Origin of the sequence: Vibrio sp. 10N.261.54.A5 (genome assembly GCF_041471145.1) — a bacterium.
GTDB lineage: Bacteria > Pseudomonadota > Gammaproteobacteria > Enterobacterales > Vibrionaceae > Vibrio > Vibrio crassostreae_C.
Genome location: NZ_JBFRNU010000005.1, coordinates 1 through 57,671 on the forward strand (window position 1 = coordinate 1; position 57,671 = coordinate 57,671).

Annotated in this window: 53 protein-coding genes and 1 riboswitch (1 of these 54 running past the window's edge); of the genes, 33 read left to right on the forward strand and 20 right to left on the reverse strand. The window is 45.9% G+C overall.

Annotation, left to right across the window (positions count from 1 at the left end; all coding sequences use genetic code 11):
* Positions 1-195: 195 nt before the first annotated feature.
* The 3 genes from hemG to AB4329_RS00795 are packed head-to-tail and all read right to left on the reverse strand — an operon-like array spanning position 196 to position 2,849.
* Positions 196-723, reverse strand: coding sequence for a menaquinone-dependent protoporphyrinogen IX dehydrogenase (gene hemG, locus AB4329_RS00785; protein WP_017058824.1), 528 nt, complete (start codon positions 721-723; stop codon positions 196-198).
* 10 nt (positions 724-733) lie between these two features.
* Positions 734-2,191, reverse strand: a complete 1,458-nt coding sequence (locus tag AB4329_RS00790; RefSeq protein ID WP_008223210.1) for a TrkH family potassium uptake protein — start codon at positions 2,189-2,191, stop codon at positions 734-736.
* Between the two features lie 34 nt (positions 2,192-2,225).
* Entirely contained in the window at positions 2,226-2,849 is a 624-nt protein-coding gene (locus AB4329_RS00795; RefSeq protein WP_017058823.1) for a YigZ family protein, read from the reverse strand.
* A gap of 227 nt (positions 2,850-3,076) precedes the next feature.
* Between AB4329_RS00795 and fadB the strand changes: the two genes are divergently transcribed.
* The 3 genes from fadB to AB4329_RS00810 all read left to right on the forward strand — a co-directional run bounded on the left by fadB (position 3,077) and on the right by AB4329_RS00810 (position 7,662).
* Complete coding sequence (gene fadB / locus AB4329_RS00800) at positions 3,077-5,248, forward strand: fatty acid oxidation complex subunit alpha FadB (protein ID WP_102393470.1); 2,172 nt, start codon at positions 3,077-3,079, stop codon at positions 5,246-5,248.
* A gap of 26 nt (positions 5,249-5,274) precedes the next feature.
* A complete protein-coding gene (fadA, locus tag AB4329_RS00805) occupies positions 5,275-6,438 on the forward strand; it encodes an acetyl-CoA C-acyltransferase FadA (RefSeq protein WP_017058821.1) in 1,164 nt (387 codons plus the stop codon).
* A gap of 243 nt (positions 6,439-6,681) precedes the next feature.
* The gene (locus tag AB4329_RS00810) at positions 6,682-7,662 is read left to right on the forward strand and encodes an MDR family oxidoreductase (protein ID WP_060983442.1); all 981 of its coding nucleotides are present in this window, start codon (positions 6,682-6,684) and stop codon (positions 7,660-7,662) included.
* Between the two features lie 135 nt (positions 7,663-7,797).
* Here AB4329_RS00810 and AB4329_RS00815 read toward each other — a convergent pair whose 3' ends face one another.
* Positions 7,798-8,739, reverse strand: coding sequence for a LysR family transcriptional regulator (locus tag AB4329_RS00815; RefSeq protein ID WP_017058819.1), 942 nt, complete (start codon positions 8,737-8,739; stop codon positions 7,798-7,800).
* A gap of 156 nt (positions 8,740-8,895) precedes the next feature.
* The gene (locus AB4329_RS00820) at positions 8,896-9,093 is read right to left on the reverse strand and encodes a hypothetical protein (protein WP_372137571.1); all 198 of its coding nucleotides are present in this window, start codon (positions 9,091-9,093) and stop codon (positions 8,896-8,898) included.
* Between the two features lie 149 nt (positions 9,094-9,242).
* On the opposite strand from AB4329_RS00820, the gene tusA reads away from it, so the two are divergent.
* Positions 9,243-9,494, forward strand: a complete 252-nt coding sequence (gene tusA / locus AB4329_RS00825) for a sulfurtransferase TusA (protein ID WP_004736675.1) — start codon at positions 9,243-9,245, stop codon at positions 9,492-9,494.
* Positions 9,495-9,577: 83 nt separating this feature from the next.
* Here the strand turns inward: tusA and AB4329_RS00830 are convergent, their stop codons facing one another.
* Positions 9,578-9,832 (reverse strand): hypothetical protein, encoded by a 255-nt coding sequence (locus AB4329_RS00830; RefSeq protein WP_017058818.1) that lies wholly within the window; start codon positions 9,830-9,832, stop codon positions 9,578-9,580.
* A 151-nt stretch (positions 9,833-9,983) separates the two neighbouring features.
* Positions 9,984-10,538, reverse strand: coding sequence for a TMEM165/GDT1 family protein (locus AB4329_RS00835; protein ID WP_017058817.1), 555 nt, complete (start codon positions 10,536-10,538; stop codon positions 9,984-9,986).
* Positions 10,539-10,631: 93 nt separating this feature from the next.
* Positions 10,632-10,748, reverse strand: a riboswitch (yybP-ykoY riboswitch).
* Positions 10,749-10,958: 210 nt separating this feature from the next.
* On the opposite strand from AB4329_RS00835, the gene glyQ reads away from it, so the two are divergent.
* The 4 genes from glyQ to AB4329_RS00855 all read left to right on the forward strand — a co-directional run bounded on the left by glyQ (position 10,959) and on the right by AB4329_RS00855 (position 17,740).
* Positions 10,959-11,876: a glycine--tRNA ligase subunit alpha gene (gene glyQ / locus AB4329_RS00840; protein WP_017058815.1), complete on the forward strand. Its 918-nt coding sequence runs from the start codon at positions 10,959-10,961 to the stop codon at positions 11,874-11,876.
* A 2-nt stretch (positions 11,877-11,878) separates the two neighbouring features.
* The gene (gene glyS / locus AB4329_RS00845; protein ID WP_372137572.1) at positions 11,879-13,945 is read left to right on the forward strand and encodes a glycine--tRNA ligase subunit beta; all 2,067 of its coding nucleotides are present in this window, start codon (positions 11,879-11,881) and stop codon (positions 13,943-13,945) included.
* A gap of 202 nt (positions 13,946-14,147) precedes the next feature.
* A complete protein-coding gene (locus AB4329_RS00850; RefSeq protein WP_372137573.1) occupies positions 14,148-16,235 on the forward strand; it encodes an alpha-amylase in 2,088 nt (695 codons plus the stop codon).
* A gap of 254 nt (positions 16,236-16,489) precedes the next feature.
* A complete protein-coding gene (locus AB4329_RS00855; RefSeq protein ID WP_372128774.1) occupies positions 16,490-17,740 on the forward strand; it encodes a valine--pyruvate transaminase in 1,251 nt (416 codons plus the stop codon).
* A gap of 106 nt (positions 17,741-17,846) precedes the next feature.
* Here AB4329_RS00855 and AB4329_RS00860 read toward each other — a convergent pair whose 3' ends face one another.
* The 5 genes from AB4329_RS00860 to dnaA all read right to left on the reverse strand — a co-directional run bounded on the left by AB4329_RS00860 (position 17,847) and on the right by dnaA (position 24,957).
* Entirely contained in the window at positions 17,847-18,281 is a 435-nt protein-coding gene (locus tag AB4329_RS00860; protein WP_017080845.1) for an Hsp20 family protein, read from the reverse strand.
* Between the two features lie 504 nt (positions 18,282-18,785).
* Entirely contained in the window at positions 18,786-21,203 is a 2,418-nt protein-coding gene (gyrB, locus tag AB4329_RS00865; RefSeq protein ID WP_372137574.1) for a DNA topoisomerase (ATP-hydrolyzing) subunit B, read from the reverse strand.
* 17 nt (positions 21,204-21,220) lie between these two features.
* Positions 21,221-22,300 (reverse strand): DNA replication/repair protein RecF, encoded by a 1,080-nt coding sequence (gene recF / locus AB4329_RS00870; protein ID WP_372137575.1) that lies wholly within the window; start codon positions 22,298-22,300, stop codon positions 21,221-21,223.
* 53 nt (positions 22,301-22,353) lie between these two features.
* Positions 22,354-23,454, reverse strand: coding sequence for a DNA polymerase III subunit beta (gene dnaN, locus AB4329_RS00875; protein ID WP_017058809.1), 1,101 nt, complete (start codon positions 23,452-23,454; stop codon positions 22,354-22,356).
* Between the two features lie 81 nt (positions 23,455-23,535).
* Positions 23,536-24,957, reverse strand: a complete 1,422-nt coding sequence (dnaA, locus tag AB4329_RS00880) for a chromosomal replication initiator protein DnaA (protein WP_017058808.1) — start codon at positions 24,955-24,957, stop codon at positions 23,536-23,538.
* Between the two features lie 311 nt (positions 24,958-25,268).
* Here dnaA and AB4329_RS00885 point away from each other — a divergent pair, with 311 nt between their 5' ends.
* From AB4329_RS00885 to glmU, 23 genes are all read left to right on the forward strand, one after another.
* A complete protein-coding gene (locus AB4329_RS00885) occupies positions 25,269-26,018 on the forward strand; it encodes an amino acid ABC transporter substrate-binding protein (RefSeq protein ID WP_009848135.1) in 750 nt (249 codons plus the stop codon).
* Between the two features lie 135 nt (positions 26,019-26,153).
* Positions 26,154-26,825: an amino acid ABC transporter permease gene (locus AB4329_RS00890; protein ID WP_009848134.1), complete on the forward strand. Its 672-nt coding sequence runs from the start codon at positions 26,154-26,156 to the stop codon at positions 26,823-26,825.
* Complete coding sequence (locus AB4329_RS00895; protein WP_017058807.1) at positions 26,822-27,559, forward strand: amino acid ABC transporter ATP-binding protein; 738 nt, start codon at positions 26,822-26,824, stop codon at positions 27,557-27,559. The genes AB4329_RS00890 and AB4329_RS00895 overlap by 4 nt, the downstream gene beginning before the upstream one ends.
* A 206-nt stretch (positions 27,560-27,765) precedes the next feature.
* A complete protein-coding gene (gene rpmH, locus AB4329_RS00900) occupies positions 27,766-27,900 on the forward strand; it encodes a 50S ribosomal protein L34 (protein ID WP_004735800.1) in 135 nt (44 codons plus the stop codon).
* Between the two features lie 45 nt (positions 27,901-27,945).
* Positions 27,946-28,269 carry a ribonuclease P protein component gene (gene rnpA, locus AB4329_RS00905; RefSeq protein WP_017055478.1) on the forward strand — a complete coding sequence of 108 codons (324 nt, stop codon included), beginning with the start codon at positions 27,946-27,948 and terminating at the stop codon, positions 28,267-28,269.
* Positions 28,236-28,493 (forward strand): membrane protein insertion efficiency factor YidD, encoded by a 258-nt coding sequence (gene yidD, locus AB4329_RS00910; protein WP_004735802.1) that lies wholly within the window; start codon positions 28,236-28,238, stop codon positions 28,491-28,493. Before rnpA ends, yidD begins: the two co-directional genes overlap by 34 nt.
* 2 nt (positions 28,494-28,495) lie before the next feature.
* A complete protein-coding gene (yidC, locus tag AB4329_RS00915; protein WP_017058806.1) occupies positions 28,496-30,118 on the forward strand; it encodes a membrane protein insertase YidC in 1,623 nt (540 codons plus the stop codon).
* A 130-nt stretch (positions 30,119-30,248) separates the two neighbouring features.
* Positions 30,249-31,610 (forward strand): tRNA uridine-5-carboxymethylaminomethyl(34) synthesis GTPase MnmE, encoded by a 1,362-nt coding sequence (gene mnmE / locus AB4329_RS00920; RefSeq protein WP_029235098.1) that lies wholly within the window; start codon positions 30,249-30,251, stop codon positions 31,608-31,610.
* A 50-nt stretch (positions 31,611-31,660) separates the two neighbouring features.
* Positions 31,661-32,095 carry an FMN-binding protein MioC gene (gene mioC / locus AB4329_RS00925; protein WP_017058804.1) on the forward strand — a complete coding sequence of 145 codons (435 nt, stop codon included), beginning with the start codon at positions 31,661-31,663 and terminating at the stop codon, positions 32,093-32,095.
* Between the two features lie 482 nt (positions 32,096-32,577).
* Positions 32,578-34,473 (forward strand): tRNA uridine-5-carboxymethylaminomethyl(34) synthesis enzyme MnmG, encoded by a 1,896-nt coding sequence (gene mnmG, locus AB4329_RS00930; RefSeq protein ID WP_017058802.1) that lies wholly within the window; start codon positions 32,578-32,580, stop codon positions 34,471-34,473.
* Positions 34,473-35,105, forward strand: a complete 633-nt coding sequence (rsmG, locus tag AB4329_RS00935) for a 16S rRNA (guanine(527)-N(7))-methyltransferase RsmG (protein WP_017058801.1) — start codon at positions 34,473-34,475, stop codon at positions 35,103-35,105. Before mnmG ends, rsmG begins: the two co-directional genes overlap by 1 nt.
* 14 nt (positions 35,106-35,119) lie before the next feature.
* On the forward strand, positions 35,120-35,893 hold the full coding sequence (locus AB4329_RS00940; RefSeq protein WP_136978676.1) for a ParA family protein: 774 nt from the start codon (positions 35,120-35,122) through the stop codon (positions 35,891-35,893).
* Between the two features lie 23 nt (positions 35,894-35,916).
* Positions 35,917-36,798 carry a ParB/RepB/Spo0J family partition protein gene (locus AB4329_RS00945; RefSeq protein WP_372073275.1) on the forward strand — a complete coding sequence of 294 codons (882 nt, stop codon included), beginning with the start codon at positions 35,917-35,919 and terminating at the stop codon, positions 36,796-36,798.
* A gap of 192 nt (positions 36,799-36,990) precedes the next feature.
* On the forward strand, positions 36,991-37,380 hold the full coding sequence (locus AB4329_RS00950) for a F0F1 ATP synthase subunit I (RefSeq protein WP_017058798.1): 390 nt from the start codon (positions 36,991-36,993) through the stop codon (positions 37,378-37,380).
* Between the two features lie 8 nt (positions 37,381-37,388).
* Entirely contained in the window at positions 37,389-38,186 is a 798-nt protein-coding gene (gene atpB, locus AB4329_RS00955) for a F0F1 ATP synthase subunit A (RefSeq protein WP_017058797.1), read from the forward strand.
* 48 nt (positions 38,187-38,234) lie between these two features.
* Positions 38,235-38,492 carry a F0F1 ATP synthase subunit C gene (atpE, locus tag AB4329_RS00960; protein ID WP_004411110.1) on the forward strand — a complete coding sequence of 86 codons (258 nt, stop codon included), beginning with the start codon at positions 38,235-38,237 and terminating at the stop codon, positions 38,490-38,492.
* A 59-nt stretch (positions 38,493-38,551) separates the two neighbouring features.
* On the forward strand, positions 38,552-39,022 hold the full coding sequence (gene atpF, locus AB4329_RS00965) for a F0F1 ATP synthase subunit B (protein ID WP_032545592.1): 471 nt from the start codon (positions 38,552-38,554) through the stop codon (positions 39,020-39,022).
* Between the two features lie 15 nt (positions 39,023-39,037).
* Entirely contained in the window at positions 39,038-39,571 is a 534-nt protein-coding gene (atpH, locus tag AB4329_RS00970) for a F0F1 ATP synthase subunit delta (RefSeq protein WP_017058795.1), read from the forward strand.
* Between the two features lie 13 nt (positions 39,572-39,584).
* On the forward strand, positions 39,585-41,126 hold the full coding sequence (gene atpA / locus AB4329_RS00975) for a F0F1 ATP synthase subunit alpha (RefSeq protein ID WP_017063023.1): 1,542 nt from the start codon (positions 39,585-39,587) through the stop codon (positions 41,124-41,126).
* 48 nt (positions 41,127-41,174) lie between these two features.
* Positions 41,175-42,041 carry a F0F1 ATP synthase subunit gamma gene (gene atpG, locus AB4329_RS00980; RefSeq protein WP_017058793.1) on the forward strand — a complete coding sequence of 289 codons (867 nt, stop codon included), beginning with the start codon at positions 41,175-41,177 and terminating at the stop codon, positions 42,039-42,041.
* A 34-nt stretch (positions 42,042-42,075) separates the two neighbouring features.
* Positions 42,076-43,479: a F0F1 ATP synthase subunit beta gene (gene atpD, locus AB4329_RS00985; RefSeq protein WP_017058792.1), complete on the forward strand. Its 1,404-nt coding sequence runs from the start codon at positions 42,076-42,078 to the stop codon at positions 43,477-43,479.
* Between the two features lie 18 nt (positions 43,480-43,497).
* Positions 43,498-43,920, forward strand: coding sequence for a F0F1 ATP synthase subunit epsilon (locus tag AB4329_RS00990; RefSeq protein WP_017058791.1), 423 nt, complete (start codon positions 43,498-43,500; stop codon positions 43,918-43,920).
* A 182-nt stretch (positions 43,921-44,102) separates the two neighbouring features.
* Positions 44,103-45,464 (forward strand): bifunctional UDP-N-acetylglucosamine diphosphorylase/glucosamine-1-phosphate N-acetyltransferase GlmU, encoded by a 1,362-nt coding sequence (gene glmU / locus AB4329_RS00995; RefSeq protein ID WP_017058790.1) that lies wholly within the window; start codon positions 44,103-44,105, stop codon positions 45,462-45,464.
* Positions 45,465-45,588: 124 nt separating this feature from the next.
* On the opposite strand, the gene punC is transcribed toward glmU, so the two are convergent.
* Complete coding sequence (gene punC / locus AB4329_RS01000) at positions 45,589-46,800, reverse strand: purine nucleoside transporter PunC (RefSeq protein ID WP_372137576.1); 1,212 nt, start codon at positions 46,798-46,800, stop codon at positions 45,589-45,591.
* A 163-nt stretch (positions 46,801-46,963) separates the two neighbouring features.
* Here punC and punR point away from each other — a divergent pair, with 163 nt between their 5' ends.
* On the forward strand, positions 46,964-47,878 hold the full coding sequence (punR, locus tag AB4329_RS01005) for a DNA-binding transcriptional activator PunR (RefSeq protein ID WP_136974240.1): 915 nt from the start codon (positions 46,964-46,966) through the stop codon (positions 47,876-47,878).
* A gap of 100 nt (positions 47,879-47,978) precedes the next feature.
* On the opposite strand, the gene ilvA is transcribed toward punR, so the two are convergent.
* Genes ilvA through ilvG form a run of 5 tightly spaced genes read right to left on the reverse strand, consistent with a single transcriptional unit; the run spans position 47,979 to position 54,314 of the window.
* Positions 47,979-49,523 carry a threonine ammonia-lyase, biosynthetic gene (gene ilvA / locus AB4329_RS01010; RefSeq protein ID WP_136977453.1) on the reverse strand — a complete coding sequence of 515 codons (1,545 nt, stop codon included), beginning with the start codon at positions 49,521-49,523 and terminating at the stop codon, positions 47,979-47,981.
* Positions 49,524-49,525: 2 nt separating this feature from the next.
* Positions 49,526-51,367, reverse strand: coding sequence for a dihydroxy-acid dehydratase (gene ilvD / locus AB4329_RS01015; RefSeq protein ID WP_017066753.1), 1,842 nt, complete (start codon positions 51,365-51,367; stop codon positions 49,526-49,528).
* A 33-nt stretch (positions 51,368-51,400) separates the two neighbouring features.
* Positions 51,401-52,369, reverse strand: a complete 969-nt coding sequence (locus tag AB4329_RS01020) for a branched-chain amino acid transaminase (RefSeq protein ID WP_017063017.1) — start codon at positions 52,367-52,369, stop codon at positions 51,401-51,403.
* A 12-nt stretch (positions 52,370-52,381) separates the two neighbouring features.
* Positions 52,382-52,666 carry an acetolactate synthase 2 small subunit gene (gene ilvM / locus AB4329_RS01025; protein WP_017055442.1) on the reverse strand — a complete coding sequence of 95 codons (285 nt, stop codon included), beginning with the start codon at positions 52,664-52,666 and terminating at the stop codon, positions 52,382-52,384.
* Between the two features lies 1 nt (position 52,667).
* Positions 52,668-54,314 carry an acetolactate synthase 2 catalytic subunit gene (ilvG, locus tag AB4329_RS01030; protein ID WP_372137577.1) on the reverse strand — a complete coding sequence of 549 codons (1,647 nt, stop codon included), beginning with the start codon at positions 54,312-54,314 and terminating at the stop codon, positions 52,668-52,670.
* A 472-nt stretch (positions 54,315-54,786) separates the two neighbouring features.
* Between ilvG and AB4329_RS01035 the strand changes: the two genes are divergently transcribed.
* A complete protein-coding gene (locus AB4329_RS01035) occupies positions 54,787-56,310 on the forward strand; it encodes a YifB family Mg chelatase-like AAA ATPase (RefSeq protein WP_017058783.1) in 1,524 nt (507 codons plus the stop codon).
* Between the two features lie 62 nt (positions 56,311-56,372).
* On the opposite strand, the gene AB4329_RS01040 is transcribed toward AB4329_RS01035, so the two are convergent.
* Both AB4329_RS01040 and AB4329_RS01045 read right to left on the reverse strand, forming a co-directional pair.
* Entirely contained in the window at positions 56,373-57,329 is a 957-nt protein-coding gene (locus tag AB4329_RS01040) for a DUF2860 domain-containing protein (RefSeq protein ID WP_372137578.1), read from the reverse strand.
* A 140-nt stretch (positions 57,330-57,469) separates the two neighbouring features.
* A protein-coding gene (locus AB4329_RS01045) for a thiol:disulfide interchange protein DsbA/DsbL (protein WP_017063015.1) crosses the window boundary here: on the reverse strand, positions 57,470-57,671 show its end. The gene runs 398 nt beyond the window's last position; the window shows 202 of its 600 coding nt (coding positions 399-600); its start codon lies beyond the right edge, outside the window; it ends in the stop codon at positions 57,470-57,472.

Sequence of the window (57,671 nt, forward strand, 5' to 3'; positions counted from 1 at the left end):
AAACTTTTTTCAAGCGCTTGGCTTGGCTAATTTGGCTTGCTGATTCGTTCTGGTTTCCTAAGAAGCCATCCCGTGTCAGCGAGGTGGCATTATAGAGATTTCGATCACACTGGCAAGCCCTTTTTTAAGTTTTTTTCGTTTTTTTATTCGTTCGATTAAAAAGAACTCAAAACGCCTCAAAAGTAGGCTTTTATCTTACATATTCTTCAGTTTTTCAGTGAACAAAGAGACTTTTTCCCAGTTTGTGTACTCAACTTCCTTCGTTGTATCCGTTTCACCACCTGTCATATTCATAATAAAGCGGATCATGGTTCTATCGAACCAGTTATAACGTGGGTAATAGAGGGCACCTGCAAATACACCGATTAAAGTCGGCTGCCATGGAGACTTGGTAAGGAACTTCTTAATATACGCACTGCCTTCTGGTGTATCTTTGCCTTGGTCTTCTTTACGCGCCGTTAAGTTAACACAGAAGAACGCAACCTTGCTTGATTGCAACTGAGTAAGGTTGGCATCAATAAATTGATATAGCTTCTTATTAAGGTGGCCATAACGAATCGATGCGCCAATCAACACTCTGTCGTACTGAGCAAAATCCACCTTGCCAATAGTGTGCAGATCTTGAAGCTCACATTCGAACTCACTCATTTCTTCTTTTATATAGTTCAAGATTTTCTTGGTCTGCCCTTCACGGCTTGAATACAAAAATAGAACTTTTGCCACAATGTTGTCCTTAGCTACGCCAAAACGTAGGGGTCAATAAGATTAATAAGGTGAAGATTTCTAATCGGCCAAACAGCATAGATACGATAAGTACCCATTTTGCTTTGTCGTTCACATCGCCAAAGTGCACCGCGACTTCACCAAGGCCCGGGCCAAGGTTATTTAATGTCGCCGCTACCGCAGAGAAAGCACTCAACTCGTCCATACCAGTTGCAATAAGAGCCAGCATACAAACCACAAACACTAATGCGTATGCAGAGAAGAAGCCCCAGACCGCATCTACAACACGTTGTGGTAGTGCAGAACCGCCAACCTTGATGGTATAGACAGCCCGTGGGTGAACAAGACGCTTCATTTCACGAGCACCTTGCAGAGTAAGTAGTAAGATTCGAATCACTTTCATACCACCACCCGTAGAACCTGCACATCCCCCTATAAAAGAAGAGAACAAAAGCAGTACGGGTAAGAACAATGGCCACTCTGAGAAACCCGTCGTTGTAAAACCCGCGGTCGTAGAGATAGACACGGTTTGGAACAAGGCTTGGTCGAAAGCATCGTAGTACGAATCATAAGAGTGATGATTGAGCAGTAATAAGAAACAAACCAAGAACAGTACTGCCTGAATAAAGATAAAGGCGCGGAACTCAGGATCTTTCCAATAATACTTAGGATGCACACCACCTGAAGCAAATGCAGCAAAGTGAAGCGAATAGTTACATGCGGATATAAGAAGGAACACAACTGTAATCATGTTGATCGCAGGGCTATTGAAATACCCCATGCTCGCATCGTGAGTCGAGAAGCCACCAATCGCAATAGTAGAGAAGCTATGACTGATGGCATCAAAGAAGCTCATCCCAGCAAGCCAAAACGCCACTGCACAAGCAATGGTTAAGCTCAGGTAGATGTACCAAAGCGCTTTTGCCGTTTCAGCAATACGCGGAGTCATCTTGCTATCTTTTACTGGACCCGGGATTTCAGCACGATATAACTGCATACCACCGATACCCAGAACAGGGAGGATAGCTACCGCTAATACGATGATACCCATACCACCAAACCATTGTAGGAACTGACGATAAAAAAGAATCGCCTTAGGCAGATCATCGAGGCCGACAATTACGGTCGCACCTGTCGTAGTTAATGCAGAGAAGGATTCGAAGAAAGCATCGGTTACCGACACATTGGGGTTATCGGCGATCAAAAACGGCAGCGCACCCGCACTACCGATTACCGTCCAAAACAGAACAACAATCAAAAAGCCATCACGCGCTTTCAATTCATGCTTATAACGTCGGTTTGGAAACCAGCAAGTTGCTCCACAGAATAAGAGAACGAAGAAGGTCGTCACAAATGGCACACCCGCACCATCTCGATAGATCAGTGCGACGAGCGCAGGAGCAAGCATTGATACACTAAAAAGTGCTAATAATAATCCGACGATTCGAATAATTGAGCGAAATTGCATGAGCTATTGAACGAAGCGAAATGCTTCACACTTCCTAGTTGTCTTTGACTTTCGTTACCAGTGCCTTAGCACCGCTTTTATTGATCATGGTTTGGGTAAACGAATCTACCTGAAGGAGCTCTATTTCAATAATAAGCTCAACTTGAACACCATAATCCGCTTGGACCTCAACAGCCTGATGCTGAGCCATGATGGATTGTGCGATCGGCACAAAGCCATAGTCTAACTCTAGCCGTAATTTTGTGGTTATTTTTTTCTCGATAGTTTGAAGCAGCTTGAGAGCTTGTTGTACGCCACCGCCGTAAGCCTTAACCAAACCGCCGGTTCCAAGCTTAATTCCGCCAGAGTAGCGCGTCACAACAGCCGTTAATTCACCGACACCAGAGCCCGATAGTTGCGCCAAGATAGGCTTACCCGCTGTACCCGAGGGTTCACCATCATCACTGAAACCCCAAAGCATTGAGTCTTCAGGTCGACCAGCAACAAAACCCCAACAGTTATGTCGTGCTGAAGAATGCTCTTTTTTCACCTGTTCTACGAACTGTTTTGCAGCTTCAACACTTGGAGTATGAGCAAGATGCGTAATAAAGACGCTCTTTTTTATCTCTTCTTCAAACAGAGCCGACGCAGAAGGTATTAAATAAGGCTGTTCATTCATATCGTTAACTTAGTTAATAAGAGCGACGAAGTGTATCACGCGTGAATAATAAGGGTTAGAGGATCTGTGCCATCGCACAATGTTAAACAATTGTTTAAAAAATGTATTGAAATTAATCAAGCAGAGGTACAGACTAAGATAACTGGTCTTACCAGGTATTCTACAATAATAGAAAGATAACAAGATTCTCTCAAACAATCGTGGATTGTATGTCATGGAGATAGACAATGATTTACCAAGCTAACACCCTACAGGTAAAGGAATTACAAGATGGTATTGCGGAATTAAGCTTCTGTGCACCAGCCTCTGTAAACAAACTCGACCTTGCTACTTTAGAATCACTAGACAAAGCGTTAGATGCTCTTAATGCTCACGCAGGATTACGTGGTTTAATCTTAACTTCAAACAAAGACGCGTTCATTGTAGGCGCAGACATCACTGAATTTCTTGGCCTATTTGCTAAGCCAGAAGCAGAACTTGATGAATGGTTAAGATTCGCTAATTCAATCTTCAGCAAGCTCGAAGACCTCCCTGTCCCAACTCTTTCAATGATGCGTGGCCATGCCCTTGGCGGCGGCTGTGAATGTGTACTCGCTACTGATTTCCGTATCGGTGACAAGACCACCAGCATTGGCCTACCTGAAACCAAGCTTGGCATCATGCCTGGTTTTGGTGGTTGTGTGCGCCTACCTCGTGTTATCGGTGCTGACAGCGCAATGGAAATTATCACGCAAGGCAAAGCATGCCGTGCAGATGAAGCGCTTAAAGTTGGCTTGTTAGATGCGATTGTTGAAACAGACCAGTTACTAGAATCGGCAATCAATACCGTTTCTCTGGCTGCCAATGAAAAATTAGACTGGCAGCTACGCCGTAAACAAAAAACATCAGCGCTTTCACTAAGCAAACTCGAAGCGATGATGAGCTTTACCATGGCGAAGGGCTTAGTTGCTCAAAAAGCAGGGCCTCACTACCCAGCTCCGATTACTTCTGTGATTGCGATTGAAGAAGCAGCACGCAGCGATCGCGATGCAGCACTCGACATCGAACGTAAACACTTCGTTAAGCTAGCAAAATCTGAAGAAGCGAAAGCTCTGGTTGGCCTGTTCTTAAATGACCAATACATTAAAGGCTTAGCAAAACAGGCTGGTAAATCTGCAAATAAAGCGACTGAACGTGCTGCGGTACTTGGTGCTGGCATCATGGGCGGCGGTATTGCTTACCAGTCAGCATTGAAGGGCGTGCCAGTGATGATGAAAGACATCGCACAAGCATCGCTTGATCTTGGTATGAACGAAGCTTCTAAGCTGTTGAATAAACGCTTATCACGCGGTCGCCTAGATGGATTCAAGATGGCAGGCATTCTGTCTTCTATTACTCCAAGCCTGCATTACGCGGGTGTAGAACAGTCGGATGTGATTGTTGAAGCAGTAGTAGAAAACCCGAAAGTAAAAGCAGCAGTACTGAGCGAAGTGGAAGGTTTGGTTGGTGAAGACACGGTTCTAACATCAAACACCTCTACAATTCCGATCAACCTGTTAGCGAAATCACTGAAGCGCCCAGAAAACTTCTGTGGCATGCACTTCTTTAACCCTGTGCATCGCATGCCTTTGGTTGAGATCATCCGTGGTGAACAAACTTCAGAAGAGACCATCAATCGCGTGGTTGCTTACGCAGCGAAGATGGGTAAATCCCCAATCGTTGTAAACGACTGCCCAGGCTTCTTCGTTAACCGTGTACTTTTCCCTTACTTTGGCGGTTTCAGCATGTTGCTACGCGACGGTGCTGATTTCACTAAGATCGATAAAGTGATGGAGCGCAAGTTCGGTTGGCCAATGGGCCCGGCTTACTTACTAGACGTTGTAGGCCTAGACACTGCACACCACGCACAAGCTGTGATGGCGCAAGGTTTCCCAGAGCGTATGGGCAAAGAAGGTCGTGATGCGATTGATGCACTTTACGTTGCTGAAAAATACGGTCAGAAAAACGGTAGCGGTTTCTACACATACAGCGTAGACAAGCGTGGTCGTCCGAAGAAGACCTTCTCTGAAGACATTCTTCCTATCTTGGCTGACGTATGTCAAGCACCACAAGATTTTGATGACCAAACAATTATCCAGCGCGTGATGATTCCAATGATCAACGAAGTGGTGCTTTGTCTAGAAGAAGGCATTATCGCGACACCGCAAGAAGCGGATATGGCACTGGTTTACGGTTTAGGCTTCCCTCCATTTAGAGGCGGCGTATTCCGCTACTTAGACAGTGTGGGCATTGGTAACTTCGTTGAAATGGCGAAAGGCTACCAAGACTTAGGTGCAATGTACCAAGTTCCTCAGCTATTGCTTGATATGGCAGCGAAGGGCGAAAGCTTTTACGACAGCCAACAAGCCAGTTCTCTGTAACCCACATTTGGAAAAGGAATAGCAAAATGAAAAATGTAGTTGTTGTTGATTGCCTTCGCACCCCAATGGGACGTTCCAAAGGTGGAGCTTTCCGTCACACTCGTGCTGAAGATCTGTCTGCACATTTGATGAAAGGCATTTTAGAGCGCAACCCAGAAGTAAACCCTGTCGAAATTGAAGATATTTACTGGGGTTGTGTACAACAAACACTAGAGCAAGGCTTCAACGTTGCACGTAACGCTGCCTTGCTTGCTGGTCTACCGATTGAGATTGGTGCTGTAACAGTCAACCGTTTATGTGGTTCATCTATGCAAGCTTTGCATGATGCAACTCGCTCTATCATGGTTGGTGATGCTGAAATCTGTCTGATCGGTGGTGTCGAACACATGGGCCACGTACCAATGAACCACGGTGTTGATTTTCACCCTGGCATGTCAAAACACGTAGCAAAAGCGGCCGGCATGATGGGTCTAACCGCTGAGATGCTAGGTAAAATGCACGGTATTAGCCGTGAAGACCAAGATGCATTCGCAGCACGCTCACATGCTCGCGCTCAAGCAGCGACGGTTGAAGGTCGTTTCAAAAATGAAATCCTGCCAACCGAAGCTCACGCTGCAGACGGTTCTCTGTTCACTCTGGATTACGACGAAGTCATTCGCCCAGAGACAACAGTTGAAGGCTTATCTCAGCTTCGACCGGTGTTTGACCCAGCAAACGGTACAGTAACAGCAGGTACTTCATCAGCTCTGTCTGATGGCGCTTCTGCAATGCTTATCATGAGCGAAGAGAAAGCTAACGCACTTGGCCTTAAGATTCGCGCTCGCGTGAAGTCTATGGCTATCGCTGGCTGCGATCCTTCAATCATGGGTTACGGCCCAGTACCAGCAACCCAAAAAGCACTTAAACGTGCAGGCCTAACCATTGAAGACATGGGTGTGATTGAGCTAAACGAAGCGTTTGCTGCTCAATCTCTACCTTGTGCTAAAGACTTAGGTCTACTGGATGTTGTTGACGAGAAAGTAAACCTTAATGGCGGTGCGATTGCTCTTGGTCACCCACTAGGCTGTTCTGGCTCTCGTATCTCGACGACGCTAATCAACCTGATGGAAGCACAAGACGTGAAATACGGCTTGGCGACTATGTGTATTGGTTTAGGCCAAGGTATTGCAACGGTATTTGAACGCCCATAGCGTTTACTGACTGTAATACTTGAAGGGTAATCTTTTGTGCAGCTATATTTATATAGCTGCACTTTTTATTACTTGGCATCCAACAATGCATCGGTTGCGTTCAGCGAACTCAACGAGAGAAAAAACCAACCCTGACATCTATGCACAAAACGCATATATTCAATGTTGATGTTTCATTATTTTTTCTCAGATGATTCAACTAAAGTTACTTCAGTTTCCTAATATTCCTCCACGGAGCAGATCATGTTTAAAGCACTTGTACTAAACCAAGAAGACAAAAAAACTATCGCGTCAGTTTCTCAAATTGAAGAGTCTCAATTACCAGAAGGTAACGTGAAGATCGATGTTAGCTACTCTTCTTTGAACTACAAAGATGGTTTGGCGATTACAGGTAAAGGGCGCATTGTTCGTAACTTCCCTATGGTTCCTGGTATCGACCTTTCAGGTGTGGTTTCACAATCTGATGACCCACGCTACAAAGCAGGCGACGAAGTTGTTCTAACGGGTTGGGGTGTTGGTGAAGGTCACTGGGGCGGCATGGCCGAAAAAGCGAGCCTAAACGGTGATTGGTTAGTGCCAATGCCAGCAGGTCTAGACGCTAAGAAAGTCATGGCAATCGGTACAGCAGGCTTCACAGCAATGCTTTGTGTGCAAGCTATCGTAGATGCAGGCATCAAACCAGAAGACGGTGAAATCCTAGTAACAGGTGCAAGTGGCGGCGTAGGTAGCGTATCTATCACTCTACTAAACCAACTGGGCTACAAAGTGGCAGCTGTGACTGGTCGTGCTTCTGCAAACGGTGAACTACTTAAATCACTAGGCGCTACACGCATTGTAGAGCGTGCTGAACTAGAAGAACCAGCTAAGCCACTAGAAAAACAACTGTGGGCTGGCGCTATCGATACGGTAGGCAGCAAAGTGCTTGCGAAAGTATTGGCGCAAATTGATTACAACGGTGCGGTTGCTATGTGTGGTCTAGCAGGTGGTTTTGACTTACCCACTACGGTAATGCCATTCATTCTGCGTAACGTTCGCCTACAAGGTGTTGATTCTGTAATGTGCCCTCGTGAAAAACGTATTAAAGCGTGGGAACAACTGGCGGAGCTACTACCAGAATCTTTCTATGCTCAAGCAACCAAAGAAGTGTCTTTAGACGGTGCAATTCAAGCAGCAGAAGACATCACTAACGGTCAAATCACTGGTCGCGTAGTCATTAAACTATAGATTCTCAAACATAAAGTTATCAAACCTTAAGCAACGGCTTTAGACTTGGATAACCCAAAACAACAAAGGGCTGATTTTTATCAGCCCTTTTGCGTTTTTGTCATTCGGGTCAAGTGAACACAGACTCAGCTCCGGTTAACCCAAACCTACATCCGCAATCCGTTTTTGAATCAACTCACCACACTCTTCTTTTACCACTCTTCTTAACCATTGTTGTGAAGCAGAAGAATCGCAACGCGAGTGCCAGATCAGTGAGTAATCAAACGGCATAAATTCAAATGGTAATGGCTTAACAACCAAGTCATAACGCTCTGCTACCAAATAAGCCAAATCAGCAGGCACAGTAATCACCAACGGCATTCTATCAACAATCGCCAATGCAGCTTCAAGGTGATAAGCACGCAACACCATTTTACGAGGCTGTTGATTGGCTAACGCGTTGTCTAATAAAGCCTTAACACCATCACTGATCGCAATCATCGCATGTGGGAGTGAAACATAGTCTGCAAGGCTTAAAGGTTGATCGGCTAATGGATGGTTTTTAGATAACAGACACGACACACCAACCGGCCCCAAGACTTCTTGATGAAGTGGTGCAATGCTGCCACTCGGACGACAGATCGCCATATCAACGCGTTCGGTGCTGAGCTGTTTAAACAAATGCTCATGCTGCAACGGAGCAAACTCCAAAGAGATATTGGGTGCTTGTTCATAAATCTTAGGCAACGCATAAGGCAAGATGGTTTGCATCGCATAATCGGTGGTAGCGATCAGAAAACGTTCGCTGCAATAGTAAGGGTCAAAGTCACTCGGACTCAGCAATTGGCGAAAAGACTCCAAAGGCTGATCAATACGCTGACTGATCTCGAGTGCTTTCTTGGTAGGAATAAGGTGCTGACCTTGACGTGTAAACAACGGATCGTTTAGTAATTCTCTTAAACGCCCTAATACTCGACTGGTTGCGGATTGGCTTAAGTTAAGACGAAGCGCGGCCTGGCTTACGCTGCCCTCTTCAATCAATACCTTTAAAGCGACCAATAAATTAAGGTCTCTACGATAGATGTCTTCTAATTCCACGCCACTTACCTAGCTGTATACGATTGCCATTAGTCACTAAGTTGTTTATAGCATGCTTTAGATAAAAAAAATCCCGCAATTACGCGGGGAAGCCCAAGAAAATTTGGGGATAGTGTCGGAATGTTGTCGTATCGGAATTCGCTTGCTGTATTCGGGTTAGTGCTCTTGCTCTTGCTCTTGCTCTTCGGCTATGCCTTGCCAACGGCGCATCTCTACCCAAATACCAATAATCGTTGCTACTATGCCAAAAATAGGCATCAGTGAGGTCTCTGTCGATGAGCGTAGTACTAACGCACAAAAAGAAATAAAACAGAGAACCGAATAAATTGTTAATCTATCTAATCCTGTCAACATCGCCACTCCTTAGCTAGTTGCCTTTGCCTCAAGTTGTTATCAACTTGTTAACTAAGTTATAGGAAATGATTCTGTTTGCCAAGCACTTATTGCATATTTTTTCTGCAGACGTATTATTCACTCGTTAGATAGATATAGAGATACAAACCATGACATTCAAACCTGAACTGGCAACCCATACTTTAGAAGCTGAAGGCCTGCGTTGCCCGGAACCAGTAATGATGGTCAGGAAGACAATTAGAAACATGCAGGATGGCGATGTGTTACTGGTAAAAGCTGACGATCCTTCGACAACTCGAGATATTCCGAGCTTTTGTCGATTCATGGATCACCAGTTGGTAGGCCAAGCAACAGAAACGTTGCCTTACCAGTATTTGATCAGAAAGGGATTGGAGGCGTAACGCCCCACCGACTATCAAGTATCAAAAAAGCCGCTCGTACCTTATGTTCTTAAACAGAACTCAGAGTACGAGCGGCTTTTTGTTTATTCGCTTCTAGATTTGTTTTGCAGATGCTCCAGCTGATGCTGAATTTCTCGGATATCTTTGCGCATCGGAATAATATGCGCGACCCGAATCCAAGCCTCTACCGCAAGTGCAGTCATGATGATGGCACCCGCGACCATTGGCAGCCACATGTCCGTCAACACCATGCCTAACAGTGTAAGTGCAAGACCAAAAGTAAATAGATAACTTTGGCTTTGTGGAGTAATACCCATATAACGCGTCAACATAATCATGCCCTCGTGTTCTTAACTCACAAGATTAAAATATCATGACAAGTATGACAGTTATATGTCCATTCGCTCGATAAACCCCACAATACTGTAAGAGTATGACCTACAACACATTACTCTACTGATTGAGTATAATAAGACTCAATACCACCTGTTAATAGAAAGCAGCAGCGATAGCTAAACCCACGAATAGCAAGGCTGTGATCTTACGAATCAGATCAAGAGGCATCTTATCAGCAGACAGCTTACCGATGATCACCACAGGCACATTTGCCAGCAACATACCAATGGTTGTACCCAGAATCACCCACGCTAATGCATCCGCATATTGAGCCCCTAGGATAGAGGTCGCAATTTGGGTTTTATCGCCGATCTCAGCAATAAAGAAAGCGATAAAACTGGCGACAAACGGTCCTCGGTTTGAGATCTGTTCATCGTCATCTAACTTATCGGGAATCAAAATCCAGCCAGCCATCGCAATGAAACTGACCACCAGCACCCACTTTAATACTTCAGGTGAAAGATAATCAGCAACCACGACCCCGAGCCATGCTGCAAGGGCATGATTGGCAATGGTGGCAAAGAAGATAGCTGCGATGATAGGTATCGGCTTGCGATATCGACTGGCTAATAAAAGAGATAGCAACTGAGTCTTATCACCGATCTCGGCTAAGGCGACAGTTGTAATTGAAATTGCTAAAACGCTCACGACATGCTCATTTGGGATGGGGATTATTATATTTAACCAAAGACAAACCTCGCGCCCCATCCCGGTTCACGATGCTTGTCTATGGTCTTGCTAAGCACCACCAAGGTGGTGGTTGCCTCGAACGCCATGATGATTTTGCATCAATTATGTTGACGAACGAACTCATTCAATAGGATATGAATAAGTAAGCTACTCCCCAAAGACCGCGAGATTTTAATAGCCCATGCTTTCAAACACAAGTGTCAAAGTTATCAAAATATCCACTTGTGCCGAAAAACAAACATTAAAGGCACAAAAATCCACTAAACGACATTTTAGACCACTAATTAAACAAGATTACCCCTACTCGCTTTACGAATATCTCGGTATACTCAGAGGTTATTTTTCTCATTCATTTAAAAGAATCGCGCGAACCTGACTATGCAAAAATACGATATCAAAACCTTCCAGGGAATGATCCTCGCGCTGCAGGATTACTGGGCTCAAAACGGTTGTACCATTGTTCAACCTCTAGATATGGAAGTAGGTGCAGGCACCTCTCACCCAATGACATGTCTACGAGCACTTGGCCCAGAGCCAATGTCTACAGCTTACGTTCAACCTTCTCGTCGTCCGACCGATGGCCGTTACGGTGAAAACCCGAACCGTCTGCAGCACTACTACCAATTCCAAGTAGCGCTAAAACCATCGCCAGACAATATCCAAGAGTTGTACCTAGGCTCCCTAGAGGTTCTTGGTGTTGACCCACTTGTTCACGACATTCGCTTCGTTGAGGATAACTGGGAAAACCCAACACTAGGCGCATGGGGCCTTGGTTGGGAAGTATGGCTAAACGGCATGGAAGTAACTCAGTTTACTTACTTCCAACAGGTTGGCGGCCTTGAGTGTAAGCCAGTAACTGGCGAGATCACTTACGGTATCGAGCGTCTAGCAATGTACATCCAGGAAGTAGATTCTGTTTACGACCTAGTATGGAACGTAGCACCAGACGGTTCTAACGTGACTTACGGTGACATCTTCCACCAAAACGAAGTTGAGCAATCGACGTACAACTTCGAGCACGCAGACGTAGATTTCCTATTCACTTTCTTCGACCAGTGCGAGAAAGAGTGTAAAGAGCTACTTGAGCTTGAGAAGCCACTGCCGCTTCCAGCTTACGAGCGCATTCTAAAAGCAGGTCACGCATTCAACATCCTTGATGCGCGCAAAGCTATCTCTGTAACAGAGCGTCAACGTTACATCCTTCGTATCCGCAACCTGACTAAATCAGTTGCTGAAGCGTACTACGCGTCACGTGAAGCGCTTGGCTTCCCAATGTGTAAGAAGGAAGGTAAATAATCATGGCGAAGAATTTTCTAATTGAACTGGGTACGGAAGAGCTTCCACCAACAGCACTTCGTTCTCTAGCAGAAGCGTTTGCTTCTAACTTTGAAGCAGGTCTTAAAACGGCTGAGCTTTCTCACGAAGGCATCAAGTGGTACGCAGCACCTCGTCGTCTAGCACTTAAAGTAACTGCACTGGCTGAAGGCCAAGCAGACAAAGTGGTTGAGAAACGTGGCCCTGCTGTTTCTGTGGCATTCGATGCTGAAGGCAACGCGACCAAAGCGGCACAAGGTTGGGCTCGTGGTAACGGTATTACTGTTGAGCAAGCTGACCGTCTGAAAACAGACAAAGGCGAGTGGCTTCTTTTCAAACAAGAAGTAGCTGGCAAACCAGTTCAAGAATTGGTGATGGACATTGCTGCGAAAGCACTGGCTGGCCTACCAATTCCTAAAGCAATGCGCTGGGGTAACTCAGACATTCAATTTATCCGTCCAGTAAAAACACTGACAGTACTACTAGGTGATGAGCTTGTTGAAGGCGAAATCCTAGGCGTAGCATCTGCTCGTACTATCCGTGGCCACCGTTTCATGGGCGAACAAGAGTTCACAATCGACTCTGCTGACCAATACCCTGCGATCTTAGAAGAGCGCGGTAAAGTAATGGCAGATTACGAAGCGCGTAAAGCGATCATCCTTGCTGATTCGCAAAAAGCGGCGGCTGCGGTTGGCGGTACAGCTGACCTAGAAGATGACCTTGTTGAAGAAGTAACGTCTCTGGTTGAATGGCCAGTAGTACTGACAGCGAAGTTTGAAGAAGAGTTCCTAAAAGTCCCTTCTGAAGCTTTGGTTTACACCATGAAGGGTGACCAAAAGTACTTCCCTGTTTACGATGACAACAAGAAGCTACTACCGAACTTCATCTTCGTATCGAACATCGAGTCTAAAGAGCCTCGTCACGTTATCGAAGGTAACGAGAAAGTGGTACGCCCACGTCTTGCTGATGCTGAATTCTTCTTCAACACAGACCGTAAGCGCCCGCTTATCGACCGTCTTGCTGAACTAGACCAGGCTATCTTCCAGAAGCAATTGGGTACTATCAAAGACAAAACAGACCGCATCACAGAGCTTGCAGGCTACATTGCTGAGCAAATCGATGCTGACGTTGAAAAGTCTAAACGTGCTGGCCTACTGGCTAAGTGTGACCTAATGACCTCTATGGTATTCGAATTTACGGATACTCAAGGTGTGATGGGCATGCACTACGCGACTCACGACGGTGAAGACGAGCAAGTTGCACTGGCACTTTACGAGCAATACATGCCTCGTTTCGCGGGTGACGATCTACCAAGCACGGGTATCTCTTCAGCAGTAGCAATGGCAGACAAGCTAGACACTATCGTAGGTATCTTCGGTATTGGCCAAGCACCAAAAGGTTCTGACCCATTTGCACTTCGTCGTGCGTCTCTAGGTGTGCTACGTATCATCGTTGAAAACGGCTACAACCTAGACCTAACCGATCTGATCGGCAAAGCGAAAGAGCTACTAGGCGACAAGCTGACTAACAAAAACGTAGAAGCTGACGTTATCGACTTCATGCTAGGTCGTTTCCGCGCATGGTACCAAGATGCTGGTTTCAGCGTTGATATCATCCAAGCGGTACTAGCACGTCGTCCAACTAAGCCTGCTGACTTTGACCAACGTGTTAAAGCGGTTTCTCACTTCCGTGAACTGGAAGCAGCAGAAGCACTAGCAGCAGCGAACAAGCGTGTAGGTAATATCCTTGCGAAATTCGATGGCGAGCTAGCAGCTGATATCGATCTAGCCCTTCTTCAAGAAGATGCAGAGAAAGCACTGGCTGAAAACGTTGCCGTAATGACAGAAGCACTAGAGCCAGCATTCGCAACAGGTAACTACCAAGAAGCCCTAAGCAAGCTTGCTGATCTACGTGAACCAGTTGATGCATTCTTCGATAACGTAATGGTGATGGCTGATGACGAAGCGCTTAAGAAGAACCGTCTAACGCTACTGAACAACCTACGTAACCTGTTCCTACAGATTGCTGACATCTCTCTACTGCAAAAATAAGCACAAGTGAGACAATTACTCTAAGTCATACTCTGAGTAATTAACGGTAAACACCCAAAGGGAAGCGAAAGCTTCCCTTTTTGTTTTTGTGAACCAAGCATTTGTTTGTAGAGGTCTTATTGATTAACTGAATGAAACAGCACTCAGACTGTAGAGGGCATTGTTTGCTATAACTGACCTGTTTATTCAGGGGAAGGGAACAATGAAAAAAACAGTACTCGCGCTTTCAATACTCGCACTCAGCGCATGCAGCCAAACCAGTGACAACAACCTATTACTGACGATTGATAACGACACTGTCGTATTCGAATCATCCGGTAAAGGCACCGTGATTGCAGAACAGGAACTCGCGAAAGGTAGCTATACCTTCTCTATCAGCGATACTCAAAATACCTGTGGCACCAACTATGCGCTGGCCGAAGAGAATCGCATCAAATTCAATAAACCCCTTCGCCTAAACGACTGCGCCGAGAAATCTGAGATCGCCATAAAAGTCTTTCGCGCTAACACTTATCAATTCACGCTCAACCCACAGACCAATGAACTCACGGTTCAGATAAAGCCGAAGCAACAACAAGTTCAAAGCTTTGCCTGCCCTGTACCCAGTGACCAACCAACCACCATCGATGTTACTCAAACCTTTGATGATGGCACCGTGGTAAGAGACGCTCTTTCAGGCAAACAAGTCACAGTAACGAATGGCAGCGTCACCATGCAGCCTGCAGAAAACAGCCAAGGTGTTCTGCTGCTTGAGAAAGTAGAACCAGAAACCAAGGCAGACTTTAGTTGGGATAACGCCACGGTTTACTTCGTAATGACTGACCGTTTCCACAATGGTAATCCTGATAACGACAACAGTTACGGTCGCAGCCAAGATGGACAAGACGAAATCGGCACCTTCCACGGTGGTGACTTGGCCGGATTAACTGAAAAGCTCGATTACATAGAATCACTCGGGGCTAATGCTATCTGGATAACATCTCCGTTAGAGCAAATCCACGGCTGGGTTGGCGGCGGTGATCGAGGTGACTTCAAACACTACGGCTACCACGGCTACTACCATCAAGATTGGACTAAGCTCGATGACAACATGGGCACCGAAGACGAGCTGAAAACCTTCATCGATACCGCGCACAGCAAAGGCATTCGCGTTGTTTGGGATGTGGTAATGAACCACACCGGCTATGCGACGCTTGCCGACATGCAAGAGTTTGATTTTGGTAAGCTCAACCTAACTGACGAAGAAGCCAAACAAACACTTGGCGAAAACTGGACAGATTGGCAACCTGCCAAAGGTCAGAACTGGCACTACTTCAACAACTACATCTCTTACAGCGACAAAGAAGCGTGGGAAAAGTGGTGGGGCAAAGCTTGGCTACGCAGCGATATCGGCGCCTATGACTCTCCGGGCTACAATAACCTCACCATGTCTTTGGCGCATCTGCCCGATTTCAAAACAGAGTCGACAGAGACAATCGGGCTGCCTAATTTCTATCGCAATAAGTCCACCAGCGCGACCGATGAACTCAAAACACCTCGTGAACATCTGATCACTTGGTTGTCTGACTGGGTGCGCGAATATGGTGTTGATGGATTTAGGGTCGATACTGCCAAGCACGTTGAACTGGACGCCTGGGCAGAGCTTAAAGAGAGCACTAACCAAGCACTAGCTGAGTGGAAACAGAGCAACCCAGACAAAGCCTTAGATGATTTACCTTTCTGGATGACTGGCGAAGTGTGGGCACACAGCGTAGTCAAATCAGATTACTTTGCTAACGGCTTTGATTCGATCATCAACTTTGAATTCCAGAGCGACATCGCCCCTAAGGCGCTGAAGTGTCTATCCGATCTTGATGCTGATTACCTTCGCTACGCAGACAAGATCAACAGTGACAGCGAGTTCAATGTGTTGAGTTATCTCTCGTCTCACGACACCTCACTATTCTGGACACAGCACGGCAGCGACTTTGCCAAGCAGACCAAAGCCGCGAATGCATTAATGCTTGCTCCGGGCGCGGTACAGATCTATTACGGTGATGAAATAGCCCGTGACTTTGGCCCAACAGGTTCCGATCCAATGCAAGGCACCCGTTCAGACATGCCTTGGGATCAAATCTCCGGCGAACGTGCAGAGTTGCTAGAACATTGGCAAGCGCTTGGCCAATTCCGCCAACGCCACCCAGCTGTCGCGCAAGGTAAGCACATCATCCGTAACAGCAAGGGTTATTACGCCTTCGAACGCCAATACCAAGATGACAAGGTGTTGGTTGTGTATACAGGTTCGAAGTAAACACGCACGGTTATCAAACGACATAAATTAAAAGGGAAGCTTCGGCTTCCCTTTTTTGATCACCAAAAGCGCGTTCAATAAGCAAGCTGTCACTCATTAGCCAAACTTTATAGAAGTTTTTTTCGTGTTAGAGCATTTGGCGCTATGCGTCGCAAAAACATTGCGGTATGTTCAAGGAATACACTGATGGCAGGCATAAGGTCTGCCTTACTGACACATAACAAGCAATCACAATGAATTAGGTAAAATAAGTAATGCAGTTCTCTAAGTTTGGTGAAAAGTTTAATCGATACTCTGGAATCACTCGTTTAATGGATGATTTGAATGATGGCCTGCGCACTCCTGGCGCTATCATGCTCGGTGGTGGCAACCCAGCCGCTATCCCTGCCATGCTCGATTACTTTAACCAAGCCAGTGCCGACATGCTCGCCAGTGGAGAACTCATCGCCGCCCTCGCCAACTACGATGGTCCGCAGGGCAAAGACAGCTTCATCAAGTCGTTAGCGGCAATGCTGAAAGAGACCTATGGTTGGGACATCAGCGAAAAGAACATCAGCCTGACTAACGGCAGTCAAAGTGGCTTCTTTTACCTGTTCAACCTTTTAGCAGGTCAACAGCCTGACGGCTCACATAAGAAAATCCTACTGCCTATCGCACCGGAATACATCGGCTATGGCGACGCGGGTATTGATGACGATATCTTTATCTCTTACCACCCAGAGATCGAGCTGCTAGAAAACCGCCAGTTCAAATACCACGTCGATTTTGAACAACTAAAGGTTGATGACTCAGTCGCGGCTATCTGTGCATCTCGTCCAACCAATCCAACAGGCAACGTACTGACCGACGATGAAGTACGTAAACTGGACAAGCTCGCGCGTGAAAACAACATCCCGCTACTGATCGACAATGCTTACGGCCTGCCGTTTCCAAACATCATCTTTGAAGATGTCGAACCGTTCTGGAATGAAAATACGATTCTGTGCATGAGTTTATCTAAGCTTGGTTTGCCGGGTGTGCGTTGCGGTATCGTGATTGCGAGTGAAGAAGTAACCCAAGCACTAACCAACATGAATGGCATCATCAGCTTAGCACCAAGCAGTGTTGGGCCCGCTATCGCCAACCACATGATTGAGAACGGTGACCTGCTGCGCTTGAGCAGTGAAGTGATTAAGCCTTTCTATAAAGAGAAATCTTTACGTGCAGTAGAACTACTACAAGACGCTATCGATGACCCACGCTTCCGTATCCATAAACCTGAAGGCGCTATCTTCTTATGGTTATGGTTTGATGAGCTACCAATCACCACAATGGAACTGTACGACCGCCTTAAAGCTCGCGGCGTATTGATTGTTCCGGGTGAATACTTCTTTATCGGCCAAGAAGACGAGTGGGATCATGCTCATCAGTGCCTACGTATGAACTACGTACAAGATGATGAAGCAATGCAGAAGGGTATTGCGATCATTGCTGATGAAGTGAAAAAGGCTTACTCAGAGCAGTAATAAGAGCTTTTAGCTTACTGTAGGCCAAATACAAAAAGAGCACCTCATGAGGTGCTCTTTCACTTTTACTTCCCGATATTTTTTAGCTCTAAGGAGCTAACAGTAATTAACCTTCTAGTAGACTATTACCATTGATAGCAATCTTACGTGGTTGCATCGCTTCTGGGATTTCGCGTTCGAGGTCGATGTGAAGAAGACCATTTTCCATGCTTGCACCTACCACTTTTACGTAGTCAGCCAGTTGGAATTTACGCTCGAAATCGCGCTCTGCAATACCTTGATATACGAAAGTTTTCTCTGCTTCAGCTTTACGCTCACCTTTAACAATTAACATGTTCTCTTTTTGAGTAAGATCTAATTGGTCATCTGCAAAACCAGCGACTGCCATAGTAATACGGTAGTTATTCTCGTCTTTTTGCTCGATGTTATACGGAGGGTAACCGCCAGAAGTATTTTTCGATGTGTTCGCTTCCATCATATTGAAAAGACGATCGAAGCCGATTGCGTTGCGGTAAAGTGGTGTGAAATCTACAGTTCTCATAATGCTATCCTTTTAGTAAGCAATAGTCTTAGCCGTGAATTTTACTGAGATCGAACCTGTGAGTGATCCAGTAAACAGCTAAGGGATTCAGTTCGCATTCCTCGGGTTTCACCTCTATTGGCGACAACGCTGGGACATGGCAATGAATCAATTTTTAAATTGTGTGCTGCCAAAGTTATCCTCTATTGAGCGATACTTCGTTAGCGGTAATGAAGGTTCTGTTTCTTCTCTTGTAGAGCAAGACAGTCATCCTCTTCACAACTAGATATGTGGATTGAGCAAATCAGTTTCAAGGGATTATTTTCAATAATTTTTCCAATCCAATATTTTTCAATCACTTAAAAACAAAAAAGACCGTCATTTCTGACAGTCTTTTCAATAAGATATTGAGTTTTTTGAGACGAAGCTATTTCGTTTTAGTTCAAGGAAGAGGCGCGGAGCATACGAATGTATGTGAGCACCTCTGACACAGAAATTAAGCGAAAGAGCGAAGTATCAAAGAGACTAAACGTCTAGGTTTGCTACTTTCAGTGCATTCTCTTCGATGAAGTTACGACGAGGTTCAACTTGGTCACCCATTAGCGTCGTAAACAACAAATCAGCACCAACAGCGTCTTCAATTGTTACTTGCATCATACGGCGAGTTTCAGGATCCATCGTGGTTTCCCAAAGTTGATCAGGGTTCATCTCACCTAGACCTTTGTATCGCTGTAGGCTTAGACCACGACGAGACTCTTTCACTAACCAGTTCAGAGCATCAACGAAGCTAGAAACTTCTTGAGTACGCTCACCACGCTTAATGTAAGCGCCTTCTTCAATCAAGCCATCAAGAGCTTCAGAAAGATCCGCTAGCTTACCAAACTCTTTAGAGTTAATAAGATCGATGCTTAGTAGGTGTTCATGAGTCACACCATGAGTACGAACCACAATCTTAGGAACGCTTAAGCCTAGCTCTTCGTGTTTTTCAACTTCAAGGCTGTATTGGCTTGCACCTACTTCTTTCGCGTTTAGCTGTTCAACAAGCTGCTTACCCCAAGCTTCAACTGCCGCGTCATCATGACACTGCTCGGCCGTTAGACGAGGAACGTAAATCAGTTCGTGAACCAATGCGCGTGGGTAACGGCGGCTCATACGATCAACAAGCTTGATGCCTGCATTGTATTGCTGAACAAGCTTCTCTAAACCTTCACCTGCAAATGCTGGCGCTTCAGGGTTTACGTGCAGTTCTGCGTTGTCTAAAGCCAAAGATACTTGATACTGGTTCATCGCATCTTCATCTTTAATGTACTGCTCTTGCTTACCTTTCTTCACTTTGTAAAGTGGCGGTTGAGCAATGTAGATGTAGCCACGTTCAATCAGCTCTGGCATTTGACGGTAGAAGAACGTCAGTAGCAGGGTACGGATGTGAGAACCATCGACATCGGCATCGGTCATGATGATGATGTTGTGGTAACGCAGTTTATCTGGGTTGTATTCGTCACGACCAATACCACAACCAAGAGCGGTGATTAGCGTTGCTACTTCTTGAGAAGACAGCATTTTATCGAAACGTGCTTTCTCTACGTTAAGGATTTTACCTTTCAGCGGTAGGATTGCTTGGTTCTTACGGTTACGCCCCTGCTTAGCTGAACCGCCAGCAGAGTCTCCTTCCACAATATATAGTTCAGACAGTGCAGGATCTTTTTCCTGACAGTCAGCAAGCTTACCAGGAAGACCCGCTAAATCTAATGCGCCTTTACGACGAGTCATTTCACGAGCTTTACGCGCTGCATCACGAGCACGTGCTGCATCAATAATTTTAGAACAAACTGTTTTCGCTTCACCTGGGTTCTCAATAAGGAACTCAGACAACTTCTCACCCATTGTAGATTCAACGGCAGACTTCACTTCTGAAGAAACCAGCTTATCTTTAGTTTGGCTTGAGAACTTAGGATCAGGCACTTTAACAGAAACAATCGCCGTCAGACCTTCACGAGCATCATCACCAGAGGTCGCAGTCTTCGCTTTCTTAGAGAAGCCTTCCTTGTCCATGAAGCTGTTCAGAGTACGCGTTAGCGCCGCACGGAAACCTGCTAAGTGAGCACCACCATCGCGTTGAGGGATGTTGTTGGTGAAACAGTAGATGTTTTCTTGGTAGCCGTCATTCCACTGCATCGCAACTTCAACGGTAATACCGTCTTCGCGCTCAGAGTTAAAGTGGAAGATTTTTTGGATGATTGGCGTTTTGTTAGTATTAAGGTGTTCAACAAACGCTTGGATACCGCCTTCGTATTCGAAGTGATCCATTTTGTCTTCTTCGCGCTCGTCAATTAGCTTAATTGATACACCTGAGTTCAAGAATGATAGCTCACGTAGACGCTTAGCTAAAATGTCGTAATGGAACTCGATGTTAGTGAAGGTTTCTTCACTCGGCCAGAAACGAATCTCTGTACCTGTTTTATCCGTGTCACCGATAGCCGCTAGTGGCGCTTGAGGCTCACCGTGGCTGTAGGTTTGAGTGTGGATTTTGCCACCGCGGTGGATAGTAAGAGTAACTTGCTTAGAAAGTGCGTTAACTACTGAAACACCAACACCGTGCAGACCACCAGATACCTTGTACGAGTTATCATCGAACTTACCACCAGCGTGAAGAACCGTCATGATTACTTCGGCTGCAGATACGTTTTCTTCTGGGTGCAATTCTGTTGGAATACCACGGCCGTCATCGCTCACAGACACAGAACTATCTTCATGGATAGTTACAATGATGTCATTACAGTGACCAGCTAGCGCTTCATCAATAGAGTTATCTACCACCTCAAAAACCATGTGGTGCAGACCGGTACCATCATCCGTGTCGCCAATGTACATTCCAGGACGCTTACGTACCGCATCCAGACCCTTCAGTACTTTAATACTCGATGAATCGTAATTATCTGACATAGTTACTCTCTGACTAATTATCCTTGCTCTATTTTGCCATGTTCCACATGAAACATCCTGCTATTTTCGTCATGCATATCTGCAATCTGATCAGCGGTAATAGAGCTTACAAAAACTTGAGCCTGGGTCGCCTTTAAACACTCAGCAAGACGTGCTCGGCGTTGGCTATCTAATTCGGAAGCGAAGTCATCTATCAAATAGATGCACTGCTTACCTGTCATTTGAGTGAGGTGTTGCCCTTGTGCTACTCGTAGCGCGCACACCATCAACTTCAATTGACCTCGTGACAAGACATCTTCCACTGGAGTGCCGTTCACTTTTATCTTCAGATCCGCTTTGTTTGGCCCACTAAAGGTGTAACCAAGCTGCTGATCCCTTTCAAAATTCTTTTCTAATATATCGGCGTACGGGGTGTCTTTGTCCCAGCCACGATAGTAGTTAATATTTATCTCAAACTCAGGAAGGAAGGTCGCACAGATTTCTTCGGCGACTTCTTTGAGCTGATCAACGTAGGTGGCACGCCACTGACTGATGCTTTCTGCTAAACGGGCCAATTCTTGGTCCCAATAGCTCAGCTCTCGATAGTGCGTTGCCGTTTTCAATAAGGCGTTTCGCTGCTTATTGAGGCGCTTTACCCTGCCCCACGCATCATAAAAGCCCGACTCACTGTGGAAGACTCCCCAATCAATGAATGCTCGGCGATGCTTAGGTCCATCGGTTAGTAAATCAAACCCTTCAGGGTGAATCAACTGCAAAGGTAAGACTTGAGCTAACTGAGCCAACTTTTGCCCAGTTTGACCGCTTATTTTAACCTCTGTCGTGCCATCGCGCTGCTTATTAATGCCAATTGGCAGCTCAAATTGATCCGAGGTCATAAAACGGCCATGTACAAACAGCTCACTACACTCGTTTTGTATGATACGACCGGTAAGTGAACTCTTGAATGAGCGACCATGTCCGAGCAGATACACAGCTTCAAGGACACTGGTTTTGCCGCTTCCGTTAGCCCCTATAAGAAAGTTAAAGCCTGATGACGGTTGAATGTCACAGGCTTCAATATTTCTAAACTGCTTAACGATTAAGCGCGATAAAGGCATAACGTCTTCATATTAATCTTCAATCACGACTCGGTAGGTCAACATAGGGCTGCTTATAAGCGAATTGGCATAACAACGTACATCGCGCTGTCATCTTGTGCGTTCTCGATAAGAGCACTCGCATTGGCGTCTGACATTGAGATGCGAACCTGTTCACAACGCAGTGTGTTCAGAACATCCAATACGTAGCTTACGTTGAAGCCAATCTCTAGCGCGTCACCGTCGAAGTTAACATCGAGTACTTCTTCTGCTTCTTCTTGCTCTGGGTTGTTCGCGGTAATGCGCATCTCGCTATCCGCAAGGTTAACGCGAACACCACGGAATTTTTCATTCGATAGAATCGCAGCACGAGAAAATGCTGAACGTAATTCATCACAGCCAGCTTCAAGTGTCTTGGTGGTATTTTGCGGCATTACGCGGCGATAATCAGGGAAACGACCATCAACCAGCTTAGAAGTGAAGACATAGTTGTTCACTTCAGCTCGCACGTTAGAGTTACCAATTTGCAGTGTTACTGGCTGTTCAGGTGCATCCAATAGCTTCACTAACTCTTGAACACCTTTACGAGGAACAATGATCTGCTTCTGAGCAAAATCCGCACCCAGTTGTGCTTGAGATACTGCCATACGGTGACCATCGGTCGCTACGCTGCGCAGGATAGAGCCTTCAATCTCAAACAACATACCGTTGAGGTAGTAACGAACATCTTGATTCGCCATTGAGAATTGTGTTTTCTCGATAAGACCGCGAAGTTCAGCTTGTGTCACTGACACTTCAACTTCACTGCTCCAGTCTTCAATATTTGGAAAATCTGCCGCAGGTAATGTTGCTAAAGAGAAGCGGCTACGACCAGAGCGAACCTGAATACGGTCACCATCCAATACCACCGTGATCACTGAGTTATCTGGCAATCCACGACAGATATCTAGGAATTTACGTGAAGGTACGGTAATGCTACCCGCTTCGAAATCACCTTCAAGCGTTACACGGCTGATCAGTTCAACTTCTAGATCCGTCGCTGTCATCGACAACACGTTATCTTCTACTTTAATCAGTAGGTTTCCTAGAATTGGAAGCGTTGGCCTGCCACCGAGTGCACCAGATACTTGTTGTAATGGCTTAATCAGGTGACTACGTTCAATGGTAAATTTCATATCTTGCTCTTACGGTCTAAATGGCACTGCGTAATAGTACGTGGCCAAGATTCTGCTTATTAAGGTTAAGAATACTGTGTATTAAGAAGAAAGGGTACGAATCAAGTTCGAATAATCTTCTTTAATGTCGTGGCTCTCTTCACGCAGCTGAGCAATCTTACGACAAGCATGCAGTACCGTCGTGTGGTCACGACCACCGAATGCATCGCCAATCTCAGGCAAGCTATGGTTTGTTAGCTCTTTCGCCAGTGCCATCGCCAATTGACGTGGACGAGCAACAGAACGAGAACGACGCTTAGACAATAGATCAGCGACTTTGATTTTGTAGTACTCGGCTACTGTCTTTTGAATGTTATCAATAGTGACCAGTTTTTCTTGCAGTGCAAGTAGGTCACGCAGTGCTTCACGCACGAAGTCGATCGTGATCGGGCGGCCAGTGAAGTTTGCATTCGCAATAACACGGTTCAATGCGCCTTCCAGTTCACGAACGTTAGAGCGTAGACGCTTGGCAATAAAGAACGCCACTTCATCCGCAAGGTGAATTTGGTGGTCTTCGGCTTTCTTCATCAAGATCGCAACACGTGTCTCAAGCTCTGGTGGCTCAATCGCTACCGTCAAACCCCAGCCGAAACGAGATTTAAGACGATCTTCTACCCCGTTGATCTCTTTTGGATAACGGTCAGACGTTAGGATGATCTGTTGGTTGCCTTCAAGCAGCGCGTTAAAGGTATGGAAGAACTCTTCTTGAGAACGCTCTTTATTAGCAAAGAATTGGATGTCATCGATAAGCAATGCATCAACACTACGGTAGTAGCGCTTAAATTCTTCGATCGCGTTGTTTTGCAGAGCCTTTACCATATCCTGAACAAAACGCTCTGAGTGCATGTAAACCACTTTCGCATTCGGCTTATTATCAACAATGGCGTTACCCACCGCATGCAACAAGTGCGTTTTACCTAAACCAGTGCCGCCGTATAGGAACAACGGGTTGTAGGCTGTACCTGGGTTATCAGAAACCTGACGTGCCGCAGCCAAACCGAGTTGGTTCGACTTACCTTCAACAAAGTTATTGAACTTATGTTTTGGGTTCACGTTTGAGCGGTGATTCAAGTCAACCGCGACAGGCTCTTCATCACGCCAGATATTATGGACAGGTTTGCGAGCTTGTAATTGCGCAGGTGCTGATGACTCAGCGGCCACATCAGCTGCAGTGCGAGTCTGAGTTGGTGTCGGTGTCGCAGGCTTTGGTGCAATCACACGCTTGCTTCCCACTTCAAAATGAAGATGTGGGATATCGTTACCGCAATATTCTTGCAGCAGACGGTTAATGCTATTTAGATACTTATCACGAACCCAATCGAGTACGAAACGGTTCGGTGCAAATAGAGTTAGAGTATTGTCATTGAGTTCCGCTTGTAACGGACGAACCCACATACTGAATTCTGTAGCTGGTAACTCTTCTTGAAGCTGTTGCAAACACTGCAACCAAAGCGAAGATGACACGGTGCCCTCACTCTATTTAAAGTAATATGAAATGACCGCTAATTTTACCTGTTGATAAGTCAGATCACCAGCAATTGATCACAGATCCAGTGAATAAGATCCAAGTTATTCACAATAAATTTGTAATTTATCGGTGGATCCACACATCTTGCCCCTAATTTACTCACACAATGATCCACTTATGCCCGGATCCTTGCTAGTTATCCCCAAATCGGGAATTCAATCTGGTTATGGTTAATAACATCTGGTTATTTATTCTAGTGAGCATTTTCCCAGTAACATCCAAACCCATAAATATAAGGAGTTACCAAATGAATAACTGGATTAAGGCTGCAATTGCGGCTATCGCACTCTCTGCTGCTACTGTTCAAGCTGCGACTGAAGTTAAAGTCGGCATGTCTGGTCGCTATTTCCCGTTTACGTTCGTTAAACAAGACCAGCTACAGGGTTTTGAAGTGGATTTATGGGATGAGATCGGTAAGCGTAACGATTACAAGGTTGAATACGTAACGGCAAACTTCTCTGGTCTGTTTGGTCTTCTTGAAACGGGTCGCATCGATACCATTTCAAACCAAATTACAATGACGGATGCACGTAAAGCGAAATACCTATTCGCAGACCCATACGTAGTAGACGGCGCACAAATTACCGTTCGTAAAGGTAATGACAGCATTAAAGGCATCGAAGACCTTGATGGCAAGACGGTTGCGGTAAACCTAGGCTCAAACTTTGAACAACTGCTTCGCAGCTACGACAAAGATGGCAAGATCAATGTAAAAACCTACGATACAGGTATTGAACATGACGTGGCACTGGGTCGTGCCGATGCATTCGTAATGGATCGCCTATCAGCACTAGAGCTTATCAAGAAGACTGGTCTACCATTACAACTAGCAGGTCAGCCATTCGAAACAATTGAAAACGCTTGGCCTTTCGTCGACAACGATAACGGCAAAAAACTGCAAGCAGAAGTAAATGAAGCATTAGCAGCAATGCGCGCAGATGGTACGCTAGAAAGTATCTCTCAGAAATGGTTTGGTGCGGACATTACTCAGAAGTAATTACTCACTTTCTCCATTCAAGGCCCACTGCTTTATACAGCGGTGGGCTTTTTGCTTTTGTGCACTGATTAAAAAACCTGATACAACAGTACTTACATATAGAACAACACTGCCAATAAAAATACGAGATAGATTATGGGATTTGACTTTAATTACATGCTAGAGCTGTTGCCAATACTACTGAAGTATTTAGGCACCACGATGGAGATGGCGACCTGGGGCTTGTTCTTTGCTCTGATCCTGTCTCTGATACTGGCGAATATTCGTGTATTCAAAATCCCAGTGCTCGACCAACTGAGCCAGCTGTACATTAGCTTCTTCCGAGGCACACCACTGTTGGTGCAGCTGTTCCTCCTTTATTACGGCTTACCACAAGTCTTCCCGTGGATGGTTGGGTTGGATGCCTTCAGCGCCGCTGTGATTGGCTTAACCCTGCACTTTGCCGCGTATATGGCAGAAAGTATTCGTGCCGCGATTATCGGTATTGATCGCAGCCAGATGGAAGCCAGCCTTTCGGTCGGTATGACAACCAGCCAAGCGATGCGCCGAGTGATCTTACCGCAAGCAACTCGCGTGGCACTGCCGTCGTTGATGAACTACTTCATCGATATGATCAAGTCGACTTCACTTGCCTTCACCCTAGGTGTCGCCGAAATCATGGCTAAAGCTCAGATGGAGGCTTCTTCAAGTTTCCGCTTCTTCGAGGCTTTCTTAGCAGTCGCACTGATTTACTGGGGCGTGGTGGTTATCCTCACTCGTATTCAAATTTGGGCCGAAGTGAAACTGAATAAGGCGTATGTACGATGATCAAATTACAAAATATCCACAAGCAGTTTGGTGACACCGAAGTTTTGAAAGGGATCGACCTAGAAATCAAACAAGGTGAGATAATTGTCATCATAGGTTCAAGTGGTACGGGTAAATCTACCCTACTGCGTTGTGTGAATTTTCTAGAGCAAGCCGATCAAGGCACGATTTCGATTGATGATATCAAGGTTGATACTCAGAAACACACTAAGGCAGAGGTGCTTGCACTGCGTCGTAAGACCGGTTTTGTGTTCCAAAACTATGCACTGTTCGCTCACCAAACCGCGAGACAGAATATTGCTGAAGGTTTAATTACCGTTCGTGGTTGGAAAAAACAGCAAGCCCATGAAAAAGCACAACAAATACTTGATGATATTGGCTTAGGTGACAAAGGTGATAGCTACCCAGCCGCGCTCTCTGGTGGCCAGCAACAACGGGTGGGTATTGGCCGTGCAATGGCACTACAACCCGAGCTTTTACTGTTTGATGAGCCGACTTCAGCGCTCGATCCTGAGTGGGTTGGCGAAGTGCTTAACCTAATGAAAAAACTGGCAAATCAGCATCAAACCATGCTGGTGGTTACCCATGAAATGCAGTTCGCGAGAGAGGTCGCAGACCGAGTGATCTTCATGGCTGACGGTCATATTATCGAGCAGGGATCTCCACAGGATATTTTTGGTAATCCACAGGATCCTAAATTAAAAAAATTCTTAAATAAGGTTGGGATCGACTAAGGATCCTTGTGATTTTAGTTATTCTACGTATAATCCCCCGACCGGAATTTTAGTTAACCCAATCATTGACACTTTTTGTGACAGTGATTACAATTCCGCCTCTTTGTTGAGAGGCGTCGGTTTTCCTTTCTTATATAAAGAAGAGAAAAAATGCCCACGCCGGGTTTAACAAAAACCTAAAACTACTGATCAGTAAGGTAATTACAATGAAACGCACTTTTCAACCTACAGTTCTAAAGCGTAAGCGTACTCACGGTTTCCGTGCTCGCATGGCTACTAAGAACGGTCGCGCAACAATCAATGCACGTCGTGCAAAAGGCCGTAAGCGTCTTTCTAAGTAATCTTTGATTATTTTGAATAAGCTAGCCTTCGGTCGGGAGTTACGCTTGTTAACTCCCGAACATTATCAAAATGTCTTCAAGCAAGCTCATCGAGCTGGCTCCCCTCATTTCACCATCATTGCCCGAAATAACTCTCTTTCAAATCCTCGTCTTGGATTAGCCGTTCCGAAAAAGCAGATTAAAACCGCCGTGGGTCGTAACCGATTCAAGCGTCTTACTCGTGAAAGCTTTCGTAACACTCAACACAAACTTCCTAACAAAGATTTTGTTGTAATCGCTAAGAAGAGCGCGCAAGATTTAAGCAATGAAGAAATGTTCAAGCTACTCGACAAATTATGGCTTCGCCTGTCTCGCCCTTCGCGTGGATAGCGCTAATACCCATCTATTTTTATAGATGGTTTATTAGTCCACTCATCGGCCCACGCTGCCGATTTACTCCAACCTGCTCTTTATATGCGATAGAAGCGTTGAAAGCTCACGGTTTTGTAAAAGGGTGTTGGTTATCAGGCAAACGTCTATTAAAATGCCATCCTTTGAACGAAGGGGGCTTTGACCCCGTTCCACCAGTCCAAAAACAAGACAGAGATAAATAACGATGGATTCTCAACGTAATATCCTGTTAATCGCATTGGCTTTGGTTTCTTTCCTACTGTTCCAACAATGGAACGTAGCTCAGAATCCAGCACCACAAGCGGTTGAGCAGGCACAATCTGGCAGCACCCTACCAGCGCCATCTTATGCAGATGATCTAGACCCGGCTCCTGGTCAAGTTGCTTCTTCTGCTAAAACTATCACAGTAACAACTGATGTACTGACTCTGTCAATTGATACGGTTGGTGGTGATGTCGTTAAAGCAAACCTAAACGATTACTCTGCTGAGTTCGATTCTGAAGATACGTTTGTTCTTCTTAAAAACGAACCAGGTCACCAATTTATCGCACAAAGCGGTCTAGTGGGTCCTCAAGGTATCGATTTAAGCAGCACAAACCGCCCAAGCTACACAGTTTCAGCAGACAGCTTCACGCTTGCTGATGGTCAGGATGAACTACGCATCCCGATGACTTACCAAGCGAACGGCCTTGATTACACGAAAACATTCATCCTTAAGCGTGGCAGCTACGCAATGGATGTTGAATACGATGTAGTCAACAACTCTGGTAACAACGCGACATTCGGCATGTACGCTCACCTGCGTCAGAACGTAATGGATGACGGCGGTAGCCTAACAATGCCAACTTACCGTGGTGGTGCTTACTCTACGGAAGATACGCGTTACAAAAAATACAGCTTCGACGACATGCAAGATCGCAACCTGTCTCTTAACCTAGCAAACGGTCAAGGTTGGGCAGCGATGATTCAGCACTACTTTGCAAGTGCATGGATCCCACGCGACGAAGCAGGCAGCAACCTTTACACTCGTGTAATTGGTAACCTTGGCGACATCGGTGTTCGCATGCCGAACAAAACCATCGCTACTGGCGACGAAGCAAACTTCAAAGCAACGCTTTGGGTTGGTCCTAAACTTCAAGACCAAATGGCTGCTGTTGCACCTAACCTAGACCTAGTAGTTGACTACGGTTGGTTATGGTTCATTGCTAAACCACTTCATACTCTGCTTTCGTTCATTCAAGGCATCGTTGTGAACTGGGGTCTGGCAATCATCTGTCTAACTTTCATCGTTCGTGGTGCTATGTACCCACTAACGAAAGCTCAGTACACGTCTATGGCGAAAATGCGTATGCTTCAGCCTAAGCTGACTGCAATGCGTGAGCGTATCGGCGACGACCGTCAACGCATGAGCCAAGAAATGATGGAGCTTTACAAGAAAGAGAAAGTAAACCCACTAGGTGGCTGTTTACCTATCCTTCTGCAAATGCCTATCTTCATTTCGCTATACTGGGCACTAATGGAGTCTGTTGAACTGCGTCACTCACCGTTCTTCGGTTGGATTACTGACCTTTCAGCACAAGACCCATACTACATCTTGCCACTTCTGATGGGTGCTTCAATGTTCCTAATCCAGAAGATGAGCCCGACAACTGTAACGGATCCAATGCAGCAGAAGATCATGACCTTTATGCCGGTTATGTTCACATTCTTCTTCCTGTTCTTCCCTTCAGGTCTGGTTCTATACTGGCTAGTATCGAACATCGTAACTCTGATTCAGCAAACGCTTATCTACCGCGCGCTGGAAAAGAAAGGCTTACATTCTAAGTAAGTTCGATAATAGAAAGAGACAAAGAAAGGCGACCAAAAGGTCGCCTTTTTGTTTTTAGCTGATTACAATTCAGCTAATTGATTAATCGTGAGCGCCCCTTTTTGGCTTTCACATGCTAGCAGGCACAACTATGACTACAGATACGATTGTTGCTCAAGCGACTGCACCCGGCCGTGGCGGCGTCGGTATTATTCGCGTTTCAGGCCCACAAGCAGCCCAAGTTGCGCTTGAAGTTACCGGCAAAGTACTGAAACCACGTTACGCTGAGTACACCCCTTTTAAATCTCACGATGGTTTAGAGCTAGACCAAGGCATCGCGCTTTACTTTCCTAACCCGCACTCGTTTACCGGTGAAGACGTATTAGAGCTACAAGGCCACGGTGGCCCTGTGGTAATGGATATGCTCATCAAGCGCATCCTCGCGATTCCAGGGCTACGCGCAGCACGCCCTGGTGAGTTCTCGGAGCGTGCCTTCTTGAACGACAAGATGGATTTAACCCAAGCAGAAGCGATTGCTGACCTCATTGATGCCAGTTCAGAAGAAGCGGCGAAATCAGCTCTGCAATCGTTGCAAGGTGAGTTCTCGAAACGCATTAATACGCTGGTGGACTCTCTGATTCACTTACGCATCTATGTTGAAGCCGCTATCGACTTCCCAGAAGAAGAGATTGATTTCCTTGCTGACGGTAAAGTAAGTGCTGACTTACAAGCTATCATCGACAACCTCGAAGCGGTTCGCCAAGAAGCCAATCAAGGTGCCATCATGCGTGAAGGTATGAAGGTGGTGATTGCAGGTCGTCCTAATGCCGGTAAGTCGAGCTTACTGAATGCATTATCGGGTAAAGACTCCGCGATTGTGACTGATATTGCAGGTACAACCCGTGATGTACTTCGTGAACATATCCATATTGATGGTATGCCACTGCACATTATTGATACCGCAGGCCTGCGTGAAGCCTCGGATGAAGTCGAAAAAATCGGTATTGAACGCGCTTGGGAAGAAATTGCTCAAGCCGATCGCGTTTTATTTATGGTCGATGGCACCACTACCGATGCAACCGACCCGAAAGATATCTGGCCAGATTTCGTTGATCGTCTGCCGAATAACATCGGAATGACCGTGATTCGTAACAAAGCCGATCAAACCGGTGAAGATCTCGGGATTTGCCATGTTAATGATCCAACTCTGATTCGACTATCAGCAAAGACGGGACAAGGCGTTGATGCACTACGTAATCACTTAAAAGATTGCATGGGCTTTGCTGGTGGCAATGAAGGTGGCTTCATGGCACGTCGTCGCCACTTAGATGCCCTAGAACGCGCATCTGAGCATCTAGATATTGGCCAGCAACAGCTCGAAGGCTATATGGCAGGGGAAATCTTGGCAGAAGAACTGCGTATAACGCAGCAACACCTTAACGAGATTACTGGTGAATTCAGTTCCGATGACCTACTCGGCCGTATCTTCACCTCTTTCTGTATTGGTAAATAACCTTTAAAGGCCGGCTCATGCTGGCCTTTTTCTTTAGTAAGGACAGCTTAATGATCCACATTATTACAGGCAGCACCTTAGGTGGTGCAGAGTACGTTGGCGATCACCTTAATGATCTTCTTGAAGAGCAAGGCCACGAGATCACCCTTCATAATCAGCCTGAATTCGATGATATTCCCCAACAAGGCTTTTGGTTGCTGGTGACTTCAACTCATGGTGCGGGTGAATTTCCAGATAATATTAAGCCGTTTATCGACGCATTGACCCAGCAATCTCCAGATTTAAGCCCGGTTCGCTTTGCTGTCGTGGCGCTTGGTGATTCGAGTTACGATACCTTCTGTTTGGCGGGAAAATCAGTCCACAGCCAGATGAAAGAGCTCGGTGCTCAGCCTATTTCTGACTGTTTTACCATCGATGTATTGGAAACTCCGGTACCAGAAGACGCAGCAGAAGCTTGGTTCAACGATCATAGCGACCAGTTTTAACCTCTCTCCTCTCTCAAAAAGCGGCTTATGCCGCTTTTTTTGTCTCTGAACATCGTGATTGTGAATAACTTTTTTTCAAAAACATCGAAAATTAACGATCTATTTTCAATTTCTGCTGTGGATAAGATCATACATATACGGTGATTAACCTATAGTTATCCAAATAACAAGTTTTAGGCTAATTTCCTCCTGTGAATAAGTAGCCATTTTGATCCCAGCTAATCCTCATCCTGATCAAAGTTAGATCACATCATTTGATCCAAAAAAGATCCATGATCTCGTTGATCATTTTCGACTTATCCACAGATACCCTCGATCCTAATAATAGATCTAATAAAAGATCTCCTTAAAGATCTTATCTATATTAATTAAAAACAGCTTTTTCGAAAAATCCCAAAAACGTTTTCTCAGGCTATGAAAACAGGTAGAATATCGCTCCTTTTTATCAATCTAGAAAACGTTTGAATACCTGAGGTCGGTTCATGCTTTATCACGAAAAATTTGACGTCATCGTTGTTGGTGGTGGCCATGCAGGAACGGAAGCCGCACTCGCATCTGCACGTACTGGTCAAAGTACGTTATTGCTTACTCATAATATCGATACACTAGGACAAATGTCTTGTAACCCAGCCATTGGCGGGATCGGTAAGGGCCACTTGGTAAAAGAGGTCGATGCAATGGGTGGATTAATGGCGCAAGCTATTGATCATGCAGGTATTCAGTTCAGAACATTGAACGCATCAAAAGGCCCTGCGGTTCGTGCTACTCGTGCACAAGCTGACCGCGCACTGTACAAAGCCTTTGTTCGTAACGTTCTTGAAAACACGCCAAACCTGACTTTGTTCCAACAGTCGGTTGATGACTTGATCGTTGAACAGGATCAAGTGGTAGGTGTGGTAACGCAGATGGGCCTTAAGTTCCGCGCAAGCGCAGTGGTTCTGACTGTGGGCACATTCCTAGGCGGCAAGATCCATATTGGTATGGAAAGTTCTTCAGGTGGCCGTGCTGGTGATCCACCATCGATCGCACTGGCTGACCGTCTTCGTGATCTTCCATTCCGAGTTGATCGCCTGAAAACAGGTACTCCTCCTCGTATCGATGCGCGTAGCGTTGATTTTTCTGAGCTTGAGGTTCAGCACGGTGATAACCCGACGCCTGTTTTCTCGTTCATGGGCAGCCGAGCTCAACAACCTCGTCAAATTCCATGTTACATCACGCATACCAATGAAAATACGCATGACGTAATTCGTGCCAACCTTGATCGCAGCCCTATGTACGCGGGTGTGATTGAAGGCATTGGCCCTCGTTACTGCCCTTCGATTGAAGACAAAGTAATGCGTTTTGCTGACAAGAACAGTCACCAAATTTTTATTGAGCCAGAAGGTCTAACGACTCACGAGCTATACCCGAATGGTATCTCTACCAGTCTGCCGTTTGATGTACAGGTTCAAATTGTTCGTTCGATGAAGGGCTTTGAAAATGCTCATATCGTTCGCCCTGGCTATGCGATTGAGTACGATTTCTTTGATCCTCGCGACCTTAAGCTGACTTACGAAACTAAGTTTATCAAAGGTCTATTCTTTGCGGGTCAAATCAACGGTACCACTGGCTATGAAGAAGCGGCTGCACAAGGCTTGATGGCCGGTCTGAATGCAAGTTTGTTTACTCAAGGCAAAGAAGGCTGGAGTCCACGTCGTGACCAAGCTTACATGGGCGTGCTTATCGACGACCTATCTACCATGGGTACCAAAGAACCTTACCGCATGTTTACGTCTCGCGCGGAATACCGTCTGCTGCTTCGTGAAGACAACGCCGATATCCGCTTGACTGAAAAGTCGCGTGAACTTGGCCTTGTTGATGACGCTCGTTGGGCTCGTTTCAACGAGAAGATGGAAAACATGGAGAAGGAGCGTCAACGTCTGAAAGAGACTTGGATTAATCCAAAATCTGAAGATATTGATCAACTGAACCAAATTCTGAAAACACCAATGTCTCGTGAAGCGAGCGGTGAAGATCTTCTTCGTCGCCCTGAAATGACTTATTCACAGTTAACCGCATTGGATCGTTTTGGTCCTGCACTGGAAGATCAACAAGCGTCTGAGCAAGTTGAGATCCAAGTGAAGTACGATGGTTACATTCAGCGTCAACAAGACGAAATTGAAAAATCACTGCGTCATGAAAACACCAAACTGCCTGCTGATATCGATTACAGCAAGGTAAAAGGACTTTCTAACGAAGTGGTTCTTAAACTAACGACAGCTAAGCCTGACTCAATTGGTATTGCTTCGCGAATTTCAGGTATCACACCTGCAGCAATCTCAATTCTGTTGGTTTACTTGAAAAAACACGGCCTGTTGAAAAAAGGTGAGGAAGCATAATGAGCGCATTACGCGAAAAACTGGATCACCTTATTGGCCAGACTGAACTTGAAGTATCTGAAAAACAACGTGGCCAGTTGGTTGGCTACGTTGAGTTACTGAACAAGTGGAACAAAGCTTATAACCTAACATCAGTTCGTGACCCACAAGAAATGATGGTGAAACATATCTTAGATAGCATCATTGTTAGCACTCACTTACAAGGTAAGCGCTTTATCGATGTGGGTACGGGACCTGGTCTTCCTGGGATTCCGCTCTCAATCATGAATCCAGACTGCGAGTTTTACTTGCTAGACAGCCTAGGTAAGCGTATTCGTTTTATCAAACAGGTGATTCATGAGCTGGGTATCGACAACGTGGTACCGGTTCAAAGTCGCGTTGAAGAATTTCAACCAGAAGAAAAGTTTGATGCAGTGCTCAGTCGTGCATTTGCGTCAATGACAGACATGGTAGAGTGGTGTCACCATTTACCTAAAGAGCAATCCGGTGTATTTTTGGCTCTTAAGGGACAACATCCTAGAGACGAAATCGACCTGTTACCTGAATGGTGTTCAGTGACAGACATTAAAGCTTTGCAAGTGCCAGAGCTTGATGGAGAGCGTCATCTAGTTACTTTATCGCGTCAGGGATAATCAGCGAGGCCATAGTGGGTAGAATCGTAGCAATTGCCAACCAGAAGGGTGGCGTAGGAAAAACAACAACTTGCATTAATTTAGCAGCATCAATGGCGGCAACAAAACGCAAGATATTGGTTGTTGACCTCGATCCTCAAGGTAATGCCACTATGGCGAGCGGTGTCGATAAGTATCAAGTTGAAGCAACTGCTTACGATTTGCTGGTTGAAGACACCCCATTTGATGAGGTAGTTTGCCGAAGTACATCTGGCAATTATGACCTCATCGCCGCAAACGGTGATGTGACTGCGGCAGAAATCAAGTTAATGGAAGTATTTGCTCGTGAAGTTCGTTTAAAAAACGCACTCGAATCCATTCGCGACAACTATGATTTCATCTTTATTGATTGCCCACCTTCATTGAACCTTCTTACAATCAACGCGATGGCTGCGGCCGATTCCGTATTGGTTCCTATGCAATGTGAATATTTTGCTTTGGAAGGTTTGACTGCGTTGATGGATACCATCAGTAAGCTCGCTGCGGTAGTAAACGAGAATCTGAAGATCGAAGGTCTTCTGCGTACAATGTATGATCCTCGTAACCGCTTATCGAATGAAGTCTCTGATCAACTCAAAAAACACTTCGGTAGCAAAGTTTACCGAACTGTGATCCCTCGAAATGTACGTTTGGCAGAAGCGCCGAGTCATGGCAAGCCAGCAATGTACTACGACAAGTATTCCGCAGGTGCTAAGGCATATCTTGCTCTTGCAGGCGAAATGTTGCGTCGTGAAGAAGTCCCAGTATAGGTCTAACCAAAGGAATTCGCTCAATGTCTAAGCGTGGTTTAGGAAAAGGGTTAGATGCATTACTTGCAACTAGCTCATTGGCTCGTGAAAAACAACAAGTTGCTTCTCATAGTCAGGCTTTGTCTGCAGAAGGCGAGTTCACAGAGATTGCTATCGGTAGCTTGAAGCCAGGCGTATATCAACCGCGTAAGGATATGGCGCCAGAAGCGCTAGAAGAGCTGGCCGCATCTATTCAATCTCAAGGTATTATTCAACCGATCGTCGTGCGTCCTTTAGCGTATGGACAATATGAGATTATTGCTGGTGAGCGCCGTTGGAGAGCTGCGCGTCAAGCTGGCTTAAAACAGGTGCCGTGCTTGGTCAAGAAGGTTGAAGACAAAGCTGCGATTGCGATGGCATTGATTGAGAACATTCAGCGTGAAGACTTGAATGTTATCGAAGAAGCACAAGCGCTAGAGCGCTTACAGAACGAATTCGAGCTGACACATCAACAAGTCGCCGAAGTGATCGGTAAATCGAGAGCAACGGTTAGTAACTTATTACGTCTAAATCAGTTAGAAAATGAAGTAAAAGGTTTAGTTTCCAATAAACAACTGGAAATGGGTCATGCTCGAGCATTGCTTGCGCTTGAAGGTGATACCCAGATTGAAGCAGCCAACACTGCGGCAACCAAAAAAATGACCGTGCGTCAAACTGAGCAGCTTGTCAAAAAGTGCTTAAAACCAGACGTTGAAGGTGAATCGAAGCCTGAAGACACAGAAGCTATCGAACTTTCACGAAGACTCACGGAAAAATTGCAAGCAAACGTTTCAGTTACTCGTTCTGTTAGCGGTAAGTCAAAAGTGACAATTACTCTTGATGAGCCTCACAAATTAGAGCAACTTATTGCTAAACTAGAGTACTAAATGAGATAATTGATTTAGGTCAATTATGTAATAAACAAGTAATTTCGTACAAAAGTTGTAGGTTTGTATACAAAAATGTAAATGATTGCTGCATTGTTATTGCAATCAATTTGGCTGAACGTATAATTTTCGCCAATTTCTCAGCACGCTTTTAAGCGAGTAGTAAAGAAGGCTTAAAAGAGGAACGAATACATGGTAGCGGCGTTAGCAAGACCAGGACGAGTGCTTGCAAAGCAAATGTTATTGATCGAGCTTAGCGCGGTTATATTAGTGGCGATAGGGTTAGGTTTAGCTGTTAATCCTGATTGGGGTTTTGCTGCATTAATCGGTGGCGGTATTTTTGTCATCGCAAATGCAGTTTTTTGTGTGTGTGCTTTCCTATTTAGTGGAGCTCGCGCAACTAAGTTAGTTGCGGCGTCGTTCTATGCAGGCGAAGCGCTAAAAATCCTTATCACAGTTCTACTATTCTCTATTGTCTACATGTATATGCAGGTGGAATTAGTTCCCCTCAAACTGACCTATTTACTGGTTCTAGGTATTAATATCTTTGCGCCAGTGCTTTTCATTAACAATAAAAAATAGGATGAGTTATGGCTGCGCCAACAGCATCCGGATACATTGAGCACCACTTACAAAACCTTTCTTTAGCTAAGTTTGGTCTTGTAGAGGAGACAAGTTTCTGGAACGTACATATAGACAGTCTGTTTTTTTCGGTGTTGACAGGGATGTTATTCCTTTGGGTTTTTCGCTCAGTCGCTAAGAAAGCAACAGTAGGTGTACCTGGTAAGCTTCAGTGTTTTGTTGAAATGGTAGTTGAATTCGTTGATGGCAACGTTAAAGACACTTTCCATGGCCGCAACCCTCTGATTGCTCCATTAGCACTGACTATATTCTGCTGGATTATTTTAATGAACTTGATGGACTTAGTGCCTATCGATTTCTTACCATATCCTGCGGAGCATTGGCTAGGTATCCCTTATTTGAAAGTGGTTCCTTCAGCTGATGTTAATATAACCATGTCAATGGCCTTAGGTGTTTTTGCTCTGATGATCTACTACAGCATCAAAGTAAAAGGCTTAGGTGGATTCGCCAAAGAACTTGCTTTACATCCATTTAATCACCCAATCATGATCCCGTTTAACCTACTGATTGAAGTGGTATCGCTACTCGCGAAGCCTCTATCACTTGGTATGCGTCTATTCGGTAACATGTTCGCAGGTGAGGTTGTATTCATTCTTTGTGCGGCAATGCTACCGTGGTATTTACAATGGGTAGGCTCTCTACCTTGGGCTATCTTCCATATCTTGGTTATTTTGATTCAAGCATTTGTTTTCATGATGTTAACAATTGTTTATTTATCAATGGCCCATGAAGATGGCGATCACTAAAAATTTTTAAGTTTTATTCTAACTATTAATGTTAATCGGAGAACGTAAATGGAAACTGTACTAAGTTTTTCAGCAATCGCTGTTGCTATTATTGTTGGTCTTTGTGCCGTAGGTACTGCAATTGGTTTTGCTATTCTTGGTGGTAAATTCCTAGAAGGCGCTGCGCGTCAACCTGAAATGGCTCCAATGCTACAAGTTAAGATGTTCATCATCGCTGGTCTACTGGATGCTGTTCCAATGATCGGTATCGTAATCGCACTACTATTCACGTTTGCTAACCCATTTGTTGGTCAACTAGCAGGCTAATTAACTGTTAATTAGTTAATTAAATTTTTGTAGTTGATTCTTAACGAGGGGTAGCTGTTGTGAATATGAACGCAACTCTGTTAGGTCAAGCAATTGCTTTTTCTATGTTTGTTTGGTTCTGCATGAAATATGTATGGCCACCAATCATGCAAGCAATTGAAGAGCGTCAGAAAAAAATTGCTGACGGTCTAGTAGCCGCTGAACGTGCTGCTAAAAACTTGGATCTAGCACAAGCCAACGCTTCTGACCAATTGAAAGAAGCGAAGCGCACCGCAACTGAGGTTATTGAACAGGCAAATAAACGCAAGGCTCAAATTATTGATGAAGCTCGCGAAGAGGCTCAGGCAGAACGCCAGAAAATCTTAGCGCAAGCGGAAGCCGAAATTGAAGCTGAGCGCACACGTGCCCGTGATGACCTGCGCAAACAAGTCGCAACTCTGGCAATTGCTGGTGCTGAGAAAATCCTTGAGCGTACAATCGATAAAGATGTACACGATGATCTTCTTAACAACATTACTGCAAAACTTTAAAGCAAGGGGCTGTATATGTCTGATTTGACTACAATCGCACGCCCCTATGCTAAAGCAGCGTTTGACTTTGCGGTAGAGAAAGGTGAGCTAGACCAATGGGGTCAGATGCTTACTTTTGCTGCCGAAGTGGCACAAAATGATGATGTTCACAATTTCTTAAGCAGCTCTCAAACTGCTGAAAAATTAGCTGAAGTATTCATTGTAATTTGTGGCGAACAATTTGATGAATTCGGCCAGAACTTGATAAAAGTAATGGCAGAGAATGGCCGCTTAATGGCTTTTCCTGATGTTTGCAAAGAGTTCTTATTGCTCAAACAAGAGCACGAGAAAGAGATCGACGTTGAAGTCACTTCAGCGGTTGAACTTTCTAAAGAACAACGCGCAGAGATCAGCAGCAAATTGGAACAGCGCTTAGCGCGCAAAGTTCAGCTGAATTGCAGTATAGATGAGACTCTACTTAGTGGAGTTATTATTCGAGCCGGAGACCTAGTCATCGATAACTCAGCGCGCAGTCGTTTAGACCGCCTGAGCGATGCATTGCAGTCTTAATGGGGATTGGAGCATGCAACTTAATTCCACTGAAATTAGCGATCTAATTAAACAACGTATTGAATCTTTCGACGTTGTTAGTGAAGCTCGCAATGAAGGTACTATCGTTTCTGTAAGCGATGGCATCCTTAGCATCCACGGCCTAGCGGACGTGATGCAAGGTGAAATGATCGAACTACCGGGTGGCCGTTACGCTCTAGCACTGAACTTGAACCGTGATTCGGTTGGTGCTGTTGTAATGGGCCCGTATGCTGACCTACAGGAAGGCATGAAAGTTACAGGTACTGGTCGTATTCTAGAAGTACCAGTAGGTCCTGAAATGCTTGGTCGTGTTGTAAACACGCTAGGTGAGCCAATTGATGGTAAAGGTCCAATCGAAGCTAAATTGACTTCGCCTGTAGAAATTATCGCACCAGGTGTAATCGACCGTAAATCGGTAGATCAACCTGTTCAAACTGGTTACAAGTCTGTTGACTCAATGATCCCTATCGGTCGTGGTCAACGTGAACTAGTAATCGGTGACCGTCAGACTGGTAAAACAGCAATGGCGATCGATGCGATTATTAACCAAAAAGATTCTGGTATTTTCTCTATCTACGTAGCTATCGGCCAAAAAGCGTCGACTATTGCTAACGTAGTTCGCAAACTAGAAGAGCACGGCGCACTAGCAAACACTGTTGTTGTTGTTGCATCGGCTTCTGAATCTGCAGCGCTGCAATACCTTGCACCGTATGCTGGTTGTGCGATGGGCGAATACTTCCGTGATCGCGGTGAAGATGCACTGATTGTTTATGATGATCTATCTAAGCAAGCTGTCGCTTACCGTCAGATCTCACTACTGCTTAAGCGTCCACCAGGTCGTGAAGCGTTCCCTGGTGATGTTTTCTACCTTCACTCTCGTCTACTAGAGCGTGCTGCTCGTGTAAGCGAACACTACGTAGAAGAATTCACTAAAGGCGAAGTGAAAGGCAAGACGGGTTCTTTAACTGCTCTTCCTATCATCGAAACGCAAGCTGGTGACGTATCTGCATTCGTACCGACGAACGTAATCTCGATTACCGATGGTCAGATCTTCCTACAAACTGAGCTATTCAACGCGGGCGTACGTCCAGCTGTTGACCCTGGTATCTCAGTTTCTCGTGTAGGTGGTTCGGCGCAGACTAAAATCATCAAGAAGCTATCTGGCGGTATCCGTACTGCTCTAGCTCAATACCGTGAACTTGCAGCATTTGCTCAGTTCTCTTCGGATCTTGATGAAGCGACTAAGAAGCAGCTAGACCATGGTCAAAAAGTTACAGAACTGATGAAGCAGAAGCAATACGCTCCTATGTCTGTATTTGACCAAGCTCTAGTAATCTTCGCTGCAGAGCGTGGATACCTTCAAGACGTTGAACTTTCTAAAGTTCTAGACTTTGAAGCTGCTTTACTGTCGTTTGCTCGTGGTCAATATGCCGATCTAGCAACACAGATCGACACAACGGGTGCTTTCAATAAAGAAATCGAAGCTGAGCTGAAGAAGCTTGTTGACGATTTCAAGGCAACCCAGACCTGGTAATTGGTAGGTGGTCTTAGGGCCACCTCATACCATTAACGGAGAGTAACGATGGCCGGCGCAAAAGAGATACGTAATAAAATCGGTAGTGTTAAAAGCACACAGAAGATTACGAAAGCAATGGAAATGGTAGCAGCTTCAAAAATGCGTCGTTCTCAAGACGCAATGGAAGCTACTCGTCCATATGCAGAAACAATGCGTAAAGTGATCGGTCATTTGGCTAATGGTAGCCTCGAGTATAAGCATCCTTATCTTGAGGAACGTGAAGCCAAACGTGTTGGTTACATCATCGTTTCTACAGACCGTGGTCTTTGTGGTGGTTTGAACATTAACTTGTTCAAAAAAGCCATGAACGACATGAAAGATTGGTCTGAGAAAGGTGCTGACGTTGAACTTGCAATTGTAGGTTCAAAAGCGACAGCATTTTTCAACAACAGCGGCGCGAAAGTAGCAGCTCAAGTTTCTGGTCTGGGCGATCGCCCAAGCCTTGAAGACTTGATTGGCTCTGTAAGCGTTATGCTGAAGAAATATGATGAAGGCGAATTGGATCGCCTGTTCGTAGTGTTCAACAAGTTTGAAAACACTATGGTACAAGAACCAACGATCGATCAATTACTTCCTTTGCCTAAATCAGACAGCGAAGACATGAAACGCGATCATGCTTGGGACTACATTTATGAGCCTGAGCCAAAACCACTACTAGATGCACTACTGGTTCGCTACGTCGAATCTCAAGTATATCAAGGTGTGGTCGAGAACCTTGCTTGTGAGCAAGCGGCTCGAATGATTGCTATGAAATCAGCAACAGATAACGCTGGTGACATTATTGATGACTTAGAACTTGTGTACAACAAAGCGCGTCAAGCGGCAATTACACAAGAACTTTCTGAGATCGTTTCAGGCGCAGCTGCGGTTTAAGCTTAGGTAAAACTAAATAGTTAGAGGATTAACGATGGCTACAGGTAAGATCGTACAGATCATCGGTGCGGTAGTCGACGTAGAGTTCCCACAGGGTGAAGTACCTCGTGTATACGACGCTCTGAATGTTAATGAAGTACAAGAACGTTTAGTTCTTGAAGTTCAGCAACAACTTGGCGGTGGCGTAGTTCGCGCAATCGTAATGGGTAGCTCTGATGGTTTACGTCGTGGTTTGACAGTTGAAAATACTGGCGCTCCAATCTCAGTACCAGTAGGTACTAAGACATTGGGTCGTATCATGAATGTCCTAGGTGACGCGATTGATGAGTGTGGCGAGATTGGTGCTGAAGAGCATTACGCCATTCACCGTGAAGCTCCAAGCTACGAAGAGCAGTCTAACGAGACAGCTCTTCTAGAAACTGGTGTTAAAGTAATCGACTTGATTTGTCCATTCGCTAAGGGTGGTAAAATCGGTCTATTCGGTGGTGCTGGTGTAGGTAAGACCGTTAACATGATGGAACTTATCAACAACATCGCACTTCAACACTCAGGCCTATCTGTATTTGCAGGTGTAGGTGAGCGTACTCGTGAAGGTAACGATTTCTACTTTGAGATGCAGGAAGCAGGTGTTGTAAACATCGAAAAACCTGAAGAATCAAAAGTAGCGATGGTTTACGGTCAGATGAACGAGCCACCAGGTAACCGTCTACGTGTTGCCCTGACTGGCCTAACAATGGCAGAGCGCTTCCGTGACGAAGGTCGTGACGTTCTACTGTTCGTTGATAACATCTACCGTTACACACTAGCAGGTACTGAAGTATCAGCACTTCTAGGTCGTATGCCTTCTGCGGTAGGTTACCAACCTACACTGGCTGAAGAAATGGGTGTTCTACAAGAGCGTATCACGTCAACTAAAGCTGGTTCTATCACGTCTGTACAGGCGGTATACGTACCTGCGGATGACTTGACTGACCCGTCTCCAGCAACAACGTTCGCTCACTTGGATGCAACGGTTGTACTTAACCGTAACATCGCATCTATGGGTCTATACCCTGCGATCGACCCGCTAGATTCTACTTCACGTCAACTGGATCCATTGGTAGTTGGACAAGAGCACTACGACATCGCTCGTGGCGTTCAGTCTACTCTTCAGCGCTATAAAGAGCTGAAAGATATCATTGCTATCCTAGGTATGGACGAGCTATCTGAAGAAGATAAGCAAGTTGTATCTCGTGCTCGTAAGATTGAGAAGTTCCTAACTCAGCCTTACCACGTAGCGGAAGTATTTACAGGTGACCCAGGCATTTACGTACCTCTTAAAGAGACTCTACGTGGCTTCCAAGGTCTTCTATCTGGTGAATACGATGACATTCCAGAGCAAGCGTTCATGTACTGTGGTGCAATTGACGAAGCTATCGAGAATGCTAAGAAGCTATAAGGCTAACTAGGAGGCGATATGGCAGCAATAACCTTTCACCTAGACGTTGTAAGTGCAGAGAAACAAATTTTCTCAGGCCTTGTTGAGACGTTTCAGGTGACCGGTAGTGAGGGTGAACTTGGTATTTTCCATGGTCACTGTCCACTGCTGACCGCTATCAAGCCTGGCATGGTGCGTATTGTTAAGCAGCACGGCCACGAAGAAATCATTTATGTTTCTGGTGGTATGGTAGAAGTTCAGCCTGGTACAGCAACTGTACTGGCTGATACAGCTATCCGTGGTGAAGAGCTAGACGCAGCAAAGGCGGAAGAAGCTAAGCGCAAGGCTGTGGAGAATATCCAAAATCAGCATGGCGACATAGACTTCGCACAAGCGGCCGGTGAACTGGCTAAAGCCATTGCTCAGTTACGAGTTATCGAACTGACAAAACAGCGTCGTTAATCTTTTTAAGATTACAGACTCTGAGATAAAGGCGACCTAAGGGTCGCCTTTTTGCATTTTTAGATTCTCAAAAATGCTTCTTTTACGTATCACTACTGGTTAAATGGTTATTGCGATTTAATTTTTTGCCCAAAAACGGTTACAATATCGGCTTAATAAAAATAACGTTGGATAGGTTTACAATGAAGTTTAGCGCGGTAATTCTCGCGGCGGGCAAAGGCACTCGCATGTATTCAAACACACCAAAGGTTCTGCACACACTTGCGGGTAAGCCAATGGTGAAGCATGTTATCGATACATGTAATGGTCTAGGCGCTCAAAACATCAACCTGGTTTACGGCCACGGTGGTGATCAGATGAAGGCTACCTTAGCTGAAGAATCTGTAAACTGGGCACTGCAAGCTGAACAGCTCGGCACAGGTCACGCTGTGGATCAAGCATCTGCACATTTCGCTGATGATGAAAAAGTATTGGTGCTCTACGGTGATGTTCCACTGATTTCACCTGAAACCATTGAAAACCTATTAGACGCTCAACCAAACGGTGGTATCGCGCTACTTACTGTCGTGTTAGACAACCCGATGGGCTACGGACGTATTATTCGTCGTAATGGCCCTGTTGTGGCTATCGTTGAACAGAAAGATGCAACGGATGAGCAGAAGCTTATCAAAGAGATCAATACCGGCGTTATGGTGGCGACTGGTGGCGATCTGAAGCGCTGGTTGTCAGGTCTAAGCAACGACAACGCACAGGGTGAATATTACCTGACTGACGTTATCGCTGCGGCTCACGACGAAGGTCGTGCAGTTGAAGCGGTACACCCAGTAAGCCCAATTGAAGTGGAAGGCGTTAACGATCGTTCGCAACTGGCTCGCCTAGAGCGCGCTTACCAAGCTACGCAAGCCGATAAGCTATTGAAGCAAGGCGTGATGCTACGCGACCCTAGCCGCTTTGATCTACGCGGTGATCTGCAGTGCGGTATGGATGTCGAGATCGATACTAACGTTATCATTGAAGGCAGTGTCAGCATTGGTGATAATGTGGTTATTGGTACGGGATGTGTACTGAAAGACTGTGAGATTGACGACAACACCATCGTTCGTCCATACAGCGTTATTGAAGGGGCAACGGTGGGGGAAGACTGTACCGTTGGTCCATTCACTCGCCTACGTCCGGGTGCCGATATGCGTAATAACTCGCACGTCGGTAACTTTGTTGAAGTGAAGAACACTCGCCTTGGCGAAGGCTCTAAAGCCAACCACCTGACTTATCTTGGGGATGCTGAAATTGGTCAGCGCGTAAACGTGGGTGCGGGTGCAATTACTTGTAACTACGATGGGGCGAATAAGTTTAAGACCATTATTGGTGATGACGTGTTTGTTGGTTCAGATAGTCAATTAATAGCGCCTGTTACGATTGGTAATGGTGCGACGGTTGGTGCTGGCTCTACCGTAACACGCGATGTTTCTGAAAATGAGCTAGTTATCAGCCGTGCGAAAGAACGTAAGATTGCTGACTGGCAGCGTCCGACTAAGAAAAAGTAGTCTCTTAATAAATAAGATGATTTAAATGAAAGTCAGTAGTACCGCTACTGGCTTTTTCTTATTTATCTAGATATAAAAAAAGAGCGAGTAATCTCGCTCTTTTTTGTTTTCGTTAACTTAGAAACTAGTCTTGTTTCTCGTCAGCGACTACTCGAGAGTTGTCAGGTGTCGCGAAGTGTTCAGAAAGCTCTTTGTTCGAAACAATATAGCCAACCCACAACGCACCCAAACAGATCACAACGGCAATACCCGTCGCGCTTAGTGCTTGGCTAGCCATTGCCGCGACCAATGCACTTGATAGGCCACTGATACTGATTTGCAGGCTGTTTTGTAGACCAGCAGCTGTTGCTGGGCTTTGTTTAGCGCTTGATAGAGCACGGTTTACTACGATTGGGTAAAGTGCGCCGTTTGCGACAGCAATCAAACAGAAAGGCGCAAGTAGAGGCCAGATTGACGTCAGTTCCCACTGTGATGCGATAAAGATAAGCATCGCCGCTACACTGAACAAACCGATAAGGTTTCTTAGTACAACGCCATCGCCATATTTCTTCACTGCTTGCTTACCGAAGTAACCACCCGCCATGAACGCGATTGTTTGTGGGATAAAGCTCAAACCGATGTCTTTTGCTTCATAACCTAGTTGAGCCATGATCTCTGGCATACCCGTTAGGTAAGCGAAGAACGCTGCAGATGCTGAAGCAAACATTAAGACATTACCCATGTAAGGCTTTGATTTAAGCAACATCTTGATGTCTGTCTTAATCGATGTCTGTTTTACTTCAGGCGCTTCTTTTGGTTGAGCCATTGTTGTCGCCACTAGCAGTGCACCCATCAAGGTTAATGTGATGAAGATGCTGTGCCAGCCAAAGCTATCCGCCAGTAACACACCTAGCTGAGGTGCTAATGCAGGAGATAGCGCAACCAAAGGCATGATGGTTGCAAAAATTTGTTGGCTACTGCTTTGTGAGTAACGCTTGATAACCATTGCTTGCCAGATTACCGCAGGAGCACATACGCCGATCGCTTGAATGAAGCGCAGTGTCAGTAGATGCCATACCTCGGTGCTGAATGCTAAGCCGAATGAAGCTACAGTAAAGATAACAAGACCAACCGCCAGCGTATTACGGTGACCATACTTGTCACTCGCCAGACCCCAAAGAAGCTGACCCATTGCCATACCGCCAAGGAATACCGTTAAAGACAGGGCAATCTGCTCTGGGCCGGTTGCGAAATCAACTTCCATTGCCTTAAATGCAGGAAGGTACATATCGGTCGCAATAAAGCCAAGCATTGAAAGAACTGCAAGGTAGACCAATTGAAATTTAGAAATATTCATAAGATGCCATTAAGCTAAAGGTAATGATGTTTTTATCATCAAAAAAATTGTTTGATATACAGAAGTGAAAGCCCCTGTTTATTTATGCTGACATTCTATTTTTCAGACCTGATAAAATAAAACGCTAAAATATGTGGTTATCAATCAAAAAATTTGAAGGCTTATGTTCTCTAAATCCTCTTTAGAAATGCTCGATACGGTAGCGCGCTTGGGCAGTTTTACCGCGGCGGCTGAGCAGTTGCACAAAGTGCCCTCGGCGATCAGTTATGGTGTCAGACAGGTCGAACAAGAACTGGATGTGCTGCTTTTCAGGCGTTTACCGAGAAAGGTTGAGCTCACTCCGGCAGGTGAACTGTTCATTGAAGAGGCGCGTGCACTACTGAGGCAAATGGAAGAGGTCAGTGCCCAGACTCGTCGAGCAGCTCGAGGTTGGAAGAAAACCTTGCGTCTGACGCTCGATAATGTGGTGAAGCTCGACAAGATGAAGCCGATGATTGAAGAGTTCTATCAAACCTTTGAGTTTGCCGAACTTCAGATCAACATGGAGGTATTCAACGGCTCATGGGAAGCGATTGCACAGGGCAGGGCGGATATCGTGATTGGCGCCACCTCAGCTGTGCCAGTTGGTGGCGATTTTGAAGTCAAAGACATGGGGCAATTAGATTGGGCATTTGTAATGTCGCCAAGTCACCCGTGTGTGCGCGAACAGAACCTCAATGAAGAGTTCGTGAGCCAATATCCAGCCATCTGCTTGGATGATACCTCCAGTGTGCTCCCTAAGCGACACACAGGCCACTACTCAAGTCAAAGACGCCTGTTGTTACCCAATTGGTATAGCGCAATTGAATGCCTTAAAAATGGAGTAGGGGTGGGTTATATGCCGAGGCACATTGCCGCGCCAATTATCGAACAAGGCTTGCTGGTGGAAAAAATACTGCCTGAACCGAGTCCGCAGAGTCATTGTTGTTTGGTGTGGCGAAAAGACGATAACCATAAGTTGATCGAGTGGATGGTGAAATACCTAGGATCGAGTGAACAACTTCACCAAGATTGGTTGGATCATCGCAAGGCGGTCTAATGATCTGTTTACAAGAAGATCCTTTTCAAGCTTAAGCTGAATCAGCATCAATAAAAAGAGCGAGTAAAAACTCGCTCTTTTGGGTTTGATAGTTTAATTCTTAAGACAAGAAGAACTTGTAGGAAGGGTTATCGGTTTCATCTTTACACTGATAACCAAGCTCTCGTAAATGTGTTGAGAACTGAGCTAAATCATCATCGCCAAGTTCGAAGCCACACAATACGCGACCATAATCGGCACCGTGGTTACGATAGTTGAACAGGCTGATGTTCCAGTGGGTACCTAAGGTATCAAGGAACTTAATCAAGGCTCCTGGGTATTCAGGAAACTCGAAGCTGTATAGGCGCTCTTTCAATGGTTTTGATGGTTTGCCGCCAATCATATAGCGAATGTGTAGTTTTGCCATCTCATCATCAGAAAGGTCGACGACTGGATATCCGCCCTCACGTAGGTCATTGATGATGTGCTCAAGTTCTTCCTGACCACCTTGCAGACGTACACCAACGAAGATATTCGCTAGGCTTTCGTCGTTGTGGCGGTAGTTAAACTCCGTCACCGCTCGGCCGCCAATAATATTGCAGAACTCTAGGAACGCCCCTTGTCGCTCAGGGATAGTCACCGCAAGCAGACCTTCTCGCTTCTCACCTAGCTCACAACGTTCAGAGACATATCGCAGGCCGTGGAAGTTGGTGTTAGCACCAGACAGTACCGTTGCCAATTGCTTGTCTTGCAGTTGGTTTTGTTCTGCAAATTTCTTCAAGCCAGCCAGAGCAAGTGCTCCTGAAGGTTCAGCAATCGCACGAGTGTCTTCAAAGATGTCTTTCACCGCCGAGCAGATCTCATCACTAGAGACTGCAATGTGACCGTCAATGTACTGTTGGCAAAGACGGAAGGTCTCTTCGCCAATGCGTTTAACCGCCACACCATCAGCAAACATGCTGACCTGATCCAGTACCACAGGTTCACCAGCATCGAGAGCTGCTTTTAAGCATGACGAATCTTCTGGTTCTACTGCAATGACTTTAATCTCTGGCATCAGCTGTTTTACTAATACAGCAACACCCGCAGCTAAGCCGCCACCACCAACCGGCACAAAGATATAATCCATGTGACCGTTTTGCTGCAGCATCTCCATGCCCATAGTACCTTGCCCTGCAATCACCAGTGGGTGATCAAAAGGAGGCACAAAGGTAAAGCCATGTTCAGCAGAAAGACGCTCGGCTTCTGCCTTGGCTTCATCAAAGTTGCTGCCGTGTAGAACCACTTTACCGCCAAATCCACGTACCGCATCAACCTTGATGTCTGGTGTGGTTTTTGGCATCACAATCGTAGTCTGAATTCCCAACTTAGAACCAGACAGCGCCATACCTTGAGCATGATTACCCGCCGATGCAGCAATCACACCTGCGGCTTTTTGCTGCTCAGAAAGGCTTGATACCATGTTGTAGGCACCACGTAGCTTGAACGAGTGCACCGGCTGACGGTCTTCTCGTTTAAGCTGAACCTGATTACCAATGCGCGCGCTTAAACGCGGCATATCCTGTAGAGGTGTTACGATTGCAGCTTCGTAAACCGGCGCTCTCAGGATCTGACGCAGATAGTCTGCGCCAGTTTGTTTCTGGGGACTGGAGGTGTCATCACTCATAGTTAGCCCTCAAGTTTAGACTTATCACGTACTGCGCCTTTGTCGGCACTGGTCGCCATGCTTGCGTAAGCTTTCAGTGCGAAAGACACTTCACGCTGACGGTTTTCTGGTTTCCAGCCTAGTGCGTCTTGCTTAACACGACGCGCTTCTAGTTCAGCTTCAGGCACATCAAGTGTGATCGAACGGCTAGGGATGTCGATAGTGATGATATCGCCAGTGTTTACTAGACCAATCACACCGCCACTTGCTGCTTCTGGAGAAGCGTGACCGATAGACAGACCCGATGTACCACCCGAGAAACGACCATCTGTTAATAGAGCACAAGACTTGCCTAGACCCATAGATTTTAGGTAAGTGGTTGGGTAAAGCATTTCTTGCATGCCCGGACCACCTTTAGGACCTTCGTAACGAATAACAACCACTTCGCCCGCTTTCACTTTGCCACCTAAGATGCCATCAACAGCACTATCTTGGCTTTCAAATACGATAGCAGGACCTTGGAATTTCAGGTTCTCTTCATCAACACCTGCTGTCTTAACGATACAACCGTCAACGGCGATGTTGCCTGAAAGTACGGCTAGGCCACCTTCTTGGCTGAATGCATTCTCTTTAGTACGGATACAACCTTCTTTACGGTCGTCATCAAGACGATCCCAACGGCAATCTTGTGAGAAGGCTTTGGTGGTACGAATACCTGCTGGGCCCGCGCGGAAGAACTTAAGTACCGCTTCGTCTTCTGTCTGCATGATGTCGTATTGAGCTAGCTGCTCTTGCATGCTTAGACCAAGCACTGTGCGAGTCTGGTTGTTCAGTAGGCCAGCACGATCTAATTCACCTAGGATAGCCATTACACCACCAGCGCGGTGAACGTCTTCCATGTGGTATTTAGGCGTTGAAGGTGCAACCTTACATAGGTGTGGAACGCGGCGAGACATCTCGTCGATATCGCCCATATCAAAATCAATCTCACCTTCTTGAGCAGAAGCCAATAGGTGAAGAACGGTGTTACTAGAACCGCCCATTGCGATATCCAGTGCCATCGCGTTTTCAAATGCTGCGCGGTTTGCGATGTTACGAGGCAGTGCTGATTCGTCATCTTGCTCGTAGTAACGCTTGGTTAGGTCAACGATGCGCTTACCAGCATTGATGAATAGCTCTTCACGGTCTGCGTGGGTTGCTAGCATAGAACCGTTACCTGGCTGAGATAGACCAAGCGCTTCTGTTAGACAGTTCATTGAGTTCGCTGTGAACATACCTGAACATGAACCACATGTCGGACATGCAGAACGCTCTACTTGCTCACTTTGCTCATCAGAAATGGTTGGATCGGCACCTTGGATCATTGCGTCAACAAGGTCTAGCTTGATGATTTGATCTGAAAGCTTAGTTTTACCCGCTTCCATTGGGCCGCCTGATACAAAGATCACTGGGATGTTAAGGCGCATTGCAGCCATCATCATTCCCGGAGTGATTTTGTCACAGTTAGAGATACATACCATCGCATCCGCACAGTGAGCATTCACCATGTACTCTACTGAGTCTGCGATAAGCTCACGTGATGGCAGTGAGTACAGCATGCCACCGTGACCCATTGCGATACCATCATCAACTGCGATGGTGTTGAATTCTTTAGCGATACCGCCCGCTTTCTCGATTTCACCCGCAACCAATTGACCCATATCTTTAAGGTGAACGTGGCCTGGTACGAATTGAGTGAAAGAGTTTACAACTGCGATGATTGGCTTACCGAAGTCATCATCTTTAACGCCAGTTGCACGCCATAAAGCGCGCGCACCAGCCATGTTGCGTCCGTGGGTAGTCGTTGCTGAACGATAGATTGGCATTGCTTAAATCCTTATAAAATATTTGGCTGTTGCTTACTTAGTTGTTTGCGTTTGGTTTTCTGAAGTTTGGTCTGCTGGGTAAACGTAGTCTAACCAGCCCCACTTATCTTCAGTGGTTCCATTGAATAGACCAAAGTAAGCCGCTTGAACTTTTTCAGTGATAGGACCGCGTTTGCCTTCACCTACTGTAATTTTGTCTACGCTGCGAACCGGAACGATTTCCGCCGCTGTGCCTGTCATGAATACTTCATCGGCAAGGTATAGCGCTTCACGAGCAATGTTCTCTTCACGGATCTCATAACCCATGTCTTTTGCTAGTGTCATGATCGAATCACGAGTGATACCCGGCAGAATTGCGCTGGTCGCTGGTGGCGTTGATAGCACGCCATTGCGTACTACAAAGATATTCTCACCTGCACCTTCAGAAAGGTAACCATCAACACTCAGAGCGATGCCTTCATCGTAACCATGACGGCGAGCTTCACCACCAACCAGTAGTGAAGATAGGTAGTTACCACCGGCTTTTGCTGCGGTTGGGATCGTGTTTGGAGCGGCACGGTTCCAGCTAGAAATCATCGCATCAACGCCGTTTTCTAGCGCTTCTTCGCCTAGGTAAGAACCCCAAGGGAAAGCAGCGATGATCAGCTCCATCTCAGTATTTTCTGGCGGGCAGACACCCAAACCAACGTTACCTACGAAACCTAGAGGGCGGATGTACGCTGACTCTAGCTTATTTTGGCGTAGCGTTTCGCGAGTCGCTTCCATAATTTCTTCCTCAGTGTAAGGAATAGGGAAGCGATAGATTTTTGCTGAGTCTTTTAGGCGCTTAGCGTGCTCAGGGTGACGGAAAATAACCGGACCCTTTGGTGTGTTGTAGCAACGAACACCTTCAAATACGGAAGTACCGTAGTGCATTGCGTGAGTCAGGACGTGAACGTTCGCCTCTGCCCAAGGAACCATCTCACCGTTAAACCAAATATAGTCTGCCGTTTTAGCTGTCATGTTTGTGGTTCCTTATGCGTTTATCTTTTGTTGTAAGTTGTTGTTTGGCAATTCATTACGACTGATAGAGATAACGTCAACGGTACGCACATCCCACAGCTTTTCGATTTGATTGACTAAGAAAGAGATCGGACGGTCACTGTCTACAATGATCTCAACACTCGCCACTTTGCTTTCGTGGTTTTGAGTGCCCGCTACTTGCTTAACAATAAAGCCACGGTGGCGGATAACACGAAGAACACGCTCTAGTAGTACAGGCTTATCATCGGCTTTGATGTCTAATAGGTATCTTTTCATGTTATGTGTTCTCCAACATCTCACTGTTTGAAGCACCTGGCGGTACTAGTGGCCATACGTTCTCTTCTTCATCGATAAGAACATGAAGTAGGTAGGCGGTTTTGCTCTCTAGCATCTCTTTTAGTGCTGGCTCTACTTCTTCTTTACGCGAGATGGTTTTACCCGGGATATCGAACGCTTTCGCTAGCATTACGAAGTCTGGGTTGTCATCTAGGATAGTTTCACTATGGCGGCCATCGAAGAACAACGATTGCCATTGGCGAACCATACCCAAGCGAGAGTTGTTAAGAAGTACCATCTTCACTGGGATTTGGCGGCGTTTCAGCGTGCCAAGCTCTTGCACGTTCATCATGAACGAGCCATCACCAGAGATAAGAATAGATTGGTCATCAGGACGCCCAACCGAAGCACCCATTGCAGCTGGCAAGCCAAAGCCCATGGTGCCTAAACCGGCAGAGGTAATGAAGTTCTGTGGATCGCGAGGCTGAATGTGCTGAGCTGCCCACATTTGGTGTTGGCCCACATCAGTCGATACGATAGAGCTTGCTGGCATCATGTCTGACAGTTGCTTCAACAGCAGTGGAGCAAAAATCAGATCACCAGGGTGGTCGTAACGCCATTTGAATGAGCTACGAAGACCTTCAGAGTGATGAACCCAAGAGGAGATGTCTTGGCTTAGCTCTAGTTGAGGCATGATCTTGTTGATGTCACCGCGAATTGGCGCATTGGCAAGACGCAGTTTGCTGAACTCAGCGGCATCGATATCGATATGGATAACCTTAGCATGCGGCGCAAAGGTATCGAGTTTGCCAGTTACTCGGTCATCAAAACGAGCACCGACAACAATCAACAGGTCACTCTCTTGAACCACAAGGTTAGCGGCTTTAGTGCCGTGCATACCCAGCATGCCAAGGTAGTGTGGGTCGTCACGTTCGATAGTGCCCAAGCCTTTCAGTGTGCTTACTGCTGGCATTGGGTTTAGGCGTAAAAACTCACGAACCGCATCGGTTGCTTTAGCAAGTTGAACACCACCACCTACGTATAAAACAGGACGGGTCGCTTGAGACAAAAAGTACTGTGCCTGTTCAATGGCATCAGTTGTCGCAACAGGAATTGCGGGTGGAGTAAATTCAGGAAGAGCGTTAACAGGTGCTTCTGCTAGTTGAACGTCTTTAGCGATATCGACGATAACCGGGCCAGGGCGGCCAGACTTTGCTACCACAAACGCTTCAGCGAGGGTTGGAGCTAGATCTTCAATATCAGTTACTAGGTAGCTGTGTTTAGTACATGACAGAGACATACCAATCACATCCATTTCTTGGAATGCATCGGTACCAATGTGGGAACTTGCAACCTGACCTGTGATAGCAACCAATGGGATTGAATCCATAAAGGCATCAGCAAGGCCAGTGACTAGGTTGGTTGCACCTGGTCCCGAGGTTGCCATACAAACAGCGACATCTTGTGTTGCTCTAGCCATGCCGATCGCGGCCATAGCGGCGCCTTGCTCATGGCGACATAGGATATGTTCAACCCCGCCGTCATAGAGTGCATCGTAGATTGGCATGATGGCACCACCGGGGTAACCAAATACGGTCTCAATTCCTTGTTGCTTGAGTGCGGATACGACTAGTTCTGCGCCTTTCATCGGAATTCTCCCGTATTACCTTTATTTTGGTAACTGTTTCCTTTGTCTCTGCACATCTTGTGCTCCCATTCTTCCTGTAAATCGGCAAAGCCGAAAATGCTCAAAAATATAAAAATCGAATGTTTAAATTAGAAAAAACCCCCGGACTTGTCAGTGCGGGGGTTTTTTCTAATTCGTGGTTACTTTCTTCCCACTCGCCCCCGCGCAGTCTTAATAATGACTACGATAATCAGGTTAATCAGTGCGTAAATGCGAGCGTTAAAAATCATAATATTCGAGTTTTCTCGTTTATTGTCTTCAGTAAATGTCTACATCTCTAGTGTTATCACACAAATCTGCCGCATGACAAGGGAAATGTCATTCTTTTTTCACATTAAAATACCATTCCACCAAGCTATATAACAACCTTATCGCTTTGGTGAGCAACGAATATCCAGAGCGAATACTTTTAAATCAAAGACAAAGGAAAGTTATGGGACTCGCGATAATTCATAGCCGAGCTAGTGTGGGTGTAGAGGCGCCAGAAGTGACCGTTGAGGTGCATATAAGCAACGGAATGCCTGGCTTCACGCTGGTGGGTCTACCTGAAACAACGGTCAAGGAATCTAAAGATCGAGTGAGAAGCGCGATCATCAATTCTCGCTTTGAGTTTCCATCGAAAAGAATCACGGTTAATCTCGCCCCAGCCGATTTGCCCAAAGAAGGTGGCCGTTTTGACCTGCCCATCGCGCTTGGGATTTTGGTGGCGTCAGATCAGCTTCCGACATCAAAAATAGCTCAACATGAATTTATCGGTGAGTTGGCATTGTCAGGAGAACTTCGATCGGTAAAGGGCGTTTTGCCTGCGACGTTAGCCGCCGACAGTGTAGAGCGATGCTTAGTTGTCCCACATCATAACGGTGATCAGGCTGCGCTGGTGGGCAAGGGAGCGCATAAATCTGCACAAACCTTGTTGGAGGTTTGTGCTGACATGTGTGGACAGGCTCAGCTTGGGCTATATAGAACGGAACATCATCAGGCTGATGTTTCAGTGCTTCGCGACCTACAAGATATTATCGGCCAACAACAAGGAAAGCGAGCTCTAGAGATAGCCGCTGCTGGGAATCATAACTTATTGTTTCTTGGCCCACCCGGAACCGGAAAAACTATGCTCGCTTCTCGACTGCGTGACCTATTACCTGAAATGAGTGATGACGAAGCGATGGAAACCGCGTCGGTGGCCTCGTTAACGCAACAAGAAATCAATCAATACAACTGGAAGCAACGACCTTTTCGCTCTCCTCACCATTCCAGTTCAATGGCGGCATTAGTGGGTGGTGGTTCGGTGCCTCGCCCCGGAGAGATCTCTTTAGCGCATAACGGCTTATTGTTCTTAGATGAGATGCCGGAGTTTGAGCGCAAGGTGCTTGATTCATTACGAGAGCCACTAGAGTCGGGCGAGATCATTATCTCCCGTGCTGCGGGCAAGACTCGTTTTCCTGCGCGTTTTCAATTGGTCGGTGCACTTAACCCAAGCCCTACAGGTTATTACGAAGGTAACCAGGCGCGCGCCAACCCACAGATCATCCTGCGTTACCTCAATCGCTTATCTGGGCCCTTGCTGGATAGGTTCGATATGTCATTGGAGATACCTCTGTTGCCAAAAGGAATGTTGGCCGAAGGCGGTGATCGCGGTGAAACCACTCAAGTAGTTAAGCAAAGGGTTAGGCAGGCGCGAGAGTTAATGCTATCTCGCAACCATAAATCGAATGCACTGTTAGGTAGCCGAGAAATTGAGAAGTATTGCCCATTGCGACGCGAAGATGCAGAGTTTCTTGAGACAGCACTACATCGCTTGGGTTTATCGATTCGTGCTTATCATCGAATTATTAAGGTGGCACGAACCATTGCCGACCTTGACGGTAACGAGCAGATCGAAAAGAAACATCTATCAGAAGCGCTAGGCTATCGCGCGATGGATCGCTTGCTGAAACAACTCACGGCTCAAGCTGTCTAGCAAGCAGAAAAAGCCTGCTTAGATGCAGGCTTTCGTTGGATTGCAGTTCATACTCGCTAAGGTTAGAACTTGTAGTTCAAGCCAACTGAAACGATATATTGAGACTCGTCGTAGAAGGTAATGTTCGAGTCGCTGGTGTCGTAGCCTGCCAGTGAAATAAACGACCAGTTTTCCCAATCCATGAATTGATCATACTCATAGGCGGCGAATAGGTTGATATTGTCGTCGCTGCGTTTCTTGTCGTAGATCGGGTTGCTCGCATCGTAAGAGCGTTGGTTGTAACCCGCTGTTAGTGCGTACTGGTGACGCCCCATGCCACCAAACAAGCTTACCTCACCACCGAATTGGTCGTAAGATTCAGCTTTACCATCAGCATCACGTGTTTGATAGATGACGGATGGAATAAGCATCATGGTACGACTGAGTGGCAGGCGATATTGACCTTTCAAGTAGAGAGTATTGGCATCTCGTTTGAGCTCTTGATCTTGAATATCATCCTTGTCGACATCTTTGGTCGCATAGGCCATGTCTAGCGAGAAAGCTGAGCCCGCAATGTTGCTTAGCTTCAAACGAAACGCATTGCCAGTTTCATCGGTCTTGGTGCGAGCTGATGTGGTGTTGTATGGATCAGCCCAAGTTTCACCAGACATAATGGTTGGCAGCAGTGAAGCGTCGATCACCATGCCTGACTCAAGTTGGTATTTGTAACCGACTTCGAGAACTACAGTACCTGTTGCTACATCATCTCGCGCGGTACCTGTGTATACCTGATGGTTTAGCTTTTCACCAAAGGTATAAGCAACACTACCTAAAGGAGCAACCAGAAAAGAGCTTTCCGAAGAAGCCTTCTGATCTGTGGATGAAAGATTGCTATCAGCATCGGTATTAAAGTTCGAGGTGGAAGAGGTAACCCCGGTATTGAGAGAGATTTCACCACTGAAACCTTGTTGGTCTGCAAGCTTGGCAAAAGCGGGAGAAGCCGCAACGCTCAATGCCAAGAGAGTTATTTTTATTTTCATTCAAGGGCTCCTTGCCCACCGGTTCTTAGGACGGGTTATTAATAGCAGTAAAGCTTTAAACTTCCAGGTTAATTATTTATCAATAATGATTTTTGAACTAGCAAAAAAAAAGGAAGCCGAAGCTTCCTTTCATCAATGGCTTACTTCTTTAATAAGAAGTTCACGAGCTCGAAGTACTCATCAAGAGAGTTGATACCTTGAGCTTCTACTAGGTAGCGGTTGTTAACCACAACAGCGGGTACACCTGAAAGGCCGCTGTCTTTGAATGCTTTGTCGAAGCGACGAACCATAGAATCTACAGCAAAGCCGTTATACGCAGCATCGAATTTCTTCGCATCAACG

Excerpts from the sequence above, each read along its gene's own strand:
- atpB (WP_017058797.1), top strand. The coding sequence starts at position 37,389 with ATGGCTGCGCCAACAGCATCCGGATACATTGAGCACCACTTACAAAAC.
- AB4329_RS01035 (WP_017058783.1), top strand. The coding sequence starts at position 54,787 with ATGGGACTCGCGATAATTCATAGCCGAGCTAGTGTGGGTGTAGAGGCG.
- ilvG (WP_372137577.1), bottom strand. The coding sequence starts at position 54,314 with ATGAAAGGCGCAGAACTAGTCGTATCCGCACTCAAGCAACAAGGAATT.
- AB4329_RS00795 (WP_017058823.1), bottom strand. The coding sequence starts at position 2,849 with ATGAATGAACAGCCTTATTTAATACCTTCTGCGTCGGCTCTGTTTGAA.
- yidC (WP_017058806.1), top strand. The coding sequence starts at position 28,496 with ATGGATTCTCAACGTAATATCCTGTTAATCGCATTGGCTTTGGTTTCT.
- fadA (WP_017058821.1), top strand. The coding sequence starts at position 5,275 with ATGAAAAATGTAGTTGTTGTTGATTGCCTTCGCACCCCAATGGGACGT.
- gyrB (WP_372137574.1), bottom strand. The coding sequence starts at position 21,203 with ATGTCAGATAATTACGATTCATCGAGTATTAAAGTACTGAAGGGTCTG.
- glyQ (WP_017058815.1), top strand. The coding sequence starts at position 10,959 with ATGCAAAAATACGATATCAAAACCTTCCAGGGAATGATCCTCGCGCTG.
- recF (WP_372137575.1), bottom strand. The coding sequence starts at position 22,300 with ATGCCTTTATCGCGCTTAATCGTTAAGCAGTTTAGAAATATTGAAGCC.
- AB4329_RS00895 (WP_017058807.1), top strand. The coding sequence starts at position 26,822 with ATGATCAAATTACAAAATATCCACAAGCAGTTTGGTGACACCGAAGTT.
- AB4329_RS00850 (WP_372137573.1), top strand. The coding sequence starts at position 14,148 with ATGAAAAAAACAGTACTCGCGCTTTCAATACTCGCACTCAGCGCATGC.
- glmU (WP_017058790.1), top strand. The coding sequence starts at position 44,103 with ATGAAGTTTAGCGCGGTAATTCTCGCGGCGGGCAAAGGCACTCGCATG.
- ilvD (WP_017066753.1), bottom strand. The coding sequence starts at position 51,367 with ATGCCAATCTATCGTTCAGCAACGACTACCCACGGACGCAACATGGCT.
- AB4329_RS00830 (WP_017058818.1), bottom strand. The coding sequence starts at position 9,832 with ATGATTATGTTGACGCGTTATATGGGTATTACTCCACAAAGCCAAAGT.
- atpA (WP_017063023.1), top strand. The coding sequence starts at position 39,585 with ATGCAACTTAATTCCACTGAAATTAGCGATCTAATTAAACAACGTATT.
- AB4329_RS00885 (WP_009848135.1), top strand. The coding sequence starts at position 25,269 with ATGAATAACTGGATTAAGGCTGCAATTGCGGCTATCGCACTCTCTGCT.
- AB4329_RS01040 (WP_372137578.1), bottom strand. The coding sequence starts at position 57,329 with ATGAAAATAAAAATAACTCTCTTGGCATTGAGCGTTGCGGCTTCTCCC.
- glyS (WP_372137572.1), top strand. The coding sequence starts at position 11,879 with ATGGCGAAGAATTTTCTAATTGAACTGGGTACGGAAGAGCTTCCACCA.
- AB4329_RS00950 (WP_017058798.1), top strand. The coding sequence starts at position 36,991 with ATGGTAGCGGCGTTAGCAAGACCAGGACGAGTGCTTGCAAAGCAAATG.
- fadB (WP_102393470.1), top strand. The coding sequence starts at position 3,077 with ATGATTTACCAAGCTAACACCCTACAGGTAAAGGAATTACAAGATGGT.
- dnaN (WP_017058809.1), bottom strand. The coding sequence starts at position 23,454 with ATGAAATTTACCATTGAACGTAGTCACCTGATTAAGCCATTACAACAA.
- AB4329_RS00855 (WP_372128774.1), top strand. The coding sequence starts at position 16,490 with ATGCAGTTCTCTAAGTTTGGTGAAAAGTTTAATCGATACTCTGGAATC.
- ilvA (WP_136977453.1), bottom strand. The coding sequence starts at position 49,523 with ATGAGTGATGACACCTCCAGTCCCCAGAAACAAACTGGCGCAGACTAT.
- yidD (WP_004735802.1), top strand. The coding sequence starts at position 28,236 with ATGGCTTCGCCTGTCTCGCCCTTCGCGTGGATAGCGCTAATACCCATC.
- ilvM (WP_017055442.1), bottom strand. The coding sequence starts at position 52,666 with ATGAAAAGATACCTATTAGACATCAAAGCCGATGATAAGCCTGTACTA.
- punR (WP_136974240.1), top strand. The coding sequence starts at position 46,964 with ATGTTCTCTAAATCCTCTTTAGAAATGCTCGATACGGTAGCGCGCTTG.
- AB4329_RS00820 (WP_372137571.1), bottom strand. The coding sequence starts at position 9,093 with ATGTTGACAGGATTAGATAGATTAACAATTTATTCGGTTCTCTGTTTT.
- AB4329_RS00860 (WP_017080845.1), bottom strand. The coding sequence starts at position 18,281 with ATGAGAACTGTAGATTTCACACCACTTTACCGCAACGCAATCGGCTTC.
- atpG (WP_017058793.1), top strand. The coding sequence starts at position 41,175 with ATGGCCGGCGCAAAAGAGATACGTAATAAAATCGGTAGTGTTAAAAGC.
- tusA (WP_004736675.1), top strand. The coding sequence starts at position 9,243 with ATGACATTCAAACCTGAACTGGCAACCCATACTTTAGAAGCTGAAGGC.
- AB4329_RS00890 (WP_009848134.1), top strand. The coding sequence starts at position 26,154 with ATGGGATTTGACTTTAATTACATGCTAGAGCTGTTGCCAATACTACTG.
- AB4329_RS00810 (WP_060983442.1), top strand. The coding sequence starts at position 6,682 with ATGTTTAAAGCACTTGTACTAAACCAAGAAGACAAAAAAACTATCGCG.
- punC (WP_372137576.1), bottom strand. The coding sequence starts at position 46,800 with ATGAATATTTCTAAATTTCAATTGGTCTACCTTGCAGTTCTTTCAATG.
- mioC (WP_017058804.1), top strand. The coding sequence starts at position 31,661 with ATGATCCACATTATTACAGGCAGCACCTTAGGTGGTGCAGAGTACGTT.
- atpH (WP_017058795.1), top strand. The coding sequence starts at position 39,038 with ATGTCTGATTTGACTACAATCGCACGCCCCTATGCTAAAGCAGCGTTT.
- AB4329_RS00790 (WP_008223210.1), bottom strand. The coding sequence starts at position 2,191 with ATGCAATTTCGCTCAATTATTCGAATCGTCGGATTATTATTAGCACTT.
- mnmE (WP_029235098.1), top strand. The coding sequence starts at position 30,249 with ATGACTACAGATACGATTGTTGCTCAAGCGACTGCACCCGGCCGTGGC.
- AB4329_RS00990 (WP_017058791.1), top strand. The coding sequence starts at position 43,498 with ATGGCAGCAATAACCTTTCACCTAGACGTTGTAAGTGCAGAGAAACAA.
- atpE (WP_004411110.1), top strand. The coding sequence starts at position 38,235 with ATGGAAACTGTACTAAGTTTTTCAGCAATCGCTGTTGCTATTATTGTT.
- mnmG (WP_017058802.1), top strand. The coding sequence starts at position 32,578 with ATGCTTTATCACGAAAAATTTGACGTCATCGTTGTTGGTGGTGGCCAT.
- rpmH (WP_004735800.1), top strand. The coding sequence starts at position 27,766 with ATGAAACGCACTTTTCAACCTACAGTTCTAAAGCGTAAGCGTACTCAC.
- atpD (WP_017058792.1), top strand. The coding sequence starts at position 42,076 with ATGGCTACAGGTAAGATCGTACAGATCATCGGTGCGGTAGTCGACGTA.
- AB4329_RS01020 (WP_017063017.1), bottom strand. The coding sequence starts at position 52,369 with ATGACAGCTAAAACGGCAGACTATATTTGGTTTAACGGTGAGATGGTT.
- rsmG (WP_017058801.1), top strand. The coding sequence starts at position 34,473 with ATGAGCGCATTACGCGAAAAACTGGATCACCTTATTGGCCAGACTGAA.
- AB4329_RS00945 (WP_372073275.1), top strand. The coding sequence starts at position 35,917 with ATGTCTAAGCGTGGTTTAGGAAAAGGGTTAGATGCATTACTTGCAACT.